Below are 57671 nucleotides of genomic sequence, written 5' to 3' on the forward strand. Positions count from 1 at the left end.
ATGGATGTTTGAGTGGTTTCTCCGACACACTAACTTTGATTTTGCGACTCTTCAAATGTACGGAGCTTTTTCAGAAATCAAATACTAGTCCTATAAAAGCAGTAAAATGACTTAAAACTGAAGATGCACTTAATAAAGCAGAGGTATGTAATCCCATCCACAAATCGATGCGTAGTTTACCGCCGTAGGCATCGCTTCGGCAGAGATAGAATCAAGAACCTGTTTGAGATTGCGTCTTAATTAATCTAAATTGGTGTAATATTCCCAGTTCAAAAAGGCGACTTCCTCTCAAAAGTATTTTGCTCACGAACCATGTCACTATAGAAAATAGAGCTGCAAATTGAGGAATAGGAAAACTAAAGAACGCTGTGCAGATAACATTCTTAGGGACGAGTTCAGGTGTACCCACACGATCGCGCAATGTTTCCAGTGTAGCCCTGAGATTACCCCAAAGGGCAGAACTGTGGTTATTCGACTGTGGCGAAGGTACTCAGCACCAAATTATGCGGAGTGAACTGAAAATCAGTCAGCTCTCCCGAATTTTTATCACTCATATGCACGGCGACCACATCTTTGGCTTGATGGGACTTCTTGCTACTTGTGGCTTGGCTGGCAATGTGGAACGAATTGATATATATGGGCCACCCGGATTAAATGATTACATTCAATCCGCCTCACGTTACTCCTACACACACTTTTCTTACCCCATTAAAGTCCATGCTATCCGCCCAGGGGTAATTTATGAAGACGATGACTTCACCGTTAGCTGCGGTGATTTGCATCACCGCATTACAGCTTTCGGCTACCGCGTAGCCGAAAAAGACCGATCAGGACGCTTTGATGTGGAAAAAGCCAAGGCGTTACAAATTCCTCCAGGCCGCATTTACGGTCAACTCAAGCGCGGTGAAACAGTTACACTTGCCGACGGACGGGTGATTGATGGCAGCCAATTATGCGGACCTACAGAAATTGGTCGAAAGATTGCCTATTGTACAGACACAATTTATTGTGATGGTGCAGTGCAATTAGCTCATGATGCAGATGTATTAATTCACGAAGCAACCTTTGCCCATCAAGATGCAGATATGGCTTTTCAACGGTTGCATTCCACAACCACAATGGCAGCGCAAACAGCTTTAGCGGCTGGAGCACATCGGCTGATTATGAGTCATTTTAGTCCCCGCTATGCTCCTGGAAATACCTTGGAATTGAAGGATCTCCTCAAGGAAGCCCGTGCAATTTTTCCCCGTACTGATATGGCTTATGATTTTATGATTCATGAAGTACCCAGGCGACGGGAAGTAGAGTTAACCAAGGTAGGCATTTAAATTTTGGACTTTCCTGCGGAACGCTACGCGTAGCTTGCTTCCCCCGAGGGGTACCGCTACGGTTCCATCGAGCGAAGTCGAGATGCTCAGTCGAACGATTTTGGATTTTAGATTTCCTATTCAACCCTTCTAATCTAAAATCTAAAATTAACCAGGCTCTATGCTGGAGTTTAGTGATCCACTTCATAACGTCCAGCAAATAGACAGTAGTTTAATTTTATGAGGAAGTCAACTAGTTAACTAAGAATTTACGGTTAACTAAGTGTATCAAAAAACTACAAACACTATGGCTTATGTATTTTTCTCAATATGTTTTTTAGATTAAAAGTTATGAAAAGGACTTTAATATCATAGTAATGTTGTGAATCAGAGAATTTTTTACTTAAATACTTAGGAAAATAATTAATTTTTCGTCAAGATTTTTCTTTCTGAAATAAAATATTTATTGAAAATTTATTCTTTCAACACTGATTAAGAATTTATATGCATGAATTGATGAACATGAAAGCGCCACTTGGCATAATATTATGCCAAGTGAGCTTGTCATGGTTGGAAGAATAATTAAGTATATTGTTGCGGCTATTAGGTGTAAAAAAACCATTTCACATTTGTCATAAATCTTCCAAATAAATATAGTGTTTCGATATTAGAGGAGTTTGATAGTGGCTAAGACTAGTCTGAATCAAGAGCAACAGGTTACTACTTCAGCACAAGGCGCAGTTGACATCAGACAACTATCTAGTATTTTGCTTCGCCGACGCTTTCTAATCTTGGGAGTTTCCTGTGTAGTTATGTCAGCTGCTAGCCTGTTGGCTGTCATCGCCAAACCTACGTACCACAGCAATATGCAGATATTGGTGAGTTCCAATTTATCTGAAGGGGCACAGTCAAATAATATCCCAGTCGGGGCAGATACTCAGGTTACTGATTCCAATTCTCAAGTTATTGATTCCACGACTCAGATGAAACTTATGCTGAGTTATAAGCTCCTCCAGAAAGCCGTAGATTTACTTCATTCTGATTATCCTGATATTACTTTAGAAGATATCAATGGGCAAACAGGACAGAACAAAAAAGTATCTCTAGAAGTGACTCCACAAGAGGGAGGCATAGGAACTAATAAAATTTTTAATCAAGTATTTGAAGTTTCTTTTAATGATGATAATCCAGTCAAAGCACAAAGAGTACTTCAAACTCTACAGAAAGTCTATCAAAACTATAACAAAGACCAACAAAAAGAACGTCTGAATCAGGGACTAGCTTTTGTAAACACTCGCCTACCTGAAATAAAAAAAGAGGCGAGTAAAGCTGAGAAAAATTTAGAACAGTTTCGCAAGAAACATAAATTACTCGATCCTGAAGTCCAAAGTAAAATCCTGCTAGAATCTCTAGCCGATATTCAACAACAGCTACAAAGCACTCGTGCCAACCTTCAAGATGTAAACGCTCGCTACAATAACCTAGAGCAACAAATAGCATCTTCATCCCAGCAAAATGAACTAATTTCTTCTCGTTTAAATCAGTCAAGCCGCTACCAAGCACTATTGAGTGAAATTCAAAAGACTGAACTAGCGTTGGCTAAGGAGCGGCTGCGTTATACAGACGATTACCCATCGGTACAAAAGCTCAAGCAGCAACGCCAAAGTCAATTGTCGCTATTACGAGAAGAGGTGAAAGCTATTACTAGTAGCAATAAGGGAGAACCTCTCTTCAAAGGGCAAATGGTAGGGGTTGAGCCAACGTTATTAGACGAGTTTATTCTGGTGCAGACAACAGTCTTAGGACTAACTGCCAATGAAAAGAATCTAGCCGAGTCAGAACAGCGACTACGCTCTGAGGTAAACAAATACCCAAGTTTAATAGCAGAGTATAACCGTCTGCTGCCAAAGGTACAAAGTAGTCGCAAAACCCTTGAACAACTACTTCAGGCGCAACAGTCATTGGGACTGAAAATTGCTCAGGAAGGATATAACTGGCAAGTTTTGACAGAACCTGCTCTGGGTACTTATATGGGGAGCAAGAGATTATTACTTTTGCTTGGAGGAGCGGTAATTGGGCCGATTTTAGGTATCTTAGCAGCCTTGATTTTGGAAAAGTTTAATGACGCTATTTATTGTGCAGGAGATTTAAAGAAACTGACGAACCTACGTATACTGGGGTCAGTACCAAAACTACCGTCGCATGATGTGAAAAAGCGGCGGCTGGGTCTGCCTTGGAATCGGCGGCGAAGTTCAGATGACTCTGTAATAGAAGCCATTACTAGATTGCCTGTCCATGAAAACCTGGACATGATTTACCAAAATATTCAAATATTAAAATATCCTTTACCTTTGAAGTCGCTGATGTTTACTTCAGCACTACCAGGAGAAGGGAAGACAACCTTAGTATTAGGGCTTGTGGCTAGTGCTACCCGGATGCATCGACGGGTATTAGTTATTGATGCTAATTTGCAGAATCCTAGCTTGCACAAAATCCTGGAACTATCCAATAACTGGGGACTATCTCTGTTATTAGTTGATGAGACAACTACTGATTTTCAAGATTACATCCAGCCCATCCACCCCTCCATTGATATTTTGACTGCTGGGCCGGAACCAGAAGACACGGTGAAGTTGCTCAGTTCTCAACGGATGAAAGAACTAATAGAGTTGTTTGAGCAAAGTTATGACCTAGTACTGATAGATGCTCCACCTATTTTAGGCACGGTTGATGCCAGGATTGTGGCATCTTTTTGCAATGCTATTGTGATGGTAGAGCGTATGGGGAAAGTGACGCGAACTGAACTGACTCAAGCTACAGAAATTTTGAGTAAGTTGAATTTAATTGGAATTATTGCTAATGAAGTGAGCAATTCTCAAAAGGTATTGGCATCATAAAGCGAAGAAGACGCGAAGAGAAGTCTGATCGCCGGCTTGCGTCGCTTAGAATTTTCGGGGACGCAAAGAGTAATTTACTCGTGTCCCCGCGTCCTCTTTTAGACGGTTTTCAAATCCAACCGCGCTGATATTTATAGGATGAAGCACGGGTGAGAATTTCTGGTAAGCGCGATCGCACATACTATAAGTAGACACTTTTGCCAAGAGGGAGGGTCAAGATTAACTGATTTCTACCTTATAGCTAAAGCAAAATGCATAATTAGTAGGAGGTGGCAACCTCCTGTGTTGGAGAAGTGTCTCATCTTAAAGCAGTAGACGCCATAGTTGAGAGCGTCAATTAGATACTAGTATGATTAGATGATCAGCATGAAATTCCAACTTTACTTAGGCTGTTTATTTTCCCAGATTAAAGTACGTTATTGGTGGGTAAGTATCCTTTTGTGGATAGCTTTGGTTGCCCCAGCTCAAGCGTCTGTAATCCTGCGCGTGGCAATTCAAAGAGGGGTTAATCAGGTAAAAGTAGGCAGCTCCACCACTGGAATTGTCAAGGATAGTACCGGCCGGACTCTCGGACAGTTACCAGCGATGAGTGCATTTTATGCCCAAGCTGTTCCTGGGGGAGTGGCTTTAGATAAGTGGCAGTCTGGTTTATTTTGGATTGAGCCAACTGGTAAAGGATTCGTTTATATTGGCGATCGCTGGTATCGGGGCAGAACTCTGGTTGTTCCCACAGACAAAGGCTTAACTGCTGTTAACTGGGTTGATGACCAAGAGTATCTCTACAGCGTTCTTGGTGGTGAAATGGATGCTAGTTGGCCTCAAGAAGCTTTAAAAGCCCAAGCGATCGCAGCCCGTACTTATGCCCTCTACGAACGTGAAAAACAACGGAATAATCCTGTTTACGATTTAGGCAATACCCCTGATCGTTGGCAAATTTACAAAGGTGTAATCAGTGAAGCTCCTTCTACTTATACCGCAGTCGATTCCACACTAGGGCAGGTACTAACTTACAAAAACCAGATTATTCTCTCAGTTTTCCACGCTTGTTCTGGGGGACACACTGAAAACGTGGAAGATGTTTGGGGAAGCAACGAGCCTTACCTACGTGCTGTTCAAGACTACGATCAAAATATCCGCGAGTGTACTTGGGTGAAAACCTTTTCACCTACTGAAATTAGCGCTAAATTTCCTCAGGTGGGGAGTGTGACAGCGATGATTCCAGAGACATACTCACCTTTCCGCAGTGTTAAAATCTTGAAAATTGTCGGCAACAAGGGCACAAAGGTGCTACAGGGCGAGGAAGTGCGAACAGCCCTGAAGTTAAAAAGTACCCGCTTTACCGTCACCAAGGGAGCCGATGGTAGTTTTGTACTGCAAGGGCTTGGCTACGGTCATGGTTTAGGCATGAGTCAGTGGGGGGCGTACAATCTGGCTCGGCAAGGAGTAAACCACCTGCAAATTTTGGGACATTATTATCAAGGTGTAGCCCTAACACCAATTCAGCCGAAGTAGTCCACTCCTATTGCTTAATTTTGGATTTTAGATGTCTCTAAAATCCAAAATCTCTACTTTTAGAGTTGTCGCACTAATGGCTGACCATCTTTGACTTCACCAATCAAAACTAAATCGACACAGTTAACGAAGATGCCATTTTCCAGAACGCCAGGAATGTTATTCAATGTCTTTTCTAGGCTGGCTGGATCTTCAATAGAGTCAAATCTGACATCTAACACAAAATTTCCTTGATCAGTGATTACTGGGCCAGCTTTTTTTACACCCATGCGGAGTTCTGGTTTGCCACCGAGTTTTTTGATGGCATTGGTAACAGGAGTAATTGCCATTGGAATCACTTCCACGGGTACAGGGAAACTAGAACCTAAGCGGTCTACTAACTTGCCACTGTCTATCACAACGATAAACTGTTCTGCCAGATAATCTACAACTTTTTCGCGGGTATGTGCTGCACCACCGCCTTTAATCAAATTCTTCTGCGGATCAACTTCATCAGCCCCATCAATGGCAATATCAATGTGGTCGATAGCGTCCAAGGTGGCGAGAGGGATACCGTACTGCTTCGCCAGCACTTCTGATTGAAACGAGGTGGGTATGCCAATGATATCTTTGAGTTCACCGGACTTGAGGCGATCGCCTAAATACTGAATCGTATATGCTGTAGTTGACCCCGTACCCAACCCCACAATGGAACCCGACTTGACTAGGGCTGCGGCGGCTTTGCCAACTTCTTGCTTCATCAACTTTACGGGATCTGCTGCTGCTGTCATTCCCAAAACTCCTGAAAAACTGACTATAGTCCATAGTAGTAGGGAGATAACGCTAAAAGATGAAAGGTAAAAAACAAGTTTTTGCTGATTTCTACTCCCTTGATTATGAGAACAAGTTAACAGCCTATGTAGCGGGAGCAACATTGCCCAGCCAAAGTTCGTCACTAAGTGAATAATCGGTTATTAGCAACACCAAACTTCGCCTTAACCTCAATAACGTAATTTTTTAAATTCATTTACCAGCTAAAAGTGGTTATTATGATGCGTCACCTTTCAATTACTCTATCTTTAGTAGCACTACTACAAAACTTGCCAGCAATTGCTCAAGTGCCAGAAACTACTTCTGCAATCCCATCTGATTCCATTCAACAGGTAACTGCTGTCAAATGGATGACCAACTTTTCCGATGGTAAGTTTTATCCAGAAAGATTACTGAGTCGGGCTGAATTAGCATCGATTATGGTAAAAGCATTTCGGCTAGATAAAAGACAAGCTGTTAACAAAGAAAATTTAACTATTCCAGATGTTCCTCGTTCTTATTGGGCATTTAATGATATACAGACAGTCTTAAAAACTGACATCATGAAAGGCTATCGAGGCAATGAATTTTTCCCTAACCAAAAGGTGACTAAGGCAGAAGCTCTGGCTATTTTCGCCCAGGCTTATGGTGTATTTCAGTTTTCGGATGACGCTGTTAATGAGATTCTGGCTTCACATCCAGATCAAAAGTCTATCCCAGCTTGGGCTAGAAAAGCGATCGCTACAGTAGCTACTGAGGGATTTCTCAATACAGATGCTCAAGGCAATATCTTCCCATTAAAACCCATTACCCGTGGGGATATGGCTTATGTATTGAGTAAATATTTGCAACGACAACAGCAACAACCCGAAACACCAGAAGTTCCGATTATTCCAAATAGCCCACAATCACCTTAGCTCAATATAAAGTGTTTATGCACCGCCATCGGCTGGATCAACACCAGAAAAAAGGGGCAGGTGCATCGCAGTTGTGGAGGCAATTACGCGCCAATCAAAAACGATATTAGATACTTAGCATCTCAATACAAAAAAAGATTTAGCTCTTTTTGCCATTGGAGTAAGGGCTTTTCCCAAGCTGACTCCCATTTTTGTGCAAAGAGAGATTTGGCATTTTTGCCCATTTCCCATCCGGTTTGAATAGCATTAAGCAAAGTGGGTAATTCTTCAGGATTGAATAGAAGGCTAGACATCATGCTACTAGAAAGCAAAGATACTGCTAGAGGATAGGGAAACTGTGGCAAGTGAAATGCCTGTAATCCGATCTCCTCAGCCGGTGATACACCAAAACCGGTCACAATATGCCAGATATCGTGGGTTTGGCCCAGTCTCGCCTCCACATAACTGGCATCGGAATAAATGGGTATCTCTTCGTATAAGTCTTCTGCTCGAAATCCCTTTGCCTTCATTGCCATGCCGTATAGGTATCCTAAGGAATCCGGTGGATATTGCAACAGAGTGTCCAGATCATGAGGCAAAGCCATGTATCGCTCTTCAATTAATGCTGCCGAACCAGGATCACCCTTTAGGTGCTCTACTGCAATGTCAAAGGAAGGTGTTTCCAACAAAGCAACAACCATTTCTCCCACTATATCCAGACTTGAATCTCCGGCAAGCATTGCCAGAAAAGGCTGTAATGCGCTAATTGCTTGCATCTGATGGGTTAAATCGTTTCTAACTTTGGAACTGGGTAATATAAATAAATCTTTGTCCATGACAATTTCCTCCTGTGGTCAGAAGAGAATATGAATATTGCTCATGTTTGTGATAATACGAGTATTGCTCATGTTTTGTCAAACAAATTTTTCACAGATTTTTTTAAGTTCATGACTACCGATTCATTAAAGCCTAGAGGAATGCGCCGCCAGCCCCGCCAAGCCCGTAGCCAAGAGCGGGTAAATCAAATTTTGGATGTTGCTGAACAACTGTTTATTACGGAGGGCTATAACGCTACCAGTACGAATGCGATCGCGGCTAATGCCAAAGTACCTATCGGATCGCTGTACCAATTCTTTCCTGATAAGGCAGCAATTCTCTACAAACTGGCAGATCGCTACAACCAGCAACTCCATCATTTATTAGTAGAATTGAATACACCTGAAAGCAAGAGTTTACCTCTCTCTAGCTATATGGAGCAGGTAATTGATACCGTTAATCAATTCTTTACCGATTATCCAGGTTATCATGCCATCTTTATGCCCTTGCAAGGTTCAATGCCTGAACTTGAAGCGATCGATGCGGCGGCTGATGCCCAACTGATTCAAGATTTGGCAATGTTTATATCCGAGCATTATCCAGATTTAGAACCATTGATCTATGAAGCGATCGCTTTTGTATTGGTGAAAATGATCGGCACCCTCTTGTGGACATCTCTTAGCCAAGAGAAAACATTCCGTCAACAACTGGTGAGAGAAACAAAAAGATTGACTCTGAGTTACTTGCAAAGTTATTTATCGAAAAGTTAGGTTTAAAACCCTGTGCTTCTAGCACGGCTTTATATTTACCAGCATTGGATTTGCCACGAATATGTTAAGATACTAATTAGTACCGATGGACAGTCGGGAATCCAAAACGCCTATGCAGACGGTTTGCCAGGGACTAAGATATCTCAGTCTAGGTCAAAGTCGAAAACCCGTAAGGGAGCAACTAGGAAATCTTTGAAGTGATTCTAGAAGCTCCGCACCTTCTCCCAAGGGGAGACGCAAGCGCGAACAGGTCGGGGTCATGTCACCTGCAACTATATATCCGGCTTCAGCTAGGATTAACTGCAACTGAACCAGCATTAAATGTCTGCTGGTTAGATGATTCTATATTCAATCAAATGAGATTATTTATTAGACATCTCCAGAAATTAAATATGCGTTACCCAGAACCCTTGTAGAGACGTAGCACTGCTATGTCTCTACATTCTTTTTCACTCGTATGTCTATTTTATACCGTAATTGATACCAATTATCAAAGATTTATTGCAGATATTTTTGGCAATAATCGTCAAATGACTAGCTAGTAATCTTTTTGAAATATCTCATCAACATGAATTCTCCTAGTGAATCAGTATATTAACTGCAAATAAAATTACCTTTGCCCACTACCTGTATACTTCTGTCGAAGCTGGCGAAGATATAGGGAATTAGACTGTGGTATTTGCGCCGGCTGCTGCAAGCCATAATTACCATAGGACTGTGGTAGTTGAGCCGGCTGCTGCAAGCCATAATTACCATAGGACTGTGGTAGTTGAGCCGGCTGCTGCAAGCCATAATTACCATAGGACTGTGGTAGTTGCGTCGGCTGCTGCAAGCCATAATTACCATATCCTACAGGGTTTGTGGGGGTGACAACGCCTTGACTTTGACTCTGGCTAGAGTAAGGTGCAATATTAGTTGGAGCCAGAGAGCTGACTGGGGGTGTCAATGGTGATACATTAGGCAATACTTGACCGTTATTTAAATTATTGTAGGGATTTTGTGGGAAGTTTGTACCCGTTGAAGTAGAACCTGTACCAGTAGTTAACCCATTGTTAGGTAACACCTGACCGTTATTTAAATTATTGTAGGAATTTTGTGGGAAGTTCGTACCCGTTGACGTGTAGCCTGTCCCAGGAGTTAACCCAGTACTTGGTAGAGAATTCTGACTGGGTAAGCTGTTAATGGGTGGCATTAGCGTTGTTCCTGGGTCAGAGACTCGTGCCGATGCATTTGTCTGAGTTGCAGTACCATTGAAGCTAGACAATTTCTGGTTTGTCGATTGGTCGAGCGCCGCTTGCAGAGGGCTGATGGACACAGAATTTTGATTCTTGTTGGTTGGATTAGTGAATCCAATACCCACGCTAGAGGATGTTTGTTGCCCCCCTGTTGGTTCAGACGCAGCATTTAAGGTCTTAAGACCTAGAAGTTGATTATTATTATCAAGCGTCCCAGTACGCAATAAATTTTCTGTTTGTACAACAAAGGGATTTTCTACACTTGGGGAGGTGTCGCCATTAACGCTTAAACCAGGATTTAATTTGGTATCACTAGCAGACTTTTGTTTGTTAATTGCATCCTCTAATAAGTCTTTGCTCTTTTCTCCCTTAGTGTTTTCCTTCGGGGTATTTACTGTGCCTGAGAGAGTTGCTTGCTGAAAGTCATTAAATAAAACTGGCAAGTTATCAATATCCGCTGCAATAGCTCTGTTTTCTGCTGACAGGGAGGAATCGCCAGGCTCTTGTGAAGTGACTTGTTTTTTTTGCTTATAAACGAAAATATCTGGGTTTGACCAGTATTCCCAGGTTACTAGCCCTACTACAGATAAAAAAATTGCAGTTCCCCAAAAACCAGGTCGCCCTAGATTCCATAACCTGGCTTTGAGATAGCGTAAGTAAGCGGGAGGATAATGACGATTTGGCATGGGATAGATAATTGAAATTTACTAGAAATCGGGAAAACTTGACGGAAGCTGAAGACGTTGCTGTTTAATGCTTTTGCTTTCCTCAACAGGAAATATCTCAACTTAAGTTTGAATGGTGATTTGATCCTAACTTCTCCATCAGTTATTAGTCATTACCAATAGACATATAGTAGTCAAAAATTTACTTAGAAATAAGAATTAAATAACATACAATTTATGTCCCTGCCTTAGCTCACCCTCAATCCCTCTCCGATATAAAGGAGAGGGAAGCTAGATACAGGATGAAGTTTTGCATTTTATTTAATCCACGTTCCTTATTAGCGGCTGGAGTTCTTTGGCAAGATTTTGTAGAAAGTTATGGCAATTTATGGTTAGTTTTTGGGTATCGGTAACACTGGATAACATCAGGAGTTGACAACTGGTCTAATTTATTGTTGTAGCCGGACAAAAGTTCAACTTTTTTACTTTCTAGTTAGCAAACCGTGCGCTCTGAGGGCGCACTGCTGCACCCTACTATTAACCAGGAGACTACAGCAATGATGAAAGCTGAAGATATCATGACCAAAGACGTAGTTACCATTCGCGGTTCGGCGACTGTTGCTGAAGCAGTGGGGATAATGAAGGAAAAAGGATTGCGATCGCTGGTTGTGGATCGTCGCTATGATAATGATGCTTATGGCATTGTCACAGAAACGGATATTGTCTATAAGGTAACAGCCTACGGTAAAGATCCAAAGCAAGTGCGGGTTTATGAAATTATGAGCAAGCCCTGCATTGTAGTAAATCCTGATTTGGGTGTGGAATATGTAGCGCGGTTATTTGCTAACACTGGTATCCACAGGGCACCTGTGATTCAAGGCAAGCTGTTGGGCATCATCTCGATTACCGACATTTTGACCAAAAGCGACTTTGTGGAAGCACCACAAGCGCTACTGCTGGAGGAGAGAATTCAAAAAGCAATTGAGCAGGCTCGTGCTATTTGTACTGAACAAGGTGCTTATTCTAAACCCTGTGCAGCCGCTTGGGATGAGGTAGAAGAACTCCAAGCAGAAGCAGCTCATCAGAAAGCTGAGGGTATGGTATCAGCCAAAGTTTCTTTTCAAGAATACTGTAAGGAAAATCCAGATGCACCGCAATGTCGAAATTATCATCCGTAATTGAATGTGAGTTCGATGGCTGGAGTTTGACCTCTCTGGTAGAACATCGATTCAGTAATCCTGGAAGAACCTCTCCGAAACAAAGAGGGGAGTTTGACTCCCACTTCCCTTGTAGGGAAGTGGGCTGGGGGGTTAGATTTTTGATTACTGAATCGATGCTCTAGAAGGCTACGGTGTACACACAAGTCTCTCTGGACGCAATTTACGGTTTATCGAATAGCTTAAGAAAACCTCACCCTGCTTCTGCTACGCTTTCACCTGTCCCTCTCCTTGGTAAGGAGAGGGATTAAGGACAGGGTGAGGTTTTTGTGTTGGGTAATTGGATGATTTGTGTGTACACGGTAGCACCTTCTCAATTTACCGTTTGGCAACTCGGATTAATAAGAATAGACCTATTCCCAAAAAAAGAAAGTTGGGCAACCAAGCCCCCATAAAGGGAGAGAGGACACCGGCTTGCCCGATCGCACCACTAATAAAGAAAATTAAGTAGTATGAAAAAATAACTATGACACTAATCCCAAAGCTGGTGCCTTTTCCAGTTCGCTGGGGTATGCTTCCCATCACTGCGCCTACTAAGCCAAAAACTACACATACAAAAGGTAAGGAGATTTTTTGTTGAATTCGCACTTCGAGTTTACGAATTTTTTGGCGATCGCCACCGAGATTTTCTACTTCTAGTTGCTGTAGTGCTTCAGAAATATTCATCTCACCATAGTCTCGGCTTTTTTCTGCCAGACTTAATGGCGTGCGCGGTAGTTGCAGTTGTTGGTGTTCAAATCTGACAATGTTGCGATAAGAGCGATCGGCAGCGACAAAATAGATCGTGCCGTTGTAAAAATCCCAGACATTTTGAGAAGGATTCCACTGGGCAGATTCTGATACCACAATTTGATTCAGACCTTTTGTTGAGCCGTCTATAATCGTCAAACCTTTCATTCGCTTACCATCAAACTGGTCGGCGTAAAACAAGCGTGTCAATCTTCTATTCTTAGAGCCATCCGGCTGAACAACATCCTGGTATTCAGGATAGAAAATATTTTGCTGTTTAAAAGTTGGCTTGTCTGATTTGAGGGCTTTATCTAGAGTCATCGCCGCTTGATAATTTGCTGCTGGTGCAATTTGTTCGTTAAATACAAATGTCATTCCTGTTACCACAAGACTTAACATCACAGCAGTTAGCACCATGCGATAGACACTAACCCCACAACCACGCAGGGCAATTAGTTCGCTGTCGCTAGAAAGACGACTGTAGGTCATCAAAGTAGCCAGTAGCGTAGACATGGGGAAGGCTAAAACGATAAAGTTGGGAAATTTTAACAAAAAAACTTGAATAGCAATGTCTATAGGTAGCCCAGATTCTACAATTTTTCTGACGAGATCAAATACAGCATCAATGGTGACGCCAAGTGATGAAAAAGCTCCGACACCAAAGAAAAAGGGCGCTAACAATTCGCTGGCAAGATAGCGATCCATGATCGTAAAAGGCAGCAGCGAATGAAGGCTGTAAAAAGACGTGAGCTTCTTTGAGATCATAAGCAAGTTGAAAAGTTAAATATTAATAACCTTAGTAAAGCAAAGTATACAGCAGGAGTTAGGAGTTAAGAAAGACGCGATTAATCGCGTCTGTACGTTAGGAGTTTGGAGTTTGGGCTTTGAGTCTAGGCTCTGTAACTCACTTAATTGCAAACTGCTGTATCTACTGTATTTAGTATCAAAGTTCTGCTTTCTCAGCTATTGAGAAAGCAGAATCAAATTAATTAAAAAATTTATGCTTAAGAACAAACAATAAAAATATCCTTTGGAAATATTAACTGAATAATTGTTAATTTAGACTTGAAAATTATCCCCTAAATAATATTGCCGCACGAGAGGGTTGCTGTAGAGTTCGTCAGCAGCACCAAAAGCGAGTATTTGTCCCTCGCGCATGATGTAGGCGCGATCGGTGATTGCCAGGGTTTCGCGGACATTATGATCTGTAATTAAGATTCCCATGCCGCGATCGCGCAGTTGTGCTACGATTTGCTGAATTTCTGAGACTGCGATCGGATCAACTCCCGCAAAAGGTTCATCCAAAAGTAAAAATTTTGGCCCTTCTTTTCCAGCAGCTAAAGACCTTGCTAATTCCGTCCGCCGTCGCTCACCACCAGAAAGTTGAATTCCTTTGCTATTGGCTAATTTTTCCAACCGAAACTCCCGCAGTAAAGTTTTGAGTCGTCTTGACCACTCCCATCGTGGCACATTAGTTTGCTCTAGCACCAACAGAATATTATCCTCTACCGAGAGTTGGCGAAAAACACTTGGTTCTTGTGCTAGGTAGCCAATACCCAATCGCGCCCTTTTGTGCATTGGCATTCCTGTAACGTCCAGATTACCTAGCCAGACTTTTCCTTGATTGGGTTTTTCTAAACCTGTGGCAATATAAAAGGTCGTTGTTTTACCAGCCCCATTGGGGCCTAGTAAACCAACGACTTCGCCTTGAGCAACAGAAATATTGACACGATTGACAATTACTCGCTTGCCGTAAGATTTGTGAATATTCTCTAAAACAATTTTCACGCTGGAGGCACTCTTTCTTGATGGTAGATGCTAATTAGAAGGTTTGAATGCTGGTGTCTGTGGGGCAGGCTTCGCAGTTTGGCCATCATTATTTGATTCCTGGATCATGTAGATGGACTCTACCTGACGGTTGGATTGGGGTAAGGCAACAAATCGCCCTTCGTCAATTAAATAAGTTACCTTCTCTGCTCGGATACTGTTACCGCCCTGTTGCAAAATATAGACATTGCCACTGAAATCAATTCGGCGTTCTTTACTAAAGTACTGTGCTTGGACAGACGTTGCCTGAATCTGGCGAGCCGGATATGACATTTGCACATTACCGCGAGCGGTGATTACTTGATTTTTAGCGTCATATTCTTGCACATCAGCGCGGATAGTGAGGGGACGATTTGCCCCAGATGTTTGTGCAGTAGCGGTTTGTAGTTGGGTAGGGAAGACGAAAGCGCCCAAGAGTGCAACTGGCAGAATTAAAGCTAATCCAAAGCGGCGCATTTGTGATATGGGCAATTGATAGCAGGGCATCATAGCAATTTGGGATTTAGGATTTGGGCTTATATTCTAATTATCTCAAGTACTTTATCCAGACTATGAAATATCCAATCTGGAGTGATTTCCGATAACTACTGGTTGAAATAGTGACGCTACCCCCAACCTCAAGGTTTCAGGTAATTGGCATAGAAGTGAAAATGACGTAGGCACAATTCATGTAGCTTTAGCTTCCCGCAGGGTATTGTGCCTACCAGGGATTTGCGGCAACGCATAATTAATTTCACCAGATGTCTAATCAGTAGTCAGCACAATTCTAGGCAAAGATAAGACTTGATTTTCACCCAAATCACCAGATGTAATCTTATCTGGCCCTATTTGTTGTAATGTCGTCAACAACAGTGCGTTCTGACTCAATAACTCATCTACATCAACGCCGCCGTAACTAGATGGGTAACGCCGCAGGCGATTGCCGCCTTCTCCAAGTAGAATTACTGCACCTCGCCAGTTACGATTCTCCAAATGATACAGTGCCACAGCAATCTGGAGAATGCCTTGATAAAAGGTTTTTTCTGGTTCGCCAGCTTCAATCCACAAAGCCTCTAAGGTGTCATGACAGGCATAGAACTGACCAGAATTGAACTGTTCTACGCCTTGCCAAAACTCTTGGGGCAGGATTTCGCTCATCCCATGCTCTCTCGTACTTCTTTGATTGTTTCGAGAGATATGTCTTGTTTTTCTCCAGCAAACTCGTTGTCAGGGGTGAGGAACAACATGCAATGGCACTCTTTGCGTTCTCTCATGGGTACACAAGGACAGTTCCAATATGTGGCGTGAACCTCAGCTTCTTTATCTTCGTAGTGGCGACAAGGACATAAGGGCGCACCTAGATCGTCTTTATGTTTGGCTAGTCCTTCAATCACAACTGCGGTGACTGAAGGTTCAGAACAGAAATATGTTCCAGTACGCTTGGCGTATTGTTCGGAAAAATGCCGCATTGCCTCTAGGCTTTTATCGCTGGATTTTGTGTTATGTTCTGATGTGATCATGTCGCTCATAATTTAAATATTTCTTTGCATTGTACCTCAGCCTCACTAAGGGATTACTGGGTGTATTTCCCCAACTTTACCTGCTCAAATTGTTTTACTTTGCTCAAAGGCTGATATGTCCGGTGTGCTGGGATCAGACAAAATCTCAGAAATCTCACAAGCTTAAGTTCGTATCACCAAGGATGGCACTGCTGAGATTAGTCTTGCTTAAATTAGAATGGCTAAGGTTGGCTTTGCTGATAAAGCGAGGCTTTAAAAAAGATTCAGGGTCAGCATCTTAATTTTTCTCTCCTCAGAGACATAAAAGAGCGCTAAGGACTCCATCTGCTACTAAGAATTTAATGTTTTTTGCAGTTGGGGTTGCAGAGCGCTTAGGCGTAGCCCGTCGGAAACATCGTTTTGCAAAACTATACCAGGGTGTTCCCAATTGATTACCTCTGGTTCTGCTGGTGAGGAAATATTTGGCCACAAAACCCAGCGACTGCCCTGAGGAAGAGTAGCAAGGCTCTGGGGGTTTTGAGTCAGCCAAATCAAAGGGTAGTTTTTAGGAACTACTGAACTAGCATCTTCTAGGGCTGTGGTTGCTGCTAAGGTTTCTAAAACAAAGCGATCGCCTTTGATTAAATCTGTTGATGCTGTCCAGAGTTGCACCTCTAATTGCTGTTGCTGTGCGTAAAAATACAGCGAGGCGGCGGCAATTACTGCTTGTTCAAAGTTTTCATCTTCCCAATTGCTAGCACTGTCAAGGGCAATAACTATTTCTTGTCCACCTGTCACCATTTCTAACTCTCGCACCCTTAATTCGCCATAACGGGCGCTAGTCCGCCAGTGAATCAGACGAGTCGGATCTCCGATGCGGTAGGGACGGAGCGATCGCACCAGCCCCGTTGTCGCTGTCTGCAATGGTCTACCACGGGCATCGCCCCTTTTGCTCTCTTCTTGCCCCATTTCATCGACTAAGGGGCAGATAACCAAGGGTAACACTGTCGGATAGACGATCGCCATTGCAGCACAATCACGCTGACGGCGACACCAGAACAATCCTAAAGGCGCACCAGAACCTAGTTCGACTGTGTGCCAGCGATAAACGCCCCGGCGCTGGGTAGGATGGTAATATACCCAACGGTAACTACCTTGGCTAGGAATTGTTTCGATTGCCTTTTGTACTGGTTTGCCTAAGACGAAGGGTAGTATATCCTCAACTTGCAACAAGCTGACAGGCTGCTGTGTCTGATTGCAGATTTCTAATTCCACCGTCAGATCATCGCCGGCTGATACAGGTTGGATGGGACGGCGGGTAATTGATAGACCTGTGAGCGATCGCGGTGGTAAGATAGCTGCTACACCCAAAAGGGCAAAACTGATGCCACTAATGGCGTACAGCCAACCAGCCATCGTATTGATACCTGCTCCAAAAAAACAAATCGCGGTTGCTGCTAGTACCCAACCGCCATAAGAAGGGGCACAAGCGCGGGTTTCTAACCAATTGGTGATGGGTTTGAGGATTTTCATGTTTCTTTTTTAACCCAATACCACCCGAAATTCACAGTGTCTCAGAGGTTCGCCAAAAAACCTTTAGTTAAAAAACTCAGCGCAATATCAACAGCGAGGAGCGATGTCTACGATGGTCACTGAGCTTTGTCGTACCACTGTGCGGGCTACGCCGGAGCAATATGTATGATTAAAATATGGAATGAAGGTGGAAGATTCATCAATGCAATTAGTTAGTCGGGAGCATATTGCGATCGCTTCTGATCTGCGGAGTCGTTGTATATGATTAAATTATGGAATGTAGGTATAAGGTAAAAATATGACAATTATTACCAACTTAAAACAACTCTATGAAACCGATGAAAATTTATGGTTAGAAGAAACTATTGAATTATTAAAACAAAAACAGTTTAACAAACTTGATTTAGAAAACTTAATTGAGGAATTAATCAGTTTGGGTAAAAGAGATTTAGCTAAAGCCAAAAGTCTTTTAAGGCAAATTATTATTCATATATTATTACTCCAATATTGGCAGATAGAATATGAAAGAAACTATCGTCATTGGATTGGAGAAATTAAAACCTTTAGATATGACTTAAATAATCATTTAACGGCTAATTTAACAAAAAAGTTACAGGATGATTTAGAGAATATTTATCAAAGTGCGGTTAATTTTGTGAAAATTAAAACCGATTTAACTATTTTTCTAGAAAAGTGTCCTTACACTCTTGTAGAATTATTAGATGAAAATTATTTACCTTAAATATATCAGTTGATCAGCTAATCTCAAATTAACTTGGCACAATGCGATAGCGAAGCGCTGCTACGTTCGCGTAGCGTCTCGCAGAGAAGCGCAGATCGTAGATCAATTACGTCGCCGTGATCCACTACATTTGCGGCAAAAATAGAATGCGTTAGCCTAACTTACCGTAGGTATCGCTTTTTGTCAGAATATCTGAGTATTTTAGCTGATTGACAAAAGGCGCTTTATCTTAACCTCTCACGGATGGGTAGGGATAGGTTGAGGTTTTGATGGTTTGACTGACGGGAGAATTGACCCATTCCAAATTTGATTGAATTGATCTGCTGACAACGATTGTAAAAGACTGAGATTAAGCGGCTCTTTACTGATGAATTGAGCGTAGGAAGGCTGCAAATAGGAGCGGTATTCAGGGCGGTTCAGGAGATGGGTTTCCAAAAAAGCGACGCTGAGGGCGTTGAGATAGGAATAAACAGGAGCACGATTGGGGCCTAGCAAGGCAGGTGGCACAGGTAACACATCATTTTGAGAAGTAGATTCTCCGATCGCCGAAAAGTGGGTGGCGTTTTCGATCAAAGCTAGGTATTTATTGGGATCAGAAAGCCAGGTGAAGGGGCGAATTTGCTCAGATACGGGTGGGGCGAAAATATCTTGACTACCTGCTACCAGCATTACCGGAATTTTAATTTGACTTATTCCGCCCTCACCCAAAATTGAACTGTCAATGGGATTAATCGCAATAATGGCCTTGATGCGATCGTCTTTGAGTTCGTAATTTTTTGGGGGTAACTCAATTGCTTGACACTGCAAAGCCAGCGACAAGTTAAAGGATAAATTATCAGGATTACAGTCTTGCCTGAGTTGGTTAAAGTTAATCTTTGCTCCTGCTAGAGTCAAAACAGTATAACCGCCCAAGGACTGACCAATCGCCCCAACTTGCTCAAAATTGAGTTTTCCTTGGAGGGTAGGATCAGATTTTTCCAGTCGTTCAAGTTCATCGAGTAGATACTTAATATCCAAAGGTCGGTTGATAAATTCTGCTGCGTCTGGCGGCCCTGCCAAACCCGCAAAGTATTGCTGAAAGCGTTGGGCATTACTACCAGGGTGTTCCAGTACAGCAACGGCGAAACCATAGGATGCTAGATGTTGAGCCAGGTAGACAAAGGTAGAGCGGTCTGAGGCAACGCCATGAGAAATTACAATTAGGGGAAAGGGAGGCGACAGAGAGTTGTGAGTTGTGAGTTGTGAGTTTTGAGTTGCAGGCACATAAATATCCACGGGTAAACGGCGTGAGCGAGAAACGTCATTTAACTCGAAGCTTTTTTTATCCCAGCGGAATTTTCCTGGCGATCGCAAATCTGGCAGTTGGAAGAAGTCAGTAGTTGAATTGGCTGCTTGAGCGATCGCTTCTTTTTCAATAGAGGCAACAACTTCATCCTTCTTTTTGAGCAATTGTGACAAGTCATCGACTATCTTTAGCCCTTGTGTGAAATTCACCCGTATAGTATTGCTAGGAAATTTCCGCAGCAAATTCACAACTGTTAAACCCTTTTGATCAGCAGCAGACAAAATCAAAGAGGCACGTATGGCATAGAAGCCGTTCTTTCCAGACTGAGTGAGGAGTAATTTTCCCAGCTGTTGCATCAGCTGCTCGCCTATAGGTGAGTAAGTAACTTGAGATACTAGTGTAGGAGTGATATTGAAGCGTTGCTGGAGTAGATCCCGCAGTTGAGCGAGTTGTTGAGGAGTAGCACGACTAGCATAAAATGAAAAGTCCTGATCGATTTTGCCTTCTTTAGCAAAAGTTTCTAGCGAGTCCACGGATAAGTAGAATTCGCCGAAGGGAGGGTAATAAAAACTAATGCGTTCAGCTCCCAATCCGGGAGTAGCAGTCAAAAACGTAGATAGCAAACCTAAACCCAGGTATCTCAAAAATTTTTTCATTAGAAAAACCCACTGTTTAAGTCTGTCAAACAATATTTGGGCAGAGAGTCAAGCGGGGCGGGATCTATCACCGCTTTCCTGTTTACACACGTTAGAAGCACAAGAAAGCAAGTACTTACAGCCATAGTTTCGCACATATGCAATAACCGACAGTGAATTAAATTTCGGGATGGTAAGTTAGCACACCTAGCTATGCACCCCTACTTATAAGAATACTCGCTGAAAAAGAAAGTGCGTTCACCCCATCGATGAAAACGGTTAGAAACTAGTTAGCGTTACGCTAACAATCGCTTATGTATGCTTACATATACATATGGCATACATACCACTCAGAAAAGCGGTCGAATTTCTGGGATTGCACCCTAACACTTTGAGGAAATATGCAGACGAGGGGAAAATCAAAAGCATCAAAAACGCGGCAGGGCAAAGGCTCTATGATGTCGAATCCTACGTGCAGAGCGAGACAGATGGAGTTAGCTTTATTTGCTACTGCCGAGTTAGTTTCTCAAAGCAACGAGACGACCTTGGACGCCAAGTCGCCTATATGCAATCCTTGTACCCCGCAGCAACTATCATCAAAGACGTTGGTTCAGGCATCAACTTCAAGCGCAAAGGATTGCAATCCTTATTGGAACGCCTTATGCGAGGCGACAAGTTTACGCTTGTTGTTGCCTGTAAAGACCGACTCGCAAGATTTGGATTTGAACTTTTTCAATTCATGGTTGAGCAAAACGGTGGACAAATCGTGGTTCTCGACCAGACTATATACTCTCCCGAATCAGAACTTACCCAAGATTTACTTTCAATCTTGCACGTCTTTTCCTGTAGAATACACGGACTCAGGAAGTATTCTAAGAAAATCAAAGAAGATTTATCTCAGGTTGAGACCACAACAGAAAGCGACGATTAAGCAGTGGTTTGGAGTGTCTCGTTTTGTCTATAATACAACCATCAAATTGTTGCAAGATGGTGCAATAAAAGCAAATTGGAAAGCATAGATGTCAACGAAGCGTACACATCTAAGACCTGTAGCTGGACTGGAGAAATCATCAAAAATCTAGGCGGGTCTAAAACTATCAAATCTCCATCCACTGGTCAAAAAATGGACAGAGACTTGAATGGTGCCAGAGAGATTTTCCTTCGGGCATTGGTTGATACTCTTTGGTTGCAAGAAAGCTTGATAAATCAATTTTCTGGCTAACTTATGTATTTGTTTACAAACATTAGCAAAAAAGTATCGGAGCCTACAAATCTGTTAGCAGCCTTGCTTTTCTGAGAATAAATGTAAGTAGAGTTTCTTTTTTGGAAATGATATCAGCTGTAACTTCCATCCCTGGTTGAAGGGGATAGGATTTACCACCCTTTTTTAAATAAAGTCTCTCTGCCTCAATTGTCACCTCATAGTAAGGCGCAATTGCAACGTTGCTGTTACCTTGAGATGTAATCGCATCGGCACTAATACCTCTGACAGCACCTTTGAGGGTGCCATAATCTGGGTATGGATAGGAAGAAAACCGCATTTGTACTTCTCCCTCTGGACATTTTGTGACTTGTACGACTTTACATACCTTGACTCTACTAATATCAGAAGCGGCAACACGGCCTTTGATTACTAAAGGGGCATTGTTGGGGGCAATTTGAGCGATCGCATCCCCAGCACGGACAACTTGCCCAGCATTTCTTAATTCTAGTTTGAGGATAGTACCTGCCTCTGAGGTACGAATTACAGTTTTTTGCAGTTCGGTAAAGACTTGTCTAAGTTCTTGTTGAGCGCTGCTAATTTGGTTTTGGATTTCAACTTCACGCCTGATGATTTCCTCTTTGTCTTTGTTCAATTGAGCGAGGGTAGACTCACCCTTTGTGAATTCTTGGGCAATGCGTTCTTGGGCGATCGCCACATTAGCATCACTGGGATTCTGTCCAGCTTTAGCGTGTTCAAGTCTCGCAGTTGCAGCTTTAAAAGCTTGTTCTTTTTCTTTAATTTGGAGAACGGCGATCGCCCCTGTATTTCCCAACTGCTGATATCGCTTCAGTTCCTCTCTAGCTAATTCAACAGCCGCTTCTATTTCTTGTACGTCTGCCTCAGTAGTGATTTGCTTCTCTTGATAGTCTCTTTTGTTGCGAGTGAAGTCTGCTTTGGCGGATGAAATCGCCTGTCCTGTTGCATTGGATTCAGCAGTCATTTGGGCTTTTAGCGCTTTAAGTTGTGCATCAATTTGCGCTCGTTGTAACTGATTCTGCTGGATATTGCCGAGTATTTGGCTTTTTTTACTTTGCAATTGGGAGTTGTCAATCAGTGCGATCGTATCTCCCTTTTTTACAACCTGATTTTCTTTCACCTTGATGCTGATGATTGTTCCCTCGGCTGCTGCTTGCACTAACCGTATTTCTCCGGTTGGGCGGACGGTAGCATCAGCCTTCACGATTATATTGTATTGAATGATACTAGTAATTCCGAAGGTAGCGCCAACACTTCCAATTAAAAATATCCCTCCCAACCTTGTCCAGATGCTGATTGGCGGAAGATATTCGTCGTTTTGGACTAGGCGGAGAAAGTCTGGTTGGGGGTCAATGAGCATGAAGGCTAAAAAACATTTTGGTTGTGTAAATAATCTAGCAAAAAAATCTACCTAGCGTTAGGGTGACGACCAAGATTTAGGGACATCCAAAAAATGAAAGCTCTCTTCAATTTCAATGATATTTTTGCCAAAAATCCCATAATTATGGCGTTTTTGCTTTCCAGGGCGAAAGCGGCGGCTTTTTTTTTATTACTGATAAATACCTTGCCTGGATCTAGTTAGTATGTAAATATAAGGTTTGTATACAGCTAAGTTTAAATAACAATTAGCGCATTTTACTGCGCTCATCAAATCTTTATAATTTTCCTCTAAAATTTTATCCTTTCTTTATTTATTTACAAATATTTTGTATAACAAATCAAGCTTTTTTGTCATCAATCAATAATTAAGCAACTTTAAGCGTTTTTATATTAAAAGAAATTATACTAGTCAAATTTTACCTTGTATAAAATAGTGCAAAAATAATATTTTTATGTAGAAATACTTATTCGGCAATGCAGAATCCCAGTCTTGAGTTTTATAAAATTATTTAAGTATACTTTCTGGAAATATGTTGTATATTTACTTTATTATATCTTTAAATTCTGGGGATTTCCGGTGTTTTCTCAGTATTAATACGTAACAGAGTTAACTTATACATTTCTGGGAAAAATTCAGTTTTTAGATCGCCATAATTATATTAATACTTGATAAATCACAACTTATTTTTTAATTAAATTTGTATAAATACTAACTATGTAGTATATTTTCTGAAGAGGTGTAATACATATTTCTTAAAAAATTAGTTGCTTGACCTTTTGAGTAAGAGCCGTATAATACATTTAACGACACGAAAAAGTTACTAAATATACTCTTTACGTGTATATCTATTAACTTTGAGGTGACGTGACTTTAATCCCAATAATCAAGCGAGACTAAGACTATGCAAAGCACATTGTTCACCACATTGACCGCCAACGAAGAAGCTAGTTTGTCTGGTGGTAATTATAAGAAACCAGTAAAACCAGTAAAGAAGCCTGTTAAAACCACCAATACTACTACTAAGACTACTACCATTACACTTACTGGTGGTAATGGCGGCACTGGTGGAGTTGGTGGAGTTGGCGGACCTGGCATCTCAAATACCAGCACTGGCACTGTTAGTGTTAGTGGTGGCACAGTTACTGGTGGAGTTGGTGGAGCTGGTGGAGCTGGTGGAGATGGTGCCCCAGCCGTTTCATTAGGTTAATCTCAACAATCAAGCAAGCGAGAACTAAGACTATGGAAAGCACATTGTTCACGACATTAACCGCCAACGAAGAAGCCAATTTATCTGGTGGAAATAAGTATTATTGGAAGAAACCAGTAAAGACTACCACTACTACTACTACCACTACCATTAAACTTACTGGTGGTAATGGCGGCGCTGGTGGACCTGGTGGAGCTGGCGGTCCTGGCATCCTAAATAGCGGCAGTGGCAAAGTTAGTGTCACTGGAGGCAAAGTTACTGGTGGAGCTGGTGGAGCTGGCGGAGCTGGTGGAGATGGTGCCCCAGCCGTTGCATTAGGTTATTAAGTTAATCCCAACAATCACAGCGAGAACGCCGAACTGGTGCAGATAGTGCGCCAGCAATTGCATATTAGTTTAATCCCAACAATCAAGCAAGCGAGAACTAAGATTATGGAAAGCACATTGTTCACCACATTGACCGCTAACGAAGAAGCCAATTTGTCTGGTGGTAATTGGTATAAAAAGCCAGTAAAGCCAGTAAAGAAGCCTGCACCTGTTAAAACCAGCAGCAGCACCACTACAACTACCATTACACTTACTGGTGGTAATGGCGGCGCTGGTGGAGCTGGTGGAGCTGGCGGCCCTGGCATCCTAAATAGCGGCACTGGCAATGTTAGTGTTAGTGGAGGCACTGTTACTGGCGGAGCTGGCGGAGCTGGCGGAAAAGGTGGAGATGGTGCGCCAGCCGTTGCATATGGCTGGTAGACAAACTTATGAGGTTGAGTAGAAGGGAAAGACTAAACGTAAAGACACTATTAACCGCGTCTTTAGTCGGATAAAGTGTCCTAAATAAACTACCCTGTTGAAGCAGGTGAAGTTACTTTTTGGCAACAGATTAGCTGTGTTGGTTATCGCAGTTATTCTAGCATACGTTTCTGACTACCCAAATACTTTTCTTCAACAAAGTTAATAAAGTCTATCAACGGTTGCTAGTATGCAACTGTTGATAAACTTAATTGTTTATTTTCCCTAGTTGACTACTCAAGGTGAGCAGTCAACTAGGGAAGTAAGCGCCACTATTTGATTAAGTCAACCAGATTCATCACAATCTAGTAATTTTTGAAAGATAACGAAGCTGTTTTTACTTCACTTACTCTAAACGAATAAGCAAGTATGTCTAATTGCTTGGAGTAAGTGAGGTAAACATACCAAAATTGCCGATATTTTCTCTGTTGATATTATACAAAATATAGCGATTTTGGTACGTAGTACATCTCGTTATCTTAACTGAAAGCAACTTTCTAAAAACTTCAAAACTGATAATTAGCAACTTAGGTTAAGTATGAAAAGCGCTCAAACATCTTCAATGTTTACCTCACTAACTGAAACCGAAGAAGCAAGCCTCTGTGGTGGTACGGCTATCGTTAGTATTACTAAAGGTACTGTAAAAAAGGGAACAACTGGGAAAAATGCCTCATCTGGTAAAAAGGCATCATCTGTGGTAGTAGTAAAAAAAGTAACGGTCAAATCAACTACAACTAAAGCTACAACTACAATTGCAAGTACACCAAGTGTGGATTTAGACTTTCTTCTAAGTAGTTTATTCTAGTATGAAGATAGATGAGAATGAGCAGCTAGTCGGCATTGATGTTTTCAGAGTGATTCACTTTTAGTAAAGACTTGAGACCTGGTTTTATGCAATTTAAATGCTGATTAGCTTAGTACAACTAAACTCTTGGTCAAATCTTTAACCACGCAGGGACAGAACCCTGCTATTTTTTTATTTATAGGTTTTGTCACAATGTTATTGGGTATTAGAGTCTGAAATGAAATACCAAGTTGTTACACAACATAGTGAAGAAGATTGTGGAGCTGCTTGTCTTGCTTCCGTTGCCAAACATTATCGGCGTAACTTTACACTAAATCGCATCCGGGAAGCAGTAGGCACCGGGCAATTAGGAACAACATTGTTGGGATTGAGGCGGGGAGCCGAGGCGCTTGGTTTCAATGCGCGTTCGGTTAGGGCATCAAAAGAAATATTAGACAAAATAGACCAAGCACCACTACCAGCAATCATTCACTGGAAAGGCTACCACTGGGTTGTTTTGTATGGTCAGAAAGGCAAGAAATATATAGTTGCCGACCCAGCAGCTAACATCCGTTATCTCTCTAAAAAAGAATTAATAGATGGTTGGCCGGATATGGTGATGCTTTTGCTAGAGCCAGATTCGGTTCGCTTTTATGCTCAACCGGATGATAAAATAGGCGGTTTTGGGCGCTTTATGCGGCGTGTATTGCCTTATCGAGGCATACTATTGGAGGCTTTTCTGTGCGCCATCATTATCGGTCTGCTTTCTTTAACTTCTCCAATCCTGCTGCAAATTCTGACAGATGATGTACTGGTTCGGGGTGATACCAAGCTGCTTGGTGCTTTGATTATTGCCGTTGTGGCAATGAATCTGGTGTCAAGTAGTCTGCAACTATTTCAATCTAATCTCATTGCTCATTTTGCCCAACGGCTTGAGTTAGGGCTAGTTCTGGAATTTGCCAGAACAATCCTGCGGTTGCCTCTGACTTACTATGAATCACGTCGCAGTGGCGAGATTGTGAGCAGATTGCAAGATATTGAACAAATTAATCAGTTAGTCACCCAAATAGTTGTCAGTCTGCCTAGCCAATTTTTTATTGCGGTGGTTTCTTTAAGTTTCATGCTGTTCTATAGCTGGAAACTATCCTTGGTAGCCTTCGTGATTGCTATTGTCATGAGTTCATCTACGGTTGTTTTCCTGCCTACACTTCAACAGAAAGTCAGAGGTATATTAGTTTTAGACGCAGAAAACCAAGGTGTTCTGGTTGAAAGCTTTAAAGGCGCGCTGACACTGAAAACTACTACCGCAGGTCCGCAATTTTGGGAAGAATTCCAGAATCGATTTGGTCGGTTAGCAAATCAAACATTCCGCACAATTCAGATTGGAATTATTAACAATATCTTTTCTGGGTTAGTTTATGCTATTGGCAGTGTTTGTTTGATTGGTTTCGGCAGCACTTTAGTTATTAGTAAGGAACTCAGCATCGGTCAACTGCTCGCATTTAACGCGATGAATGGTAATTTTTTGGCATTCATCGGTACTGTGATCGGATTTATAGATGAATTAACGCGTGCTAAAACTGCCACCGAACGCTTAACAGAAGTTATCGATGCGACACAGGAAACTCAAGGCGATACTAACAAACCCTTTGCTCAAATTCCTAGCAATGCTAATATTATTTGCACAAATCTAAACTTTCACTACCCCGGAAGGTTAGAGTTATTGCAAGATTTCTCCCTAACTATTCCTGGGGGTAAAGTTATTGCCATAATTGGTACATCTGGCTGTGGTAAGAGTTCTTTTGCTAAACTGCTCGCCGGATTATATACACCTATTTCTGGCAACATTCGCGTTGGTATTTATAATCTGCAAGACCTAGCGCTTGATTGTTTGCGGCAACAAGTTGCTCTCGTTCCTCAAGATGCTCATTTTTGGAGTCGCTCAATTGTTGAAAACTTCCGGTTAGGTTCTCCTCACGTCACTTTTGAGCAAATTGTCACCGCTTGCCAAATTGCTGAGGCAGACGATTTTATTAGTAAACTACCTGAAAAATATCAAACTGTATTAGGTGAATTTGGATCAAATATTTCTGGTGGACAACGCCAAAGACTGGCTATAGCAAGAGCGATCGTTAACGATCCACCTGTGCTGATTTTAGATGAATCAACTGCTGGACTCGATCCAGTTAGTGAAGCTCAAGTTTTAGATCAACTGTTGTTCCACCGCAAAGATAAAACTACGATTCTGATTAGCCACCGTCCTAGAGTAATTAGCCGTGCTGATTGGATTGTGTTGCTTAATCAAGGCAAGTTGCAAATTCAGGGGACTGTGGAAGATTTGCGTGCCCAACCAGGAAACCATTTAGACTTTTTAACCCCTTAATTAAGTAAGTAGGCGTGAAAAATTAAGGGTTTGTAGTAAGCTGTTCCACATTTAACTTGCTCCCATTAGGGCGGGCAAGATGCCCACCCCACAAGAGTTCTGTTTAATTCGGTTATGCAAATTAGATATTTTTCAGCTTAGTTAGTGCGCTGATGGAGGAAACCCCATCAGCGCACTAACGTTAGGGAGTCTTGTCTACACCACGCTATTCGCTAAGGATCGTGAAGTTCTTCCAACTCCTTTTATATTTCAGTCTTCTATGATTAGCTGGTATGATTTGAGCCGACATCTTAAAGTACCAACAGCATTAATCACAATTTCACTGATAGCTGATAGCTAATTATGGTAGTTGTAGCAATTCTAGCGGCGGGACGCGGCACACGGATGAAATCACGCTTACCCAAGATTTTACATTCTTTGGGTGGGCGATCGCTAGTAGAGAGAGTTCTCGAAAGTGTAGAACCACTTTTGCCCTCACGGCGAATCGTGATTGTGGGCTATGAGTCCGAGGAAGTTAAAGCCGCGATGCATTCAATTCCCAGTTTGGAGTTTGTCGAACAAACTGTGCAATTGGGAACAGGTCATGCCATCCAGCAATTACTTCCTCACTTGGAAGATTACACTGGGGATTTACTGGTACTTAACGGCGATTTGCCGTTGATACGCACCCAAACCCTCCAGCAGATGTTACAAACTCACGCCCAAAATCAAAACGCCGCCACTATTCTCACCTCGCACCTATCCGACCCCACAGGCTACGGGCGAGTTTTTTGTAACGATGAAAATATTGTGCAGCAAATGGTCGAACATAAGGATTGTACTGCTGCCCAAAGACAAAATCACCGGATTAACGCTGGAGTTTACTGCTTTCGCTGGCCAGATTTGGCAAAGGTGCTACCCCATCTACAGGCAAATAATGCCCAAAAAGAATACTATCTCACCGATGCCGTGACTCAGGTGGGACAAGTGATGGCAGTGGATGTGGAAGATTACCAAGAAATTCTCGGCATCAACGATCGCCTGCAACTGGCAACAGCCTACGAGATTTTGCAAAAACGAGTCAAGGAAAAATGGATGCTGGCGGGTGTCACTCTCATCGATCCTACAAGCATCACCATTGATGAAACCGTGGAATTACAGCCGGATGTAATTATTGAACCCCAAACTCACCTGCGAGGAAATACGGTGATTCAAACCGGAAGTCACATTGGGCCGGGGAGTTTAATTGAAAATAGCCAGTTGAGTGAAAATGTCACTGTACAGTATTCAGTAGTAATAAATAGTACTGTGCAAGCCGGAAGCAGAATTGGCCCCTATACCCATTTGCGCGGTCAGGTACAGGTGGGTGCTGGTTGCCGTGTGGGGAATTTTGTGGAATTAAAAAATACGCAATTAGGCGATCGCACGAATGCAGCACATTTGTCGTATATAGGTGATAGCGTTGTTGGCAATCAGGTGAATATTGGTGCCGGTACAATTACTGCCAATTATGACGGCGAGAACAAACATCGTACCAAAATAGGCGATCGGACAAAAACGGGTTCCAATAGCGTTTTAGTGGCTCCAATTACCTTGGGTGATGATGTCTACATCGCAGCTGGTTCGACGATCACAGAAGATGTTCCTAATGATTCTCTAGCGATCGCGCGTAGTCGTCAGGTAGTGAAATTAGGTTGGCGGAGGAAGAGTCAATAAAGCGATAATTAAATCATCAGATTAGCTGATTTAACTAGAGGTAAAACATGAGGAAAACAAAACAACTTACCGCGATTATTGAGCGTGAGGAAAAGGGCTATATGTCGCTTTGTCCAGAATTAGATATTGCTAGCCAAGTTATAAGACAGGAACTTCAGTTGCGGGCGGTTTATGTCTAGAACGAAATAGCCTTGACATCAGAGCAAGACAAACAAAATTCATTATGGAAGAACTGCTAGAAATTAGGCAACTTCTAGAACAAGGCAAAATCCATGAGGCGCTGCTGTTGGTGGATGAGTTAGAAGAAATGAGCCTCAGTGACAAAATCAATAAAATTGATAGTTATGGTGTGATTCTTCTCATCCATTTAATTAAACAAAAGGCTGAAAAACGTTCTACTCGCTCTTGGGATGTTTCGATAGAAAATGTGGTGCGTGAAATCAACAAAATAAACAAGCGCCGCAAATCCGGTGGTTTTTACTTGAATCAATCAGAATTAATGGATATTCTGGAACAAGGATATCAAGTAGCATTGAAAAGAGCGGCACTAGAAGCTTTTGAAGGGCGTTATGAAACCCAAGAATTAGCTGCAATGGTTGAGGAGCAACAAATCTTAACTCAAGGGCTTGAATTGATTCAAAAATAACCCTGAGCTTTATGTGGAAAAGCCTACGAAAGACCTAACCCCCTAGCCCCCTTCCCGTGTCGGGAAGGGGGAAAATTCAAAGTCTCTCTCCTTGTAGGAGAGAGATTTAGAGAGAGGTTTTCCAGATCCCGTGAAAAGTCAGTTTAAGAAGTCGGGGATCTGCGAGTTGCAATTCTCAGAAATCAAAAAGGATACTGTTATCTCAATTCTTTATTCAATCTCATTAATCCAGCTTTGAATAGCATTGAGTAAATTTGGCTGGTTAGGTGGAAAACCTCTTAATGGTGCGTCTAATGGCTGGTCAGTGATAAAGGCGATATGTAATACATCTATTAATTTACCGCAGAAGGAAATAATTATTTTATTTGGTTTGCGGCTAATTTGAATAACCTCTCACCCATTTCTTCAACTGCTAAACTTCGCTTTAATCTAAATTTCAAATCGCTCTTAATTCCCGCTAAAGCTAATTTACCTAAAGCTTGGTGTAATTCCTTCTTTAATTGATATGAATTGATTACATCAGGAACTAATTCGGGTTTCCATTCATAAAAATAACGAGTGAATATTTCATAAAATTCAGCTTTAGTTTCTGGTAATTCTCCTTGCTCATCTTGATAAAAAATTTGACACAATAAAGATAATCTCAAAGGATTGGTAACTAATTCACTAATCCGCTCTTTTCCAGGTTCTGTTAATTTCCCTTTTAGTTCTTCACCTCGCTGTATATTCCCAGCACAGGTAAACCATTTATCAATAAATTTATTAACTTGTTCTGGTTTAAATTCCTGGGTTTTATAGGTATCAAAACTAGGCAATATATTATTATTTAGACTTGCATCCCAAACATTTAACCGACAAGTCAAAACTACCCGTGCTTGTCCTAACCAGTTTGTCAATTCTCTAGAAATTTTATTTAATGCTTCTACAGGTGAAGATTCCCCCATTTCGTCTACACCATCTAACAATAACCAAACACCACTTTGATAGAAGCGTGTGATTAACTGATTTTCTATTTCTGAACTAGGAATAAATTGAGGATTAACCAATCTCATTGCATCTGGAAGCCATTTTTTGAGTAAATAATCCTCTAAGGTTATCCCTTGCAAACTACCGAGAGATATAAAGATGGGTAGGTGTTGGGTATTTTCTTTGATGTGTGAAGCGATCGCACTTAGTAAAGTAGTCTTCCCTGCTCCCGGTTCCCCAACTATAGCAACGTGCTTGTTTTCCCCACAGGACTTTGACTTATTAGCTCTTCCAGAAAATCATTATGTTCGTAGGTTTTGGTAATGACTTCCTTTTCTAGCTGATAAACCTGTCCTCTATCAACATTCTCATCCCGTCGTTGTTGCTGTTTGCGTTCCACTAAACCCAGTAGTACATGAACATTTACTTCAAATCCCATTTCTGAGGCTTTGCGTCTGATGCGTTGCTGTTCTTGCTGGTTGTCTAGCATCGTGTGGCAAAGTTCCCACCAGTCAATTCCTAAATTGCCACTATCCTGATTCCATTCTTTCGGTGAAATAACTTCTAATGGGTCTAAATTCAAAGCACCAGTAATCCAAATTACATGAGGTTTACTAATTGATTCTCCTTTCAGGAACCGTTTGACTGTACTGAGACTTGAGCCAGACTTCTTTACTAGGTCTTCTTGTGTCCAACCTTTTGTGTATGGATCTCTGTCCTTTTCTAGTTCAGCCATTCTGTTGATGACTTTCTGTAATCCTTCAGGCGTGACTCGAATACTACCCGATGTATATGCTGTAGTCATGGGTAACAGGTGATATTTAGGACAACTAACAGCATCATAGTCAATTAAAAATAAAATGAACAGTTCAGAATAGTTCACTTCAATCTGAACTGTTCTGCTCTGGATTATTAGTTGCAATCTAGATATTCTCGAATCATCAACTTAAAGACAAAGCATTATGAATACTCACAAAAAACTAAATCAGATATTCCAGAGTGATGAAAATAAAAATAAACTTGGCACACTCAAAGTCAAAATCAATCCTAAAGACCATAACCATACAGAAAGACGTCAACAACAACGAGCAATTAATGAAACGATGATGAACATCGCTCTCTTATATGGTGAAAAAGACTTTCATTGTCGAGATATTAGGTTTACCCTACTCGATAAAAATTTGCGTAATACTGTTTATGCCCCATTTATAGATGAACTTCGGGGCTTACGAGTTATATGTAAAATAGGACTTCCTACCCCAGAAATTATTACTGTTTACTGGCACAACAAAACAAAACGAAAAGTTCGCAGATCAGCACATCAATTTTTGAATATTTAGGATAATGAATCAGCGTCAGGACTTACGCAAAAAGCCAGTGAAAGCCTTGATTTACTGTAGGGGCAATACCCTGCGGGTTCGCGTAGCGTTCCGTAGGAAAGCTAAAGCTACATGAATTGCCCCTACATTTCGTACTTGATGCGTAAGTCCTATCAACAATAACCAATCAATTCACTATCATTCCATTCCAAAGTGTCGCCAATTTTTTCGCCGTCGTGATAGGCTGCGAGTAAGATTTCGCTGGTTTTCCCCCAAGCGATCGCTCCACTCACATCTAAGGCGATCGCTCCCAAATCCCGTTTGTTCTGGTGCGCTTCCCCAAACGATCGCTGCATGGCATCCTTGAGCGACATCCCATCAGTAACACGCACTACAATCCGTGGGGCTAAACACTCATCAATGATATCTTCCCCAATCCCAGTACAGCTAACACCAGCATTACTAGTAGCATAATTACCTGCTGGCATCGCCGAATCACTTACCCTTCCAATCCGCTCAAATCCCTTCCCACCAGTAGAAGTGCCAGCAGCTAGGCTACCATAGGAATCTAAAGCTACTACACCAATGGTGCCGCGTCCAGCATTGCTGGTTTGTACCAGTTCAGGTTCTGCTACCACGCCAGCCATTGTGCTTTTAAAATTATCCTGACGCTCTTGTATCCACTCTTGTAACCGCAAGTCAGTTAAAGCGTTATAACTGGGAATTTGCATTTCCCGCGCCAACTCAGCCGATCCTAAATCTGATAGCACTCGGTCTGGTGAGTTTTGTAAAAATTGCGCTAACTCAATGGGATTTTTCACGCGCGAGATATTAATCACACCACTAAATCGCCCTGATGCGCCATCCATCAGGGAAGCACTCATACGGATTTGCCCATCAGATTGCAATACTGAACCAGTACCAGCATTAAAGCGGGGGTCATCTTCGAGCATTTGGCAACCCTGCACCACCGCCTCAGAAGCAGTTGCTCCTGACAATAGCAGAGAATAGACGAATTCTACTACTATATAGAGCGATCGGCGTACTGATTCCAATCCTCCCTTACCGTGGAGAGAACTACCAGCTCCCCCATGAATAATTAATTTAGGTTGCACCTGTGACTCCATTAATCCCTTGCCCTATTTGCTGTCTGTGTTGCGGTTAGTTTCATTTTGAGCTTCAGAACGGCGACGACGACAACGTTCTGAGCAGTATTTCACATCCTCCCAGCAATCTTGCCACTTTTTACGCCATGTGAAAGGACGTTGACATACCGGACAGATTTTTGTCGGTAGGTCAGATTTAGAACGAATACGTCCCATATAAATACTCTATAGATGAGAATTGATTTCTCAGAGAGATGGAAGATAATTATAACCAGTTTGCTGCGATCGCAGGATATCTTCAACGAACAAATGTAATGTCAATCTATCTTGAGAATTATTTTTTAGCTACTTGTCTGGGAATCCAAAACTATGGGCAGATGGCTCAATCAAGTAAGTCTGTAAATTTTTCCAGAGAGGTTTCTGTCAATGGCTCCTGCTTCCTTCAATAGATATAAGAAAACATTAGAAGTGAGATTGTAAGTAGGTAGGCACGAATAAACCGAACTATGCAACGAAATGTAAACTCACTGAAATCATTGCGATCGCAACTCTACCAGATGCTACCCCTAGCTTACTTCGCTCTCGGAGTATGTTTCACTTGCAACGACATACTTGTAAGTAATAGAAAAGTACTATGCAGACTACTAAATAGCGATTGGTGGAGCAACATGGCTGAAATACCCAAATTCTATGTAGTATTTATGTATTATATAAGTTTTAAAACCTTAAACTAGAAAAGTGAGCAAGTTTTGGTCTGGTAAGTGATTGTAGGAGCCAATAAACTGTGAGGCAGTTCAGTAATAACCGCAGTTTTTTTTGAAATCTAAATAAACTTGCTATTTCCACCTACGCACATACAATAGTAGAGATAAAACACCTCAAGAAGGGCAACTATGAGAATAAATGCTCGGAGTTTCACCTCTTTTATACCAACTAGAGGTTGGGTACTTATAAATAAACTAATGCAAAATATGGCGGCATTTTTTCCGCTCAAGCGATCGCTAGATTGGACTAGACCTACTCGTTTTTTTCGTACCCTAGTGGCATCTGTCGCTATTTTGCTCGTAGTCCTAATTTATGCAACCCCTAAAGCTTTGGCTTCAGATCACCAGGACACAACTTTTCTTGCCACTAAGCTGACTGCTGCGGATCTCACAGATTTGTTTGTGTTTGAAAGTCCCACAGACCCGAACAATGCTGTCCTTGTAATGGATTTCGACCCTCTGATCGTTTCTGGGGAAATAAGACCATTCGATCCAAATGTTCTTTATCAGTTCAAGATTGATAACACTGGCGACAATATTGAAGATGTCGTACTCCAATTCAATGTTAATAGCACAGGTTCAGCGCAAACTGTCACAGTCCGCGGGCCAAGTAGTCCAATTAAAGTAGGAACAGAGTCAGCTTTGGTTCCACAAAGTTCGGTAGTGCCACTCAACCAAACATTCCTCGCATCTAACGGCATGAAGTTCTTTATTGGCACACGTAAAGACCCGTTCTTTTTCGATTTGGAACAGTTCTTCAAAATCATCCCGGATCGGAACTATAGCCTTCAGCCTAATCCTAGTCCTCCCTTGCAAGTTGTTTCCTTTAGACCAGCTGGACAAGCACAAGACACCCTAGCCACATTCAATGTCCACTCAATTATTGTCGAGCTACCCAGGAAAATGCTTGGTAGTGGCAAGATTGGTATTTGGATGACAACTAGTGTTAAAACTCCTAGACTCAGAAATGGGAATTTTGCTCAGATTGAGCGGTTAGCAGTTCCAGCCCTGAATGAACTTTTTATGGACTTTAAAGCTCATAATAATAGTAATCTTCAGACACCAACGGAAGACGCGAGCAATCAATCCCAATTCATTCAAGCCTTTGTGAAAGCGATTGGTAGACCTCAAGGCATAGCTGATGCAGTGATCTCAGTGGCGATTCCTGATGTTATCCAAGCTGACGTTTCCAAACCTACTGGTAGTTATTTTGGTACTCAGTTAAACAAGGATTTTGGTGGTAGAAGACCAAAAGATGACGTAATTGATGTGACTGCATCTGTTGTCTTTGGTAGTGCAGTTACAGGGATTACTACAGGCCAAATTCCGGCGCTGACTAGCGATAATGTTGGGCCTAATGATGCAAACTTTCTTACTGTCTTCCCTTATTTAGGTAATCCTTTGTAAGGTTTATGCATCTACGAATACTATGGGTGTTAGCGCTAACTAGCCTACTGGTTTTACTAAGACCCTCTAATACAGAAGCGCTAAGTTTAGGCTACACCAATGGTAAGTTCGGTATATATTCCTCTGCTGTGCAACTGCTAACTGTTAATTCTAGGCAGATATTACCAGGAAAGCAGTCAGATTTAGTCTTCCCCGATTATTTAGAGCGATCGCATATTATCAGCGTCTATGAGGAGAAAGTTGCCCAATCTCCCAATTCCTCAATATTTTTACGTCTGTTGGCCGATCAATATTTGAGGCGCTTTCGAGAAATCGCAGATGTGGAAGATGTGTTACGAGCAGAACAAGCCGCACGTAGATCCCTGGCACTACAGCCGCGCCATAATCAGGTTTCTTCCATGCTCCTAGCATCAGCTTTACTATCTCAACATCAGTTTCGATCAGCTTTAGATGTGTTAAATAATCCATCTGTTGATAATCCCAATATTGTCTCACTGAGGGCATCGATTCAGATGGAGTTGGGTAACTATGAAGCAACTCATCAACTCTTGCAGAACCTTGCTGAGGAAGAATCGAACTCTGGTCATAAGGCAGTTGTCGCCCGTTACTTAGAGTTAACTGGCAATCTCGCCTCAGCGCGACAACTGTTAGATGAGGCTATGCAGGAGATGGACTCTTTCTACACGACAAGCGCCGAAACTCGTGCTTGGTTTCATGTGCGGACTGGGGATCTGGCTTTTACAGCCGGGGATTTTGCCCTGTCTGAGCAGCGATATCGGGAGAGCTTTGACCTTTTCCCCCGGCATATAGCTGCGTTTACAGGACTAGCCCGCCTCTATGCCACACAGCATCGCTGGCAAGATGTTCTGAATATCGCAAACCAGGGTATAGAACTGATGCCACAGGTAGAAACGCTCTCGTATAAGGCTGATGCTCAACTAGCTTTGGGAGACCAAAAAGGCGCAACTGAAACTGAAGATTTGATCGGAGTAGTAGCTTACCTGAGCAAGGTTAAAGGAATCTACGATCGCGCTTTAGCAGTCTACTACACCGAACATGGAATTCATTTAACAGAGGCGCTAGAGATTGCCCGTAGTGAAGTAGCAGTGCGAGACGATGTATATGCAGAAGATACGTTAGCTTGGGCAGCTGCGGCTAATGGGCAATGGCAAGAAGCGCAAAGGGCAGCACAACGGGCAACTCGCTTTGGAACAGAGGATGCCTTGCTGCAATTCCATGCTGGCATGATTGCACTTCACTTAGGTAATCGTGAGGAAGCAATAAAGCGACTAACTGAAGCTGTTAGCCTCAATTCTCAATTTCATCACAAGTATGCTGATGAAGCTCGTCAAGCAATTTTGGATTTTAGATTTTAGATTGAAGAAAAGCCGATAGCGCAGCGTTAGCGAGTCATCGAGCGTCTTTTAGGTTCATGCCAGACTAACGTCCCGCTACACTAACACCCCTTCTAGGTAATACAAATTCAAAATAGGACTTACGTAAAATATCTACTCTGATTTCTCCGTGTCACGCCAGTTGCTACAAACTCCTCTACCCCCGCAATGCACTGGCTTCTCTGCGCCTCTGCGGTAGCCTGCGGCAAGCCGAACACGCTATTCCGTAACTCGTGCATAAGTCGTACAAAATTTAAAATCTTCAAACCCCATCCGTTTATCAGTGGAGTTAATCCAAAATCCAAAATTTAAAATAACCCCGTAAGGAGTTCTTTATGAAAAAGCTGCTACATTACTTGGCTTGGAGTACTGCAATCATCGCAATATGTTTATTTTGGATGCCGAGGGCGGATGCCCATCCTTTAGGTAATTTCACCATCAATCACTACGCAGGAGTGCAGGTAGCACCGGATGGTGTGGGGATTGATTATGTTCTAGACATGGCAGAGATTCCGGCTTTTCAGGAAATTAATCACTTAGATACTAATCGCGATCGCAAAGCTGAACCTATAGAGACGGTTCAATACCCTAACCAAAAATGCCAGGAAGTCAACTCACATCTGGAACTGTTGATCAATAAACAGCCTTTAGCACTGTCTTTGATCAAATCAACAGTCGAATTTCCTCCAGGTGTTGGAGGATTATCTACACTGCGACTGAGTTGTAACTTTCAAGCACCAATGGAGTTAGTAGGCGCGAATCAGTTAATATTTGAAGATCAGTTTTATCCCCAGCGCTTAGGCTGGCGTGAAATTACTGTAGCTGCAAATGGCGTTCCCATTCAAGGTGATTTTACCTCTTTGAGTATTAGCAACCGTTTGAGAGATTACCCTACTGAGTTACTCAGCAGTCCTCTCGATCAGCGTCGGATTGACTTTAAACTCAATCCTTCTTTGACATCGAGTGAACAAGCGCCTCTACCGTCTGTTAAATCATCCAGTCGCTTAGATAATGCTTTGACAGGAAGAAGCAACGATGTCTTTACTAACCTAATTACCCAGGAAAATCATAATTTCTGGACTATCCTAATAGCTCTAGCGATCGCCTTTTTCTGGGGTGGTTTACACGCTTTGTCTCCTGGTCATGGGAAAACGCTAGTCGGTGCTTATTTGGTGGGTTCCCGTAGTACTCCCCAACAAGCCCTATTCCTGGGGCTGATTATAACGATTACCCATACTGCTGGCATATTTGCTCTAGGGCTGGTTACTCTTGGCACATCCCAATTTATTTTGACAGAGCAATTGTACCCTTGGTTAAGCGTACTCTCTGGGGTACTGGTAACTGTAATTGGTCTGAATTTGTTTATCAGTAGATTGCAAGGGACTCAGGTTTCTCATTCACATGACCATGTACATAGTCATCAACACAGCCATGACTCGCATCATCACCACAACCATGTACACCATGAGCATTCACATCTACCGCCTGACGGTGATCTAAGTTCCATGAACTGGTCTAGCCTACTAGCGCTGGGAATATCGGGCGGCTTGTTACCTTGTCCTTCAGCCTTAGTAGTGTTGCTGAGTGCGATCGCGCTGGGACGAATTGGCTTTGGATTAGCGTTGGTATCTGCCTTTAGCTTAGGTCTAGCAGCAGTACTAACTGGAATCGGGTTAATGCTAGTCTATGCCAAGGATCGGTTTGAGCATTTACCATTCCAGATACCCAGGATAAAAATGTTACCAGTGGCAAGCGCCTTATGTATTACCCTAATTGGCTTAGGTATTACTTCCCAGGCTTTACTCGCTCATCCCTGGAACTAGATGAAAGTGTAAAAGATAAAAGCACTCAGTTTTGTCAAATAACCCTGAACAACTAGATGTCAGAAAATCTTATTTCGAGGAAAATATGAAACGATTTATCTTCATCTCTTTAATAACTGCTTTGTGCATAATCGGCTACTTTGAAATTAGTTTATCACAGGCTGAAAAACTTTTTTGGCTGAATTTGAGTCTTTGATATCCTGCTCACAAAATCATTTTGCACTCCGCACTCGGAATTTTTGCTGATTATAGCGGTTCCCATTCAGATGAAACCTGCCTATAACTCAATACAGTTCAGTTAAGCATTTCTTGCTTCTCTTCCTTCTCTTCCTTTGCGTCCTTCTCTTCGAGACGCTGCGCGAATGCGTCCTTCTCTACGAGACGCTGCGCGAATGCGGTTCGTTAAAAAAATTGACTTTGACAAAGAGTTTTAGCCTTAACTGAACCGTATTGGCCTATAACTAGCTTTTAGATTGTCTCGTTCCCAGTCTCCGACTGGGAATGCCGTTCTAGAGGCTCCGCCTCCCTTCCTGGCGGCAGAGCCGCCAAGAGCAGCATTTCCAGCCAGAGGCTAGAAACGAGATTTTAAAGAGGGCGGTTTAATGCCTAGTTCAGAGGATTATACTCTGAGAGTAGATGATCTAAAAGCTTACTTTCGTGATGATTTAAATATGAAGCAGATGTTCTTAATTCCTGTAATTTATGGTAAATAAAATCACGTTCAAATGTTTCGATACGTTCTTTTAAGTCTCCATAGAGTTCCTCAAAGGTGAACTCAGTTGCTAAAGCTAAGGCAATTTGTTCTCGGTCTTTACCAAGTGACCGACCGTTGAATTGATAATCACCTTGAGAATGCTGGGATAGTAGCCCAAGAGCGATCGCTAAAAGCAAACTTTGATAAGCTAGTTTTAATTCCCTACCAGAACCAATTTCCTCTGGGATTAAATCGGGAATGTTTTCGTCTTCGTCGATTTGTTCACTCTGAGTCCGTTCATAGCAGTCTTGATAAAACTCAATTTGACTGAGAAAATAAGCCGGAAAGCCCAACGAACGAGTCAAAACACACAACCTCTGTTCATCTTCAGCTACTAAGGCGGTTAAAGTGCGACTAAATCGACTGTAAAGCCCAAAAATTTGTTCTTTATCTTTTGCTCCCACCCAGAGAGTAATTTCCCGTTGAGAAGTTGGGTTTAAATTAGCGTCAATATCCTGAATTCGCAGCAACAAGTTAGCACTATTATAAAGTTGATTCAAGCGCAAATTTGCAGTGTTTTGTGCAATTAAATCTGGTAGTTTTAATACTTCCCCAATAGACAAATTGCCCAACTGCTCAAACTGCTGGCGAGCAAAGGGGATAAGTTGCTTCTGAAATTCTTCAGCATAAATTTTCCACGACTGAGAGCGGCTAATTCGTTCTTGGGTGAATGTCTCAGTTGTTAGTTTGGTCAGGAAACTTTGGTAATAAGCATCAATATCTGCATCGGTGATAACTGTGAGTCTAACTTCTGAGAAGTTCGTCGTAGCTTGGTCGAGTTGAGCAACCAAATTATTGTATATCTCAGACAAGTTGCTAAGAGTTTGCCGTAAAGTGTCACCCCTTTGTTTAACCGTTTTAATAAGATAATTCAATGCCTCGACGCGGAGATTTTGGGCGTATAAATCATACTCCAACTTTAATTGTTCATTATAGCTGCGACGTAATTCTACAATGGTTGATTTAACACTGCTTTCTAGTCGTTTAATTTGTTTCTGAACCTTTTGAATTCGACCGCGAATATTAGTACTGTACTTCAGCCAAAGAATACCCAAGTAAGCCAGAATTGTTACCGCAATCCAAAGCAGGTAACTAACTAAGTTAGCCCAAAACTTTTGCAATAATAGCAATAGTGTTGATTGATTGAAAATTCCGATCAGAATCAGCAAGCCGAATAAAGCAGTAGCAACCAAAATAGGATAAATGACCAGATATTGAGAGCGAAATTGGTTTTCTTCTGTTAACAGTTCATTTAGTTGATCTGTGGCTGTTTCAAGTTGAGTTTCAATGGCAGTTAGGTGATTTTGAGCTACAACGATCGCAGATGTGGCTTGTTCACGAGCGCCTGCGATCGCTATAAAACGAATTTGTCGAGTTTGTTCAATTTCTGCATTTAACCCTTGGCGATAGTCAGCAATTGCCGTATCTAGCTGTTTCTGAGTTGTTTGAAGCTCTTGCAGTTGTTCTTCAGAATTTCTTTCAGCTAAAATATCTTGTAATAGTTGCTGCCGCGATTTTAAAGACAGAATTTGGTTGAGCAGCTTTTGGGTGATTTCTTGATTAATTGTTACCTGCAATCTGGAATCAAGAAATGCTTCCGCCACACGCAGTTCTGTAACCAGATTCTGAGATTGATCGCCAATGGCATCCGTTTGCAGTTCCAAATACAAAAAGGTCAATATGTTTAATAGCCTAGCTACTTCATGCAAACCTCTAGGTGTAGCATCAGCATAGCGATTAATGGTACTGTCTAAAAAAGCGGTTAGTGTTACCTGTAATTGTTTACAACAATTTTCCAGCGATCGCTTATAGGAAAGTAGCTCTTTATTTTCAAATTGCCGATGAGCACGCTGCAATTCCATCCCATATTCTTGAGCCTGGCCTGTATGCATCTCAATGCGCGGATTAAAATCTTGCCAAACTGGTTTGCCGTTGTCTCGTTCTAATCCGAGAAAAGCATTGCTGAAATCTTCGCTGAGTACAAATCCTTTGGCATCTAACAGGCATTTGCGAATTGCTTCTGGAGTGAATTCTGGCTTCGGTAAAAACTGCTCCATCAAAATATCGGCAGCTAAAGCAGAACTCAAACGATTAATAGTTGTTTCTCCTGAAAAAAATAGCTCTCCATAGCCAAATGCACTATAGGCGGGTATTTTCCCCCGGACTTTTTGTGCGCCAATTAATAAGCCGTTGGTTTCCGGTTCCACGGTGAGAAAACCTGCCAAAGCATCAGCGTAGCTGGGCAAATTATCTTTCAATCCCCCAATTTGCTCATCCATCAGCCAGCAGTTATCAAAAGGTGGTGCTTTTTGAGTACCTGTAATCGCAACTCCACTGGTCATTTTGTAATCTAACTCTTTCAGAAACGCGTAAGCAGCACCGTAATCAGCAGTTGTGACTTGGGTAAATAACCCTGGTAGTAGCAATAAAGCTTCTAAGCTGTAAGGAATATCTATGAAGAACTTAGAAAATAGCCAACGAATCAAGCGTACTATTTCAAAAACGACTCCCCTAGTAAATTGATTACTAACTGACAGCATGAGATATATTCGATGGCTCTTGTTGATTTTCACTCCTCGGCGTTTAGCAGCGATCGCTTCTTTTGATTGATCAGCCGTTTTCAATAATTCGATCAGTGCAGTTTGCAGTTCGTCAGTCGCTTCGGTGAACTGAGTGCGAATTTTGGAGACATAAGCTTGTTTACTATGAGTTTGAGCGAGATCAAAACTCGTATCAGCAAACTGATCTAACTCAGCACTAAAGCCAAAAGTTTGACCATCCCAAGTTAAAGTATAAGTTTGAATTAAACACCTTTGGTCGGCTGGGAATTCTTGCAGTTGCCGTTTAATGGCTGCACAAAAAGCGGCACTGTGAGGATCGAGTGCAAGTAAAATAGTTGGTTTTGGCATAAAAACACTCTTAGAGCGTAGAGTATAGGGCTAAATAATCACATCTAAATCTTCCAGGTAAGCTTCAATTTCCTGGATTTCCATTTCCACCTGTTCTTTAATCTGGGCATCAACCTTACCTCCCTTTAAAACCTGATTGAGGTGATTGGTGTAGTTCTTCAAAGTAATTTTGGCTTTTTCTTGGTCTTCGTGGGTAATCCGCTCAATTTTTTGAGTAATTTCTTTAATTAGGGGCAAGTTACGTTTGAAAGCTTGAAATGCTGACTTGCGATCGCCTCCCAATGGCAAAACTTGATCTTCTAATTTTTTCGCTTGGTCTGTATAAACAGAATATTGCCGTCTCTGATTGACAATCAATTTATATGGATCGGGTGCCAACGCTAATGCAAACCAACGCAATGCCCCACCATCATCTTCCTGTGGGATTAAATTGGGTAAGTTTGTCCAATTGCGATGTAAGTGCTTGAAGACTTTATTCGGATCTAGATAAGCTGACTCCAGATCCCTCATTCCGTTGAAGGCAAATAAGGGGACACCGACTTCCACTCGAAACAGCATCACCTTATGGGGTTCACCCGTCGGTACGAAAGAAGGATTATTATTTCCTCTAGGCAAGCGACTAGAAAGAGGCGGATTGCTAAAAATTGTATTGTTACTCTCTACTCCGTAGTAATAAAATTCTGTGATTAAATGCTGCTGTTGAATGGGAATTTCCGATAGTTCATACTGCCAGAGAGGAACTGCAAGTTTGCCAAGTTGTTGCAAATCTTGTCCGGCATCTTCTGGATTACTATCTGCTAAAACTTGCTCAACAGTCATACTAGTGAGAGGATAGTAAGCTTCATCGACAAATTTCAGAATTTCGTTCTTGACATCTTCAGCTTTTTTCTCAGACCAATTCGTTAAACTTTCAGACTGTTCTCGATACCAACGGATAAAATCTTCGCCAGTGACTTTGGGGCGTTTCGATTGCAGATTAATGCGCTGAATAGTGTGAATAAAAGGATTGTCGTTATTTCCTTGACGGCTGACCTCCTGATAACTCTGTTGTAAATCTCGATAAACTTTATCTAGGTTGCTGTGTAGATGCTGGCACTTTTCCTGGATTTCCTCTACCTTAACCCGCAGCACACCATAGAGTTCAGCCGCTTTATCACACCGTTTCCAATGTAAATAAATCTTCCACTTTTGGTCAGCCCGTTCTTTGTACTTCTGGCAAGCTGCTTGAATAGTATTTTTATTTTTAAAGAAAGTTTCTGAAGCTTCTTTAAGCTTTTGTTCATGGGCTTCTAATTTCAAAGCATTGAAGTTCGATTGTGCCTCTTGCGATTTGCGTTGCACACTCTGTTGCAATTCATCCAGTTTTTGGGAAAGTCTGGTTAAAAATTGCAAGACATAAGCTAGTCCATTGGGACGGTTAAGACTCCGCTCCCAGAAAGTTGCGATCGCAGCAGTTGTAATCTGCTGTAAGCGATAAAAACTCAATCCCAATTCTTGAGCCGTCCGTTGTTCAAATTGATCTAACTGCTGTGTGTAGAGTTTTTTGATTGTCGGTAAAGCTGTACCGTCATAATGCATTTCGCCAATTCGGAATTCGGGTTTTATTTGTCCGCCGCGATCGCTTTCAGTTAACGCATTGAGGACAGTAGTTGCTTCTGCTAAGTTACAATCTTCTAAAAACCGGGTGATTTCATTTTCTAAATCGATTGTTGGGCTAGATGCCATTAACTCATTCTTTAACAAGTTTTGAGCGTCCTCTAATTTCATCCGCTCATATTGCTGTATTGGCAAAGTCAGGGTAGCAAAGCCAAAACTACAGTAATTTATATTGCGTCCGCGAATTTTTTCACCAGTTGCCAAATAAGCCCGAATGTTATCAGCAACGTTAGCAGCATCTAGACCGATTTGAGAACCAATCTGGATATACAAACCATCTGCAACTAAATTTTGCAAATCGTCTGGACGACCGACTACAGTGCCATTTTTGTTAACCCCATCAATTAAAAATACCGCATCAAAGGGAGGGCGATCGGCTTTGACTTTTCTGATACCATAATCAATCTCAATGCTATTAGATGGTGACAATCCCCAAAAGTGTTCGATTTCCTTGAGAGCGCCATAAGCATTAGACTTTACCAAGTGAGTTTGGGGAATATTGGCAAACACTCTCGGTAAAACAAATACCCCCGTAATATTAGAAAAATTATTCAGATGTTCTCGTGTTAAAAATGCCACATCTAAGAATGTGCCACTACCCGTCCCACCAGCCAAACTGCCAACAATAAAAACTTCCACACCATCCCGACTAGAAACTTGAAAGTTATCTGAAAATGCTTGTTTGCTAGTACGAATTTCGCGGACAGCATTGATTGCTTGAACAATTAAAGCGTTAATATCAGCTACTTTAGCAAATAAGGCCAGCCGTCCCCGTGCCCGAATCTGCCCGGCACCACTGATCAGGCTGGCTGCTGAAATGTCCCTAGGCCACCATTCAGCGATGTGGTCGTTACGTGTTAGCGGTAGAGGATTTGCTACAGAAATGGCATAAAGTTCATTAGGTTCTAAGATAACCTTGGTGCCATCAGGTGATTTTTCTCGTTCTTGGATGTTTTCGGTAGTATCAATCGAAATAAAACGAATAACTTCTGGTACTGAGCCGTAAACATCTATAAATCGCTTTTTGAGTTTGAGTACAACTTCATAACCCGTTCCTCCTAACCCGATAACAACGGTAGGACGAAAAACAACCGTGGGACGCACAACCGTGGGACTTAACATTCATTTTCCTGTGATATTATTCAAGAGTTTGTCTGCCCACTGCTTAACTCAGAGGGTCTTTGGTGTTCAATCCAGTTAAATTGCAGCCTAACGTTGCCAATCTCGATGATGTCCTCGTCGTAGAGTTCATCTGTATTTATATTTTTAGTGTTCACAAAAATTACACCTTTCAAACAGTGCAAATCTATATTCTTTTTGCCTGCCCGCCAAACTGTGACTAACTCGGCATCAGAATTTGTCCCACCTATTACTGGTATTAATTCGCTCAAGCAAATTTTGCTCTTGTGCTGGTGAGTGAGACTAATCTCTTCGTCTTCCGATAATTGGGGCCGTGGTTCCAGCACTACCAGCGCTCCTTCTAAGTACTTACGATTGCGGAAATGTTCGACTAATTCCAAGGGGGTTTTGCGTTGAATCAGACAAACTACTATTAGGGCAATTAACAACACCAACAGCCCTAAGAGCAACCAAATGATTATTTTTCGTGCCAGTGGCATCAAAATATGTAGATGAACTCCCGCACTGACAGGACTAACAATCGGATTATCTGCGGTTAGGACTAAGGTAAAAGTGCGATCGCTTTCAAAATTGCTATCATTAACCTGCAACTGCACAGGAATTTTAGTTACTCCTGGTTCTAAGGATATGGCTGCTGAAGGTTCTGCTATAGAAACGTCTTTGGAATTGCCTTGCAGTTGTAAGCTAGCTGTTCCAGATATATTGGTGTTAACTAGCAAACTTTGGGTTTCAGTGGTTTTACCTGCTTCGATTGAGCCAAAATCTATCTTTGTCGGTTCTATTTGGAGTTTTGACTTAATGGTTATAGGTAAGTCAATTGTAATCGGTGCGGTCGCTTGGTCTGCGATCGCCAACACCAAGCGCAAGCTACTAACGCCCCCCTTTGCCTCTGCTGGTATCTGCAAACGCACGGGAATGACTGTTGCTTGATTAGCAACTAACTCGATTGTGCGATCGGGTGGAATTAAGCTAATACCACTTTGCTGAGGGTCTTCCAATTGCAAACTTACCTTACCATTGACATTACTAATGCCATTAATATTGAGCGGTTCAGTAGTTGTTCCAGGTAATACTGGCTGTAAATTCGTAGTAGGTAAATTGACATCAAGCTTGGGTGTAATCAACACTGGTCGGATATTTTCAGCCAGCTTGTTAAGTTGAACTCCTCCAGGATCTCGCAATACCTCTCCCTTCCCGCAAAGCGCTGGATTGCTAGCAAAGTCATTCAGCTGCTTTTCGTGTTCTTTTAATCCTAAAGACACAAAAAATATATAGGGCTTGCATTGTTGATCAGGTAAAAGTTTGGTATTACTAGGGATAGAAATAGGATTAGGAATACCACGCACATCTTCTAATCCGTCTGTCAAAAATACTATACTGACAGTACGACCAAGAGCATCAGCACGTTTGTTTAACAGGGCGGAATGTTCCAAAGCCTTTTGTACAGCCTTACCTGTATGAGTACGCATACCCTGAGCTTGAAGTGAGCTAATTATTTGCTTGAGTTTACCTCTGTCTGCATTACTGGTAATACTGACATCATTGGCATTTAGGGTAACATCTTGATCGAAACTATAAATAGTAACTGTATCGCCTAATCTGGCCGTGTTAACAAATTCATTAACAGAATTCTTTACTGGTTCAAAAATATTTTTCGTTCCACCGATACCACGCATTGAAGCAGAAGTATCTACTACTAAAATCCAGTCAATTCCCCCTTTAGGAGTAGTCTGAGCAGATGCAGCAGACAAGTTAGCAATTGATATTAGAGCCAAAACAATAATCTTTTGGATTGGACTAAATCTTAACCAATGCTTGAAGTATCTAAAACTCATTGATAGATTCCTCCAGGCAGATAAATTTTATATTGCTCTTTCTCAAAGCGATGGCTTAAGAGTTTATATTCAATTCGCTTAATGCCTGCCCATATATTTTTGTACCAGCGCTGTATTTCTCTTAGTAGTAAACTTATAATCGATAATCTGACAGTTATGATTTGATATAGTGATTCCATATTGTTACCTAATAAATGCAGATTTAAGTTGCTATTCTCAGACAAAAATAGATATAAATATTTAATTCACTATCTAAATCTGTAAATACGATACGTAATTTATAAAAATCAATTTTTGTTTTATTATTCATGCTAAATCACAATATCTTGGTGATATTTGGCTAATATATTTTTAGCTAAAAACCTGAATGATCTTGATCAGTGTTTCATCAAGTTATATGTTAACTACTTTTTTAAAAAATGTCACGTTTTCTTGTAGATATTCAAGTCATTAAAAACTTTAAGTTTAAGTGAGTTGGCGTGAATGATTAAAGGTTTGTAGTAAGGGTTTCAGCCCTTAGAATCGGGCTAGAGCCGTTTACTAAGAGGCAATTTAATTAAATTTACATTACGTAACATAGTTTAATTTATTCTTGCTCACTTATTTACCTCTCAATACTGATCGGTTAAGCCTAAAAAAACGTGAGTTCGACAAAACTAAAAAATGGCAGAAGGTAGTGCAGGCAAATCTTTTGGGTAAATTGCCTCAGCCAAAATGCGATCGCGAATCCGAGGTTTAAGACCGTTTTTAGTGACAATATCTACTTTCCATCCAAAAAGCTTGATAAATTTCACAGAGAGATTGCCTTTGTAGTGATAAGATTTGTCGAAATTTATCAAAGGTTTTCATCACATTTCATCCTTGCAAAACTTTAGCAGCAGTTAACTGAAGATTAGCAAAAATTGAAGAGACAATCGCACTTTCTCCTTGATAAACTCGCTCATCATAAAATCCCTCTACCCATTCCAAAACCGTCACCTTTTGGGCGATAGGATCAACAATCCAATACTCCGCAATACCCCGCGCCGCATATTCCGAACGCTTATAACGATAATCCCGATTTTCCTGATTCGGACTCACCACTTCAACCACCAACAACGGCGGTGGCATATCCATCAAAATCAGCGATCGTGTAGCTCCTTGCATTACCTTGGCTAACTCCTCAGAATACACCACCAAATCAGGCACACGTACCCCTACCTGTCGGCTATGCACAGCTACCTCTGCCTTCATCCGCAACTGATAAGATGGAATTCCCAATTGCAAGAAACAAGTAACTAAAAACATCGCTATCCGTTGATTAATATCACTTTCTGAAGGCATGGGTATTAGTTCTCCATTTTCTAATTCATATAAAGTATCCGTCCCATCGTCATAAGAAAGGAATTCTTCAAAGGTCATCTTTTTAGCGGCTGCAACTGTCATTGCTTTTTCTCCCATAGTTAGCTTGTATTGATTATTTTAATTTCTCTTAGTCCAGACCGGTGGACGAGAGTTTGTGTAGTAGCGTACTCCTACGGAGAAGCAAGCTACGCATCAGCGTGCCGGAGGCTCTATTCTATTCGCCCAAAACTTTTAAAACATCCTCTAAGAATCATTACCAACTAACGGCAATAACAAGCGGCTAACTACCCGATTATCTGGTAATTGATAGAAATTCAACTCTCCTCCCAACTCCTGCATGAGGTTTTGGCAGATTAGCAGATGTAAACCTGGTGGTTGGTCGAGGTTGGAGGGAGCAAGCACATCCTTGGGTGTATTATTATGTAGTTCTGTGAGTAACTGTGGTTCGATCGCACCGTTGTATGTAATCGACAGTTCTAGCGATGTCTGATGATCAGTTCCTACCCTTGCAGAAGAATGCTTTGCATCTACGTTTTTAGATCGATCAAAACGGCGACACCAAATATCAATTCTGCCGCCAGTTTGAGAACGGTTACAGGCAGTAACCAATAATTCATGGATAACTAATTCAATTTTGACAATATCACCAGTGATCGCCATTGCAGATTGAGCATTTGAGGTAGGAACGCCTTTAGCTAATGAAGAATTCTTTGGCGACGCTTGCGCTTCAATTTGTTGTCCCAAACCATGTACACCAATCCACAGCTTTTGTTGTTTGACTAAATTTTCGATGCGTTCGAGCGATCGCTTCAGTAAACTAGCTATGGACATAGTTTCCCAACTGATATGTAGCCGCCACTGCTCAAGTTTTAGCATTCCACTCATGGAGGTAACTGTGTGATCTAACTGCTGTAGCAATAGCTGGTAGCGCATCTGAGTAAGTTCATTAATAGGAATGCCCAAATCATGTATTTGTTTAAGGGACAGCGCCGTTATTCTTTGGATTTCCTCAAGGCGACGATGTTTGTACCAGTTGAGTTGTCGTAATTCTTCTGTTGTGGATTCTAGAAGTCGGGTAATTTGCTTTTCACGACGCCACCAAGCTAATTGAGAATTTAGAGTTGCTGTCGCACTAAGGCTTTGTTCTGACCAGCGACGCTCTTGATAGTCTGCCAACAACAGTACACCTGTGGTTTCATAATCAGCATTGGTACGTAATGCCATCACAAAAATTTGACCTTTGTCTGGAGCTTTCAACCATTTCCGGGTTTCCGGGGGTAAATTATTTACCTTCAAAGTCAGGTATGTCTCCGTAACAAGTGCCCACTGAATTAAGGCTTCAGCCTGGATCGGAATAGAGGCATCAGAAAAAATTCCAAATTGACTATTGTCAATCACTCCAGGAATAATTTCTGCCCAACTTTCACCAGGCAACCAAGATAGCAATATCGCTAAGGGACAGCCTAAAATTGATGCTATTTGTTCGAGTGCTGTACGTTCTAAATGCTTTTTTTCGACCTCGATTTTGCTGTTCTGGGATTGTGTCAGGATGCGTAGGCATTGCTCATATGCTTGGGAAACTTTTTGCTGCTGGGTGGTGCGATTATGTAATTGCCACTGACGAACAATGACACCAATCTGTTGACTAACAGCCGACAGCAATTCTTTTTCCAGAGTTGTCCAAGAATGATGACTTTCGTAAGTGATCACCAAAAGCGCTCCTGGTATATACTCGTGAGTGCATTTACAAACAAGTAGCGATCGCACACCATTTTCTAACAACAAGGGACGCCAGTTAAAAAAGCGTAAATCTTCATCTAAGTTCTGGATTTCCACTGCTTGAGTTGAACGTTGCAAAAGCTGCCCATCTAATTCTTTGAGAGTATCAAGGGTAAATGTCAACGGTCGGCGATTATGGGGCTGATTTTGATAAATAAATTGATAATTATTCTGCTCAGAATCATACTGCAACAGCAAAAATCTCGTCGCAGTTAGTCGAGCTAAAACTTTTTTAGCACAGCTATGTAAAGTATCCTGAAGGTCATGTTCGCTATAAATACCTTGGGCAACTTGGCTAGTCAGTTGAGCATCCCCTTGAATCTGTTTGATAGTGCTTTCCATACTTTCGCTAGATGCAACCAGGGAGATAAAGCCACCAACACCCTGGACAAAATTTTTGTCTGCCTCCGTCCAGATCCGAGGTTCATTGCTTTCTACCGCCAGAAAACCTACTAAGTCCTTTTGCCAGATGATCGGAGATGCCAAGAGCGATCGCACCTTCAGCCGTTGCAGCAATTTTGCCGTAAAATGGCTCTTTAAAGAACTGCGTGCATCACCAATCGAGACAATTTGGTTAACTGTCAAAGCATAATAAAAATCGCTCAACTCCTGTACAGTTATTCCTGCTGCTTGCTGAGTGCTAGAATTGCGATCAAGTTTGACAAGTTGATTGCTCATCCGACACCAAAAGTAGCGCCCTTCCCGCTCAAACCAGTAAACATTTGTCCGGCTGGGGGAGACAAATTTATGAGTTGCTTGCACTGCTGCTTCAAGTCTTTGATTAAGGTTAGTCAGGCTGCGTAAATTTCCCAGCAATTCTAACAATGGCTCGTCAGTTCTCTTAGTTTGCTTGTACTGCAAATCCATCTCATTTTGAGAAATCACTGCCCCCAGTTCGCCTAAAACCATCATCAAACGGGCTTTTGCTTCCCCTGTTAGTAGGTAGCCCCAGCGTTCTGAACCTAGTAACAGCAAGCCTAAGCAACGATCTTTATAGCGAATTGGTAAAATAATCGTTCCCTTGATCTGGAATTTTTTGGCAATTTTTTGCCATTCGGCGGCGCGGATTTCAGTTTGTAAATCGGCTACACCCAAGGGATGTTGTTCAATCACTACTTGCTCTAATAAATCTCCAGGACTAAGAACAACTCTTTGCCGTAAAAAGACCGTATCATTATCAGGTGTAGTGCCACCTTTGCCGAACAATATGTGATTCACGCGATCGTAAAGAGCAATCCAAATCAGTCTGTAGTCAAACTGTTCTCTGAGATAAGAAATAGTAGTTTCAATCAGAACGTCAACATCATCTTCTTCTCTGAGGTTCTGGAGGACACGTGCCAACGAGAGGATTTGCTGTTCGGCGGCTATAGATTTTTGCGGCTGCCCCATCTGATTTATTGGTTAACATAGCTTGTAATATATAAGATGCCCAAAAAAGCATCCTGAGTAATATTGCCAGGGATATTTGCTCAAAGTTCTAGGTAATGCGTTCGTTGAAGTTAGATTAGGGAGTGCTAGGGAAATGGGCGAAACTTCGTCTGATGCTCAAGAGGAGCAAAGACAAGTCCCAGAGGAAAAGCGAGCGTCATGTACCCAGAAGTACCTAAGATTAATCAACAAAGCGTTCAATCCCATACCAACTGTTTAACTCAGATTAAATAACTTTTGCATGAAGTATCTTTTATGCCCAAGTGGGTAATTTTCTTGAAAAGCAAATACAGTGTAGCCTTGAGATTCATAAAATTTCTTAGCTTGAAACTCTAACGTCTCAAGATGAACCCCTACACAGTTTTGCTTTTGACCTTCTTTTTCGGCTATTTTAAGAATGTTGCTTCCAATCCCTTTGCCGCGTAAGTCTTCTTGAACAACTAAGACTCTGATATAAAGCCAATCGCAACCGATTTCACCCAGAACTCCACCAACAATCAAGCCTGATTCATCTCGTGCAAAAACTGCTATAGATTGCCACTCCGACAACGGAAAAAAATGTTGATTGAATTGGCGAATCATTTGGATGACGGTCATCCGATCCTGCTGAGTTACTTCCGGTTCTACCTGAACTGTAATCATCCTGATAAAAGTTAATGGATATTTATCAATTTGCTATTCGTCCGCTTTTGTTCAATGTGTTAAAAACCGATTCCGAGTGGTTACACCAGCAGACGATTCGCAGTTTTAGTTGGCTATCGCAAACAGGCGATGTCTACGACGGGCTACGCCTACGCCAAAGAGCTAGTTGGGTAAACCAACGCTTACAAAAATCCCTGTGTCTGTACGATTCCCGCCTAGAACAAAATTTATTTGGGCTAAACTTCCCTAATCCCGTCGGGTTAGCAGCTGGCTTCGACAAGGATGGAGTAGCTGCTGGCATTTGGTCTAACCTGGGTTTTGGCTTTGCAGAATTGGGAACTGTAACTTTTCACGCACAGCCAGGAAATCCGCGTCCCCGTTTATTTCGCTTGCCGTTGGATAAAGCTGCTCTCAATCGGATGGGCTTTAATAATCGTGGTGCAGCAGCAATGGCGGCACGTTTGAGACAGGAAAAACAGGAGTTAAGCCATTCAATACCTATAGGGATAAATTTGGGTAAATCTAAGGTAACTCCCCTAGAAGCAGCTGCACAGGATTATCTCGATAGTTTTCACTTACTCAAGGATTTGGGAGACTATTTTGTTGTTAATGTCTCTTCTCCCAATACACCGGGGTTGCGATCGCTCCAAGATGCTTCAATGCTCAGTATCATCTTGAATTTATTACAACAAGAAAATACTACACAAAAACCGATTTTTGTCAAGATAGCGCCAGATTTAGAATGGTCAGCGATCGCTGATATTATAACTCTTGCTAAAACCTACCAATTGGCGGGAATTATCGCTACTAACACCACCATCCGCCGTGATCGACTGAAAACCCAGGTAATTGACCAAACTGGCAAATCACCCCAGGATGAAGCTGGCGGAATTAGTGGTGAACCATTGCGCGATCGCTCCACTGAGGTAATTCGCTTTATTTGGCAGCAAACCCAAGGAAAAATCCCGATTATTGGCGTTGGTGGCATCTTTTCTCCTGAAGATGCTTGGGAAAAAATTACTGCTGGTGCTAGCCTGATCCAGGTTTATACAGGCTGGATTTACGAAGGCCCACTGATGGTACGCCGGATTCTTTTAGGTTTGCTTGTCCTACTAGAACAAAGCGGATTAAATTCCATCAACGAAGCTGTGGGTTTAGAATTCAAAAATCAAAAGTAATTAATATTTTTGAATTTTGAATTGTTATCCTTCTTCCTCCAGTGGGAAAAACTCCTTAATTTTTTCCGAGTATGACCAAGCAATACCATCAGGGTCTTTGCTGCGACTCCACTCTGGAAACTCTGGATCATTTCGCCGTTTATAAACCGTACTGGAATAGACACTTAGCCGTTTGGCAAGTTCAGATTGGATCAGAGAGCCAAAAACTAACTGTTTTTCCAGCGATCGTTTAGCTTGCTCATGGGTTGGCTGTGGGAGTGATTCGGTTTCTGGTTCTTCCTCCTGTGGGGTTGGTGGTGGTGCTAGGAGCGAACGCGCAGTTTTAGTAACTGGTTGAGCAGGAAGCTCTTTAACAGGCTCACTACTGTCAAGGATATTGCCGAGAATGCTGGCAGTTATAAAGTAATAAGACTGACCCGCATCTTCAGAATTAAGTACACTAGCACCAAATTCCGAGGCTTTACCATCCAAGTAGCGTTTTGCCGTTGTTCCAGGAAAATTGCCCCTGATTGCCAAGTCCATTGGTGTCAGTCTGCCCTGATTTTCCCGAACCAACTGATGAAAAATTGGGTTAACTTGCACAGTCCACTGTTGCCATTGATATTCCTGCCAAATCTTGAAGCCAATTACCAGCAGAATTACCGCCAGTAAAATCCTCCAGGTGGCAACCAGGAAAATAATCAAAAACGAGATGGGCAAAAGTAGAACGAGAAAAGCCTTGCCGTTACCTTCTATCGGTTTTTCACTCATACCGATTTTTGCCAAGTGAATTTTAGGAAATAATATATTATATTGGCAAAAATTTGAGTACTTTTTTGTATCTTTTGGCAAATTTGTCGGCAAAACCTTTATTAGGTAAGTGTTATACCTTTATTACCTTCTGCTTATGTGACATGGTGCTGCGATCGCACAAAAGTTTTTTACCAGAGAAAATAAAAGGATTTTAACCAGAGCGATCGCAATACATCTCGGATAATATTCCCCCGAAATTCTGATCAGAGGCTTACTTATACTGCTCATACTTATCTTTCCAAAGCAATAATTTTAAATTAGCTTGCCAGACCCTTGACAACAAACACTACAAATACTACATTAGTAATACAAGTTAACTTTCACCAGTAGCGAATAGCTCAAATGGCAGAGCGCCCACTTACCCGGAAGGGGCGACATATTGAGAGTTATCGCATATAAATAACTTAAACACCCTTGATCGAACTTCTGGAGGTGCAGGTAAAAATCCTGTTCCGTTACACCAAATTCAGTGCTGAGTTTTAAATTGTCATGTGGTGGGTAGCCAAGTGGTAAGGCGCTTAATATCCTTATTCACCCCTTGCCTGCAAAGGCCGACGAATTGAGGGTTATCGTTAAAAACGAGCATTCGCGGGTTCGATTCCCGCTCCACTACACCAAATAATTTTAGATTGAATTTAAAATCTCAAATCGTTCGACTGAGCGTAGCCGTTCGCATAGCGTTCCGCAGGAAAGTCCAAAATCCAAAATTTCCATGTGGCAGGTAGCTCAGTGGTAGAGCGCCGAAAAACATCCTTCTTCACACCTTGCCTGAAAAGGCCGACGAATTAGGGTTATCGCCTGATAAGCCGGATGTCGCAGGTACCCTACGGGAAGCAAGCTACAAATCCTGCTCTGCCACCTTTCATTTTTGCCTGCAAAGGCCGGGAGATGAAGCGATGAATTACAATTTTTTGTCTACGACACGCTCCGCGAACACTAAAAATAAAACAACTACATCACAAAATCAGCCTATCCCCGGACGGGAAGCAGAAATGGTTCAGGGACGTTCCGGCGGCTTTATGTTTGATGCTGGTATTTGGAAAATGCTGCGCCGTTGTCTGTTGGTTGGCACAGCAAAAAGCACTTACTACGCTGGTAAACAGGAATTAACTGAAGATTTTGTGACAGTTGTAAGACTTGCTGTTGCCGAAAATCCCAGCCGTGTAGCAGAAGAAATTTTGTATGCTAGCGATGGACGCGCCATCAATAATAGTGCGCCAATATTAGCTTTGGTGCTGCTGTCGATGGGTGAAGCACCAGAAGCAAAACAGGCGTTTGGTGAAATATTCCCGCAAATTGTTCGGACTGGTAGCCACTTCTACGAATGGTTGAACTACACCAAATCTCTGCGGGGATTTGGCAAAGTAGTGCGGGAAGCTGGTAAAACTTGGCTCTCAAGGGAAGATGTCAAGGGTTTAGCTTATCAACTGTTGAAATATCAACAGCGTCAAGGCTTCTCCCACCGAGATGCGTTGCGGTTGTTCCATGTCAAACCGCCTACAGAAAATCACCGTCAACTATTTGAGTGGGTAGTTAGAGGCTGGGAAGAATTGCCAGCAGATATTCCCTCAGAGGCGTTGGCGCAGATTTGGTGGTATGAGTGGCTGAAGCGAAATCCTACCCAAACCCATGAAGCTATTTCTCAAGGACGCTTAACCCACGAAATGGCTGCACCTGTGGGCAAAATGGACAAGCTTGCTTGGCAGCTGCTATTTCAGGAAATGCCAATAGGTGCAATGCTGCGTAACTTGGGTTCTTTAACTGAACTGGGTGTGTTGCGAGCCGATGAAAGCGCCAATTTGCTGCGAGTGGAAGCAGTTCTTAATCGCAGAGAACATCTGCGTAAAGGTCGCATCCATCCGATTGATGTTTTGAAAGCACTCAAAACATATCAATCTGGTGGAACATTAGGACGCAGCAAGAAAACTTGGAACCCAGTTCCTCGGATTGTGGACATTTTAGAAAAGGCGGTTGAACTGTCTTTTGATGTTGTGCAACCCACAGGTAAAGTGTTCATGCACGCCGTAGACGTTTCTGGTTCTATGGGTAGCTTAGTTGCAGATATGGGGCTGAGTTGTTGTGAAATTGCCACCACAATGGCACTGGTGACAGCAAAAGCGCAGAAAAACTACATGATTCGCGGCTTTGCTACCGAATTCCGTGAATTAGGTATCACTGCTAAAGATAGTTTTAGTTCTGCGGTTAGCAAAGCTAGCAACCAAAACTTCGGTGGAACAGATGCCTCTGTAGCTTACGACTGGATGATTAAGAATAAGTTCAAAGCTGATGTAGTCTGCTTTTGGACTGACTCGGAAAGCTGGGCTGGGAATAAGCATCCAAGTCAAGCGTTGAAGGAGTACCGCAAAAAGGTAAATCCCAACGTCAAGGCGGTGTATGTCAGCTTGATACCTTACCAGATTAGTTTGGTAGATCCTGAAGATTCGCTCTCTTGGGATTTGGGAGGGTTCGACCCAGGTACGCCTCGGATCATCCAAATGCTGGCTACAGATGAATTGTAGATATTGCTGAAGGGTAAAGGATGAAACACTTTATCCTTCATGCTTCATGGCGGGTTATCCTTGTTCACAACTTGCCTTTCGGGGACGTTCGCGAAGCGTGGCGTCAGCCAAGAATTTAGGGTTATCGGTTACATCTCCACCATTGTGGGGATTAGCGGGTTCAATCCCCGCACCCGCCTTTGTTTGATTCAGGACTTACGTAAAGACGCAAAGAAGAAGGCGATTTAATTTTTGAATGGTCGTTTTTCTATTTCAGCGATGGGTAGAAGTAGGGTGTCTTCGATGTGCGATCGCATCTGTAAAACTTGTAAGTTAAAATCTTGCTAATTAAATCAAAAATCTTGCTATGAATGTGCTGCAAGATTGTTCACTTATTTTTAGACTATAAATTGCTTGTTTTACTTCCTTCATTTCTTGCTCAAATGACAGGTTAGTAAATATTTTTAGTGCTTTTTCCAAGTC

The 57671-nt window shown here is 42.0% G+C and carries 50 protein-coding genes and 3 tRNA genes (1 of these 53 running past the window's edge); 27 read left to right on the forward strand and 26 right to left on the reverse strand.

Annotation, left to right across the window (positions count from 1 at the left end):
* Positions 1–368 precede the first annotated feature (368 nt).
* The 3 genes from V7K15_RS00210 (at position 369) to V7K15_RS00220 (ending at position 5716) form a co-directional block, all read left to right on the forward strand.
* Positions 369–1328, forward strand: a complete 960-nt coding sequence (locus V7K15_RS00210) for a ribonuclease Z (protein ID WP_334901936.1) — start codon at positions 369–371, stop codon at positions 1326–1328.
* A gap of 662 nt (positions 1329–1990) precedes the next feature.
* Positions 1991–4204, forward strand: a complete 2214-nt coding sequence (locus V7K15_RS00215; protein ID WP_334901937.1) for a GumC family protein — start codon at positions 1991–1993, stop codon at positions 4202–4204.
* A gap of 366 nt (positions 4205–4570) precedes the next feature.
* On the forward strand, positions 4571–5716 hold the full coding sequence (locus tag V7K15_RS00220; protein ID WP_334901939.1) for a SpoIID/LytB domain-containing protein: 1146 nt from the start codon (positions 4571–4573) through the stop codon (positions 5714–5716).
* A 59-nt stretch (positions 5717–5775) separates the two neighbouring features.
* On the opposite strand, the gene rpiA is transcribed toward V7K15_RS00220, so the two are convergent.
* A complete protein-coding gene (rpiA, locus tag V7K15_RS00225; protein ID WP_334901942.1) occupies positions 5776–6486 on the reverse strand; it encodes a ribose-5-phosphate isomerase RpiA in 711 nt (236 codons plus the stop codon).
* 261 nt (positions 6487–6747) lie between these two features.
* Between rpiA and V7K15_RS00230 the strand changes: the two genes are divergently transcribed.
* Positions 6748–7422, forward strand: coding sequence for an S-layer homology domain-containing protein (locus V7K15_RS00230; RefSeq protein ID WP_334902028.1), 675 nt, complete (start codon positions 6748–6750; stop codon positions 7420–7422).
* A gap of 122 nt (positions 7423–7544) precedes the next feature.
* Here V7K15_RS00230 and V7K15_RS00235 read toward each other — a convergent pair whose 3' ends face one another.
* The gene (locus V7K15_RS00235) at positions 7545–8237 is read right to left on the reverse strand and encodes a Coq4 family protein (protein WP_334901944.1); all 693 of its coding nucleotides are present in this window, start codon (positions 8235–8237) and stop codon (positions 7545–7547) included.
* Between the two features lie 111 nt (positions 8238–8348).
* On the opposite strand from V7K15_RS00235, the gene V7K15_RS00240 reads away from it, so the two are divergent.
* Complete coding sequence (locus V7K15_RS00240) at positions 8349–8987, forward strand: TetR/AcrR family transcriptional regulator (RefSeq protein WP_334901946.1); 639 nt, start codon at positions 8349–8351, stop codon at positions 8985–8987.
* 610 nt (positions 8988–9597) lie between these two features.
* Here the strand turns inward: V7K15_RS00240 and V7K15_RS00245 are convergent.
* Positions 9598–10908 carry a hypothetical protein gene (locus tag V7K15_RS00245; RefSeq protein WP_334901948.1) on the reverse strand — a complete coding sequence of 437 codons (1311 nt, stop codon included), beginning with the start codon at positions 10906–10908 and terminating at the stop codon, positions 9598–9600.
* Positions 10909–11444: 536 nt separating this feature from the next.
* Between V7K15_RS00245 and V7K15_RS00250 the strand changes: the two genes are divergently transcribed.
* Complete coding sequence (locus tag V7K15_RS00250) at positions 11445–12065, forward strand: CP12 domain-containing protein (protein WP_334901950.1); 621 nt, start codon at positions 11445–11447, stop codon at positions 12063–12065.
* Positions 12066–12422: 357 nt separating this feature from the next.
* Here V7K15_RS00250 and V7K15_RS00255 read toward each other — a convergent pair whose 3' ends face one another.
* The 7 genes from V7K15_RS00255 to V7K15_RS00280 form a co-directional block, all read right to left on the reverse strand.
* A complete protein-coding gene (locus tag V7K15_RS00255) occupies positions 12423–13538 on the reverse strand; it encodes an LptF/LptG family permease (RefSeq protein WP_334901951.1) in 1116 nt (371 codons plus the stop codon).
* A gap of 354 nt (positions 13539–13892) precedes the next feature.
* Complete coding sequence (lptB, locus tag V7K15_RS00260) at positions 13893–14621, reverse strand: LPS export ABC transporter ATP-binding protein (protein WP_334901952.1); 729 nt, start codon at positions 14619–14621, stop codon at positions 13893–13895.
* Positions 14622–14651: 30 nt separating this feature from the next.
* Positions 14652–15149: an LptA/OstA family protein gene (locus tag V7K15_RS00265; RefSeq protein WP_334901954.1), complete on the reverse strand. Its 498-nt coding sequence runs from the start codon at positions 15147–15149 to the stop codon at positions 14652–14654.
* A 255-nt stretch (positions 15150–15404) separates the two neighbouring features.
* Positions 15405–15797, reverse strand: a complete 393-nt coding sequence (locus tag V7K15_RS00270; RefSeq protein WP_334901956.1) for a DUF309 domain-containing protein — start codon at positions 15795–15797, stop codon at positions 15405–15407.
* Positions 15794–16159, reverse strand: a complete 366-nt coding sequence (locus V7K15_RS00275) for a ferredoxin thioredoxin reductase catalytic beta subunit (protein WP_334885197.1) — start codon at positions 16157–16159, stop codon at positions 15794–15796. The genes V7K15_RS00270 and V7K15_RS00275 overlap by 4 nt, the downstream gene beginning before the upstream one ends.
* A gap of 154 nt (positions 16160–16313) precedes the next feature.
* Entirely contained in the window at positions 16314–16400 is an 87-nt protein-coding gene (locus V7K15_RS29885; RefSeq protein ID WP_442949634.1) for a pentapeptide repeat-containing protein, read from the reverse strand.
* Between the two features lie 89 nt (positions 16401–16489).
* Complete coding sequence (locus tag V7K15_RS00280) at positions 16490–17671, reverse strand: DUF58 domain-containing protein (RefSeq protein WP_334901958.1); 1182 nt, start codon at positions 17669–17671, stop codon at positions 16490–16492.
* A 298-nt stretch (positions 17672–17969) separates the two neighbouring features.
* On the opposite strand from V7K15_RS00280, the gene V7K15_RS00285 reads away from it, so the two are divergent.
* Complete coding sequence (locus V7K15_RS00285; protein WP_334901962.1) at positions 17970–18413, forward strand: DUF29 domain-containing protein; 444 nt, start codon at positions 17970–17972, stop codon at positions 18411–18413.
* 237 nt (positions 18414–18650) lie between these two features.
* On the opposite strand, the gene V7K15_RS00290 is transcribed toward V7K15_RS00285, so the two are convergent.
* A complete protein-coding gene (locus V7K15_RS00290) occupies positions 18651–20354 on the reverse strand; it encodes an alpha/beta hydrolase (protein ID WP_334901964.1) in 1704 nt (567 codons plus the stop codon).
* A gap of 313 nt (positions 20355–20667) precedes the next feature.
* On the opposite strand from V7K15_RS00290, the gene V7K15_RS00295 reads away from it, so the two are divergent.
* The 3 genes from V7K15_RS00295 to V7K15_RS00305 are packed head-to-tail and all read left to right on the forward strand — an operon-like array spanning position 20668 to position 21555.
* Entirely contained in the window at positions 20668–21264 is a 597-nt protein-coding gene (locus V7K15_RS00295; RefSeq protein ID WP_334901966.1) for an IS607 family transposase, read from the forward strand.
* On the forward strand, positions 21236–21352 hold the full coding sequence (locus tag V7K15_RS00300; RefSeq protein ID WP_334901968.1) for a helix-turn-helix domain-containing protein: 117 nt from the start codon (positions 21236–21238) through the stop codon (positions 21350–21352). Before V7K15_RS00295 ends, V7K15_RS00300 begins: the two co-directional genes overlap by 29 nt.
* Complete coding sequence (locus V7K15_RS00305; RefSeq protein WP_334901970.1) at positions 21340–21555, forward strand: zinc ribbon domain-containing protein; 216 nt, start codon at positions 21340–21342, stop codon at positions 21553–21555. The genes V7K15_RS00300 and V7K15_RS00305 overlap by 13 nt, the downstream gene beginning before the upstream one ends.
* A gap of 43 nt (positions 21556–21598) precedes the next feature.
* Here the strand turns inward: V7K15_RS00305 and V7K15_RS00310 are convergent, their stop codons facing one another.
* A complete protein-coding gene (locus V7K15_RS00310; RefSeq protein ID WP_334901972.1) occupies positions 21599–22933 on the reverse strand; it encodes an HlyD family secretion protein in 1335 nt (444 codons plus the stop codon).
* A 922-nt stretch (positions 22934–23855) separates the two neighbouring features.
* On the opposite strand from V7K15_RS00310, the gene V7K15_RS00315 reads away from it, so the two are divergent.
* From V7K15_RS00315 to V7K15_RS00350, 8 genes are all read left to right on the forward strand, one after another.
* Positions 23856–24161 (forward strand): hypothetical protein, encoded by a 306-nt coding sequence (locus tag V7K15_RS00315; RefSeq protein ID WP_334901974.1) that lies wholly within the window; start codon positions 23856–23858, stop codon positions 24159–24161.
* A gap of 32 nt (positions 24162–24193) precedes the next feature.
* Positions 24194–24487 carry a hypothetical protein gene (locus V7K15_RS00320; RefSeq protein WP_334901976.1) on the forward strand — a complete coding sequence of 98 codons (294 nt, stop codon included), beginning with the start codon at positions 24194–24196 and terminating at the stop codon, positions 24485–24487.
* A 105-nt stretch (positions 24488–24592) separates the two neighbouring features.
* On the forward strand, positions 24593–24907 hold the full coding sequence (locus V7K15_RS00325) for a hypothetical protein (protein ID WP_334901977.1): 315 nt from the start codon (positions 24593–24595) through the stop codon (positions 24905–24907).
* A gap of 577 nt (positions 24908–25484) precedes the next feature.
* Complete coding sequence (locus V7K15_RS00330; RefSeq protein ID WP_334901979.1) at positions 25485–25751, forward strand: hypothetical protein; 267 nt, start codon at positions 25485–25487, stop codon at positions 25749–25751.
* A 217-nt stretch (positions 25752–25968) separates the two neighbouring features.
* Positions 25969–28113, forward strand: a complete 2145-nt coding sequence (locus tag V7K15_RS00335) for a peptidase domain-containing ABC transporter (RefSeq protein WP_334901980.1) — start codon at positions 25969–25971, stop codon at positions 28111–28113.
* Positions 28114–28455: 342 nt separating this feature from the next.
* Positions 28456–29808 (forward strand): bifunctional UDP-N-acetylglucosamine diphosphorylase/glucosamine-1-phosphate N-acetyltransferase GlmU, encoded by a 1353-nt coding sequence (glmU, locus tag V7K15_RS00340; RefSeq protein WP_334901982.1) that lies wholly within the window; start codon positions 28456–28458, stop codon positions 29806–29808.
* A 47-nt stretch (positions 29809–29855) separates the two neighbouring features.
* A complete protein-coding gene (locus V7K15_RS00345) occupies positions 29856–29987 on the forward strand; it encodes a hypothetical protein (protein WP_334901984.1) in 132 nt (43 codons plus the stop codon).
* 44 nt (positions 29988–30031) lie between these two features.
* Positions 30032–30454 (forward strand): DUF29 family protein, encoded by a 423-nt coding sequence (locus V7K15_RS00350; protein WP_334901986.1) that lies wholly within the window; start codon positions 30032–30034, stop codon positions 30452–30454.
* Between the two features lie 210 nt (positions 30455–30664).
* Here the strand turns inward: V7K15_RS00350 and V7K15_RS29890 are convergent, their stop codons facing one another.
* From V7K15_RS29890 to V7K15_RS00360, 3 genes are read right to left on the reverse strand one after another with little or no spacing between them, the layout of a single operon-like run.
* Positions 30665–30841, reverse strand: coding sequence for an NACHT C-terminal alpha/beta 1 domain-containing protein (locus V7K15_RS29890; protein WP_442949635.1), 177 nt, complete (start codon positions 30839–30841; stop codon positions 30665–30667).
* Positions 30811–31665 (reverse strand): NACHT domain-containing protein, encoded by an 855-nt coding sequence (locus tag V7K15_RS00355; RefSeq protein ID WP_334902030.1) that lies wholly within the window; start codon positions 31663–31665, stop codon positions 30811–30813. The genes V7K15_RS29890 and V7K15_RS00355 overlap by 31 nt, the downstream gene beginning before the upstream one ends.
* Positions 31662–32303: a helix-turn-helix transcriptional regulator gene (locus V7K15_RS00360; RefSeq protein WP_334901988.1), complete on the reverse strand. Its 642-nt coding sequence runs from the start codon at positions 32301–32303 to the stop codon at positions 31662–31664. Before V7K15_RS00360 ends, V7K15_RS00355 begins: the two co-directional genes overlap by 4 nt.
* Before the next feature lie 79 nt (positions 32304–32382).
* On the opposite strand from V7K15_RS00360, the gene V7K15_RS00365 reads away from it, so the two are divergent.
* On the forward strand, positions 32383–32760 hold the full coding sequence (locus V7K15_RS00365) for a DUF4258 domain-containing protein (protein ID WP_334901989.1): 378 nt from the start codon (positions 32383–32385) through the stop codon (positions 32758–32760).
* A gap of 152 nt (positions 32761–32912) precedes the next feature.
* On the opposite strand, the gene V7K15_RS00370 is transcribed toward V7K15_RS00365, so the two are convergent.
* Together V7K15_RS00370 and V7K15_RS00375 are read right to left on the reverse strand one after the other, a co-directional pair.
* Positions 32913–33866, reverse strand: coding sequence for an isoaspartyl peptidase/L-asparaginase (locus V7K15_RS00370; RefSeq protein ID WP_334901991.1), 954 nt, complete (start codon positions 33864–33866; stop codon positions 32913–32915).
* A gap of 12 nt (positions 33867–33878) precedes the next feature.
* Entirely contained in the window at positions 33879–34061 is a 183-nt protein-coding gene (locus tag V7K15_RS00375) for a DUF2256 domain-containing protein (RefSeq protein ID WP_334901992.1), read from the reverse strand.
* A 677-nt stretch (positions 34062–34738) separates the two neighbouring features.
* Here V7K15_RS00375 and V7K15_RS00380 point away from each other — a divergent pair.
* From V7K15_RS00380 to V7K15_RS00390, 3 genes are all read left to right on the forward strand, one after another.
* A complete protein-coding gene (locus tag V7K15_RS00380) occupies positions 34739–36016 on the forward strand; it encodes a DUF4331 domain-containing protein (RefSeq protein WP_334901994.1) in 1278 nt (425 codons plus the stop codon).
* A gap of 26 nt (positions 36017–36042) precedes the next feature.
* A complete protein-coding gene (locus tag V7K15_RS00385) occupies positions 36043–37392 on the forward strand; it encodes a hypothetical protein (protein WP_334901996.1) in 1350 nt (449 codons plus the stop codon).
* 353 nt (positions 37393–37745) lie between these two features.
* Positions 37746–39233: a nickel/cobalt transporter gene (locus tag V7K15_RS00390; protein WP_334901998.1), complete on the forward strand. Its 1488-nt coding sequence runs from the start codon at positions 37746–37748 to the stop codon at positions 39231–39233.
* Between the two features lie 606 nt (positions 39234–39839).
* Here the strand turns inward: V7K15_RS00390 and V7K15_RS00395 are convergent.
* From V7K15_RS00395 to V7K15_RS00425, 7 genes are all read right to left on the reverse strand, one after another.
* Positions 39840–42896 carry a hypothetical protein gene (locus V7K15_RS00395; protein ID WP_334902000.1) on the reverse strand — a complete coding sequence of 1019 codons (3057 nt, stop codon included), beginning with the start codon at positions 42894–42896 and terminating at the stop codon, positions 39840–39842.
* Positions 42897–42926: 30 nt separating this feature from the next.
* Positions 42927–45674: a tubulin-like doman-containing protein gene (locus tag V7K15_RS00400; RefSeq protein WP_334902002.1), complete on the reverse strand. Its 2748-nt coding sequence runs from the start codon at positions 45672–45674 to the stop codon at positions 42927–42929.
* Between the two features lie 20 nt (positions 45675–45694).
* Positions 45695–47527 (reverse strand): vWA domain-containing protein, encoded by a 1833-nt coding sequence (locus V7K15_RS00405; RefSeq protein WP_334902004.1) that lies wholly within the window; start codon positions 47525–47527, stop codon positions 45695–45697.
* A gap of 656 nt (positions 47528–48183) precedes the next feature.
* Positions 48184–48321 (reverse strand): hypothetical protein, encoded by a 138-nt coding sequence (locus V7K15_RS00410; protein WP_334902006.1) that lies wholly within the window; start codon positions 48319–48321, stop codon positions 48184–48186.
* A 61-nt stretch (positions 48322–48382) separates the two neighbouring features.
* Positions 48383–48952, reverse strand: coding sequence for a Uma2 family endonuclease (locus V7K15_RS00415; protein ID WP_334902008.1), 570 nt, complete (start codon positions 48950–48952; stop codon positions 48383–48385).
* Positions 48953–49114: 162 nt separating this feature from the next.
* Complete coding sequence (locus V7K15_RS00420; protein WP_334902009.1) at positions 49115–52039, reverse strand: GAF domain-containing protein; 2925 nt, start codon at positions 52037–52039, stop codon at positions 49115–49117.
* 255 nt (positions 52040–52294) lie between these two features.
* Positions 52295–52720 (reverse strand): GNAT family N-acetyltransferase, encoded by a 426-nt coding sequence (locus V7K15_RS00425; protein WP_334902010.1) that lies wholly within the window; start codon positions 52718–52720, stop codon positions 52295–52297.
* Positions 52721–52734: 14 nt separating this feature from the next.
* On the opposite strand from V7K15_RS00425, the gene V7K15_RS00430 reads away from it, so the two are divergent.
* Positions 52735–53898 (forward strand): quinone-dependent dihydroorotate dehydrogenase, encoded by a 1164-nt coding sequence (locus V7K15_RS00430; protein ID WP_334902012.1) that lies wholly within the window; start codon positions 52735–52737, stop codon positions 53896–53898.
* A gap of 24 nt (positions 53899–53922) precedes the next feature.
* Here the strand turns inward: V7K15_RS00430 and V7K15_RS00435 are convergent, their stop codons facing one another.
* Positions 53923–54648 (reverse strand): hypothetical protein, encoded by a 726-nt coding sequence (locus V7K15_RS00435; RefSeq protein ID WP_334902013.1) that lies wholly within the window; start codon positions 54646–54648, stop codon positions 53923–53925.
* A gap of 368 nt (positions 54649–55016) precedes the next feature.
* On the opposite strand from V7K15_RS00435, the gene V7K15_RS00440 reads away from it, so the two are divergent.
* The 4 genes from V7K15_RS00440 (at position 55017) to V7K15_RS00455 (ending at position 57209) form a co-directional block, all read left to right on the forward strand.
* A tRNA-OTHER gene (locus tag V7K15_RS00440) sits at positions 55017–55153 on the forward strand.
* Positions 55154–55181: 28 nt separating this feature from the next.
* A tRNA-OTHER gene (locus V7K15_RS00445) sits at positions 55182–55307 on the forward strand.
* A gap of 98 nt (positions 55308–55405) precedes the next feature.
* A tRNA-OTHER gene (locus V7K15_RS00450) sits at positions 55406–55549 on the forward strand.
* 37 nt (positions 55550–55586) lie between these two features.
* On the forward strand, positions 55587–57209 hold the full coding sequence (locus V7K15_RS00455) for a TROVE domain-containing protein (RefSeq protein WP_334902015.1): 1623 nt from the start codon (positions 55587–55589) through the stop codon (positions 57207–57209).
* A 327-nt stretch (positions 57210–57536) separates the two neighbouring features.
* Here V7K15_RS00455 and V7K15_RS00460 read toward each other — a convergent pair whose 3' ends face one another.
* Positions 57537–57671: the end of a hypothetical protein gene (locus tag V7K15_RS00460; protein WP_334902016.1), read on the reverse strand. Its footprint extends 1893 nt past the window's final position; 135 of the gene's 2028 nt are visible here — the last part of the coding sequence; the start codon falls outside the window, past its right edge; the stop codon is at positions 57537–57539.

The sequence above is a fragment of the Nostoc sp. genome (genome assembly GCF_036919815.1).
GTDB lineage: Bacteria > Cyanobacteriota > Cyanobacteriia > Cyanobacteriales > Nostocaceae > Nostoc.

Bases quoted from the DNA above. Each gene is read 5' to 3' on its own strand.
- V7K15_RS00395 (WP_334902000.1), bottom strand. From the start codon at position 42,896: ATGCCAAAACCAACTATTTTACTTGCACTCGATCCTCACAGTGCCGCT.
- V7K15_RS00315 (WP_334901974.1), top strand. From the start codon at position 23,856: ATGCAAAGCACATTGTTCACCACATTGACCGCCAACGAAGAAGCTAGT.
- V7K15_RS00250 (WP_334901950.1), top strand. From the start codon at position 11,445: ATGATGAAAGCTGAAGATATCATGACCAAAGACGTAGTTACCATTCGC.
- V7K15_RS00380 (WP_334901994.1), top strand. From the start codon at position 34,739: ATGAGAATAAATGCTCGGAGTTTCACCTCTTTTATACCAACTAGAGGT.
- V7K15_RS00330 (WP_334901979.1), top strand. From the start codon at position 25,485: ATGAAAAGCGCTCAAACATCTTCAATGTTTACCTCACTAACTGAAACC.
- V7K15_RS00270 (WP_334901956.1), bottom strand. From the start codon at position 15,797: ATGAGCGAAATCCTGCCCCAAGAGTTTTGGCAAGGCGTAGAACAGTTC.
- V7K15_RS00435 (WP_334902013.1), bottom strand. From the start codon at position 54,648: ATGAGTGAAAAACCGATAGAAGGTAACGGCAAGGCTTTTCTCGTTCTA.
- V7K15_RS00365 (WP_334901989.1), top strand. From the start codon at position 32,383: ATGAATACTCACAAAAAACTAAATCAGATATTCCAGAGTGATGAAAAT.
- V7K15_RS00455 (WP_334902015.1), top strand. From the start codon at position 55,587: ATGAATTACAATTTTTTGTCTACGACACGCTCCGCGAACACTAAAAAT.
- V7K15_RS00280 (WP_334901958.1), bottom strand. From the start codon at position 17,671: ATGAAAATCCTCAAACCCATCACCAATTGGTTAGAAACCCGCGCTTGT.
- V7K15_RS00230 (WP_334902028.1), top strand. From the start codon at position 6,748: ATGCGTCACCTTTCAATTACTCTATCTTTAGTAGCACTACTACAAAAC.
- V7K15_RS00240 (WP_334901946.1), top strand. From the start codon at position 8,349: ATGACTACCGATTCATTAAAGCCTAGAGGAATGCGCCGCCAGCCCCGC.
- V7K15_RS00285 (WP_334901962.1), top strand. From the start codon at position 17,970: ATGACAATTATTACCAACTTAAAACAACTCTATGAAACCGATGAAAAT.
- V7K15_RS00295 (WP_334901966.1), top strand. From the start codon at position 20,668: ATGGCATACATACCACTCAGAAAAGCGGTCGAATTTCTGGGATTGCAC.
- V7K15_RS00420 (WP_334902009.1), bottom strand. From the start codon at position 52,039: ATGGGGCAGCCGCAAAAATCTATAGCCGCCGAACAGCAAATCCTCTCG.
- V7K15_RS00335 (WP_334901980.1), top strand. From the start codon at position 25,969: ATGAAATACCAAGTTGTTACACAACATAGTGAAGAAGATTGTGGAGCT.
- V7K15_RS00235 (WP_334901944.1), bottom strand. From the start codon at position 8,237: ATGGACAAAGATTTATTTATATTACCCAGTTCCAAAGTTAGAAACGAT.
- V7K15_RS00350 (WP_334901986.1), top strand. From the start codon at position 30,032: ATGGAAGAACTGCTAGAAATTAGGCAACTTCTAGAACAAGGCAAAATC.
- glmU (WP_334901982.1), top strand. From the start codon at position 28,456: ATGGTAGTTGTAGCAATTCTAGCGGCGGGACGCGGCACACGGATGAAA.
- V7K15_RS00290 (WP_334901964.1), bottom strand. From the start codon at position 20,354: ATGAAAAAATTTTTGAGATACCTGGGTTTAGGTTTGCTATCTACGTTT.
- V7K15_RS00425 (WP_334902010.1), bottom strand. From the start codon at position 52,720: ATGATTACAGTTCAGGTAGAACCGGAAGTAACTCAGCAGGATCGGATG.
- V7K15_RS00220 (WP_334901939.1), top strand. From the start codon at position 4,571: ATGAAATTCCAACTTTACTTAGGCTGTTTATTTTCCCAGATTAAAGTA.
- V7K15_RS00415 (WP_334902008.1), bottom strand. From the start codon at position 48,952: ATGACAGTTGCAGCCGCTAAAAAGATGACCTTTGAAGAATTCCTTTCT.
- V7K15_RS00390 (WP_334901998.1), top strand. From the start codon at position 37,746: ATGAAAAAGCTGCTACATTACTTGGCTTGGAGTACTGCAATCATCGCA.
- V7K15_RS00375 (WP_334901992.1), bottom strand. From the start codon at position 34,061: ATGGGACGTATTCGTTCTAAATCTGACCTACCGACAAAAATCTGTCCG.
- V7K15_RS00245 (WP_334901948.1), bottom strand. From the start codon at position 10,908: ATGCCAAATCGTCATTATCCTCCCGCTTACTTACGCTATCTCAAAGCC.
- rpiA (WP_334901942.1), bottom strand. From the start codon at position 6,486: ATGACAGCAGCAGCAGATCCCGTAAAGTTGATGAAGCAAGAAGTTGGC.
- V7K15_RS00275 (WP_334885197.1), bottom strand. From the start codon at position 16,159: ATGATCACATCAGAACATAACACAAAATCCAGCGATAAAAGCCTAGAG.
- V7K15_RS00265 (WP_334901954.1), bottom strand. From the start codon at position 15,149: ATGATGCCCTGCTATCAATTGCCCATATCACAAATGCGCCGCTTTGGA.
- V7K15_RS00405 (WP_334902004.1), bottom strand. From the start codon at position 47,527: ATGAGTTTTAGATACTTCAAGCATTGGTTAAGATTTAGTCCAATCCAA.
- V7K15_RS00400 (WP_334902002.1), bottom strand. From the start codon at position 45,674: ATGTTAAGTCCCACGGTTGTGCGTCCCACGGTTGTTTTTCGTCCTACC.
- V7K15_RS00310 (WP_334901972.1), bottom strand. From the start codon at position 22,933: ATGCTCATTGACCCCCAACCAGACTTTCTCCGCCTAGTCCAAAACGAC.
- V7K15_RS00320 (WP_334901976.1), top strand. From the start codon at position 24,194: ATGGAAAGCACATTGTTCACGACATTAACCGCCAACGAAGAAGCCAAT.
- V7K15_RS00370 (WP_334901991.1), bottom strand. From the start codon at position 33,866: ATGGAGTCACAGGTGCAACCTAAATTAATTATTCATGGGGGAGCTGGT.
- V7K15_RS00255 (WP_334901951.1), bottom strand. From the start codon at position 13,538: ATGGATCGCTATCTTGCCAGCGAATTGTTAGCGCCCTTTTTCTTTGGT.
- V7K15_RS00345 (WP_334901984.1), top strand. From the start codon at position 29,856: ATGAGGAAAACAAAACAACTTACCGCGATTATTGAGCGTGAGGAAAAG.
- V7K15_RS00430 (WP_334902012.1), top strand. From the start codon at position 52,735: ATGGATATTTATCAATTTGCTATTCGTCCGCTTTTGTTCAATGTGTTA.
- V7K15_RS00325 (WP_334901977.1), top strand. From the start codon at position 24,593: ATGGAAAGCACATTGTTCACCACATTGACCGCTAACGAAGAAGCCAAT.